Here is a 57,671-nt window from a genome sequence, read left to right on the forward strand (position 1 = left end):
ATGGAACAAGTTAAACATATTTTAGAGCCTATAACAGAGTACACATCGCTTGATGTAATGCGTTTTATGGTTCATGGTGCATTATATGAAAAATCACCTAAAAATTGGACAATGGATGATAGAAAGAGAGAAATGCAACGTGAAAGATTAAGAGAGGTTGGAGTTGTTCATGTAACTACTGGAAAAGAGCAACTTTCTACGGGACAAAGTATTGTGGTAAGTAGCTTTGAGACATTAGAACGCTTAAACAATCATTTGACACACTGGACACCACAAGTCTATATGTGGGGAAAGGCTAATAATGAAGGGCGTAATTTTGAAAACATTCGTTTCATTACATGTGTTGGAGTAGAAATAGATAAAAAAATTAGTCTTGAAGAAATTCATTATGCAGCAGCAGTAAATAACTTGCCATCCCCAAGTGTTATTCTTTCAACACCACGAGGATTGCAATGGTTTTATGTATTCTCTACACCATTTTTGACAGAAAAAGGCCGTAAGGCAGGTCGTTTTGTTTCTGAAGAAATTAAAAGAGCCTTTGTAAATGTCATGGATGCTAGTGAAGTAGAAGAAGGAACTACAAAGCCTATATTTGAATTAGAAGCGGATCTTGGGGCTTATTCGCTAGGGTATTTTAGAATTCCACGAGAAGATAATGTCCTTTACTTTAATGGACAAGCATTGAACTCAGAATGGGCTTTAGCATGGGCTAAAGAACAATCTAGGAAGCATAAAAGACCAGCGGTTGCTAATACTTCTTCAAGTAGAATGTATAAAAAGGTTGGCATCATGGAAGATCCAGCAATTCAAAGTATTATCAATAACGTATTTTTACGTGGCTGTAAAGGCAAGCTAGGCCGTAATAATGCTGTATTTATTTTATCTTTAGCTATGAAATATGAAGGTAAAACAGAAAGTGAAATCATTGACAAAATAGATGAATGGAATTCTCAAATAAAATCACCATTAAAGCATACTGAGATTTTACGTACTGTTAGAAGTGCCATGAATGATAAATATAATGCGCCTAAAAAGGATTATGTAGAAGAACTGGCTGAAATGAGAATGGAATTTGTCTTTGATATCCGTACACCAGCAAAGGAACGCTTAGACCGTCAGCAAAGCCATTATTCAGAATGGGAGCAAGATATTATAGAGATGGTAGAGCAGCAATGCACGTCTGATGCACCTTATTTATGCGGCTCTCTACGTGCTTTAGCGCAAAAAATTGGTGAAGAGTCACCAGTAGGTAAAGCAATGAATAAATCTAGCTTATCCGATGTATTAAAGGTTTCTAAAAAATTAATTGTAAAGACTAATGGAAAAAAGGGCAGAAATGCTCGTACATATATTACAACAAGAAGTGTATTACTGAAATCCAATAAACATAACTTTAAAGCCTTTTTATTAGGGAAATTAGCATTCAATGAAGAGATCGAGAGCACTACACTTGAAGTACAATTTCGAGGCCAAACAAGCGAACCTGAAGCAAATAAAAATAGTAGAAATAAACGCTCTGGGCCAGGGGGATAATTCAAAAAAATAAATGGCCGAACCCGTACATATATACCTATCGGTATAAGTTTGGTTTAGAGTTTCCTGTTAGTGGAGATTATGGAGTTCTATTTATGGTTCTTGTTTTAATATTTGCATACGGTATGTGAAATTTTGTTGAGAGTACTCTTTATTTAGGAGTCTTTATTATGTGTTTCTTTTTCGTGGATTGTGTTAGCTATTTTAATCACGGTTGTTACTTTAGATCTAAGAGAATGTGAATTGTTGGGGATTAGGTAGTTTCATATATTTGATGGGCATGTATGGTGTCGTCTAAGAAGAAATAAGAACGAATGGGAATGAAAAGTTGTTTATAGCCCATCCTCAAGGGTTATAACATCCATATTCTTCTATCTTTTTTATATGGTATAATTTTCATAGATTAGCAAACTATGAAAAGAAGGGATGAATTTGGTTCAAATAAAAGTTACACCAGAACGTCTAGAGCAATCAGCAAAGATGGTCATTGATTCTAGGACTTTACTAGAACAGATACATAAAGACCTGTATCAGCAAACAGAATACATAGCTTCACAATGGAGCGGAGCAACTAGTAATAGATTCTATGCAATGTTTAACGATGCAAAGCCATTGATGTTCAATATCCTTCAAGAGCTAGACAAAATTGCAAAAGAGTTATATCATTCTGCCGAAAAGTTTCGTGAAGCTGATACATTATATGGAGAGAATTTGGTTAGTGGAGATATTGAAGAAGGTGCAATGTGTGGAAAACCAAAATCTGATTTAGAGAAGGCTTGGGATGGTCTTTATGATGGGGCAGGAAAAGGTGTCGGTGATGCATGGGAAGGCTTTAAGGCATTGGGAGACGGTGAAACATGGTCAAATATGTGGGATGCAGTTGTTAATTATGATGAAACGCTACCTGCTATGTGGAATGCTTTCTCTGATTCTTTTATGAATGATGTTTGGTACGGAGATGTTGAAAGCGGTTTTCATTGGGGTTCTTATCTTGTAACATCGGTTGGTTTAGGACTTCTTGGAGGCAAGGGACTGGATAAAGCTTCAACACTTGCTAGAGGGGCTAGGTTCTCTAAAATAACCCAGATTACCCCACCACGTTTACAACCTGCCTTTGCAGGTGTCGGTTTAACTGGTGAAGCTATGCTCAGTGCGTTACCGCCATCGGGACACTGGGGGAATTATTTGAGTAGCTATCTCATGTTTGCTAGGCCACATTGGCGAGAATCCGAAAAACATGCATATGAGAAATATCCTAATTACAAAGACCAAGTATCATTTAAAGATAGAGAAGAAGTACCGTATGCAAGTAAAGGCAGTACTAGACCAGACGGTTTTGACCATGACCTAAATAGTAGTTTGGAGGTTAAAAATTATAACCTTACTACCGAAAGAGGGAAACGTTCGTTAATTAATGTTTTACTAAAACAATTTGAATATAGATTAAAAAATTTACCAGAAGGTGCAGAGCAGATAGCTTTTATTGATGCAAGAGGTCAAAATGTATCACTTCAAACTTTAAAGGAAATTAAAGAGGAACTATCACAAAGAACATTTGGTAAATTGAAGGTAACTATCGAAAGAGATTAGATAGAAGGGAGATGTATTTATGGCAACAGGATTTAAAGCAGACTTTCTATGGTATAGATTAGGTACATCTGATTTTGTACACTCATTTTTCTCAACCATTAGTTTTCATTTAGAAAAAGAGGGTTGGGGAACAAAATACCCACACTTGATGAAAGAGCTATATAACGGAAGGTTAACACTTCAAAATATCCCAAAGGCAATCGAGGAAGCAAAGGAAGCTCGTGAAAGATTGAAATTATTTTCACCATCAGAGGTAGTATGGGATATCGAAGACTTATCCAAGCAACCACCATGGGGAGATAATATTTCAACAGATATTACAGACTTATCTAACTATTTTTACACAAGTGGCGGTAAGGACATGTTTGAAATGTTATTTAAAGCATGCAACGAAGCTTTAGAATTAGAAGTAGATTTAGAAATAGAGAATTTATAAAGGGGGTACCGCCACATGCCCATCAACTTAAGGATAGAAACTCTACGGTTTTCCATTAATTGAAATGAACAAACTTTTAAACAGTATAATCCTCTTAAAAATGAGCATACGAAATAAACCCTAACGGGTTTCATTTTTTTCTTATGCAGCTTTCTTTTGTTTTCTCAATCCATTATACTCATAGACAACACCCATAATATCAAAGATAGTTTTCTTCTCATATCGATGGGATTTCCGGCCATTTTTCTTTAGTAGGGTAAACAGGCGGATTAAAACCTTTGTTATTATACGGGTGTTTCTCTGTATCGCTTGATATAACAGGGATAGATGATCTTGAATCATCCCAATTGCTTTATATTCGCTTAGTTCTCTTTTGTGCTTTTGCAACAGAAGTTGGCGCATCTTAAACATCGTGGAAGAACATATAAAAATGGCAATGAGTTTTCCATACACATGGCATTCTAATCGCTCTTGTTTGATAGTTTGCCAATGATGAATTTGAAATAGAGATTTCCACGTTTTAAATATGATTTCGATCTGCCAGCGGAGGGAGTAAAAATCATGGATTTGTTCCATCGGAACCACTTCCCAAGGCGTATTCGTAACATATATGTTGATACCCGTTAATCGTTTACTCTTTTCTGAAAATGTAATCCCCTTTTTACTTTCGGTATAGCTTTGTTTTTTTCTACGTTCCAGTATTTGTTCCTCTGTTAATCGGTAGATAATTACTCTTGTAAATAATCTTTGATTCTTGCCAATATACGACTCTTTTATTTCATACGTTTGTCCTGGTTTTAACGTGTGCATAATGTTCTCTAAATCAACTTGGATATACTGTGACTGTTTTTTGATTGTCCCATTTCGAAAGTATTCTGGAAATGGATTTTTCGTATAGACGGTATGGTTTAACTTAAGTCTTGATATATAGCACACGCCACGTTGATCCATTTGATCTAAGTCTTCCAATGAAAAATATCCTAAATCACGAATACACAGATCACCCGGCCGTAAGGTATCTAAGCAATCTGTTCCAAATGTTTTATCATTATTTTTTCCAGGACCTACCTGGAAGTTTAAAAACTGTCCGCTGTGTAAGTCATATTCTAATTGAATCTTGATACCTGCAGTTTGTGCACAACCACCTGACCCAGGATATACATGTGCTAAATGTTTCGGTACTTGGAAAATCGTCGCATCTAAAATACGGATTCGTTGAAAATACGTGAGTGCTGCACTTGAAATGGCTGATGTTTTACAAAGTTTACTTTTCCATAATGCAGAAAAAATATATTTCAAAAATTCAACCGCTTTTTTATCAAAGCGTTTATTGAGTCCTTCTGGACTCATAAGAGTGCCTGTGGCGGCGTGTAATTGACTGCATAGTCGAACGAGAGAATCACTCGCTGTACGTTGACTGACCCAGATACATATGGTAGCTAATTCATTTCCTGAAAACTTTCGTTTTCTTTTTACAAAACCTAATTCTTTAGCGAGTTCTTCCAAAAGAGAAGGGGTTAAATGACGATACAGCTCTTCAGAAAATAGTTGTAATTCATCTTGAATTGAAAGATTCATAAAAAATGTCATCCTTTCTAGCTAGCTTTTTAGAAAGAATAACGTTTTTTGACACTTGGGGGTAGTGCAAATTCTTAAGTTGATGGGCATGGGGTACCGCCAGCATTTCGGAAAAAAACCACGCTAAGAAAATCAGAGTTAAAAAATCAGAAAATATATCATTATTCCAAGACACATACAGTGTCTTTTTTTATACAAAAAATAATACAACACAATATTAATTGTGTTGTATTAGGTGTTATAATAAATATAAATCTAGGGGTTTAACGCAACACAATTTATCGATAAATAAATACTTTTAGACGCAACACAATTTATAGACGCGGAGGAAATCACATGGATGTTGCAAAACAGTTTTCTTCTTATCTTAAACAAGAGAATAAAACTGAGAACACTGTTCAGGGATACACATCAGGTATTAGACAGTACATAAAATGGTTTGAAGGTTCCTATGACAGAAAATTAACAAAATTGTACCGACAAAATATCTTAGAGTACATTAGTTATTTAAAGAATGTCAAAATGTTGAACGCCAAGTCCATTAACCACAAGATTAGTAGCCTTGCTAAATTTAATGAATTTCTAATACAGAAAGGAAGTCAACAAGATCAAGTAATTTTAAAAACAGACATGATAAAGGTTCAAACTGTCTATGCTTCTCCAACCCAAATTGTTGAATTAGATGTAAAAAAGTTTTTACAAAGTGTGTTAGAGGATAATAACAAACGTAATTATGCAATTGCCACTCTCCTAGCATATACAGGAGTACGTATTTCAGAGGCATTATCTATCAAAATGAATGACTTCAATTTACAGACTGGGGAATGTATTATTCGAAGTGGAAAAGGAGGTAAACAACGAATTGTATTACTAAATAGTAAGGTACTTAGTGCTATCAAAGATTATCTCATCGATCGAAAAACATACAGTACAGCACATGAATCTCCGTATCTTTTTATTAGTAAAAAGCGAGAAAAGCTCGACCGTACGGTCGTCAATCGTATCTTTAAATCATACAGCAATGTTATTACTCCACACCAATTACGACACTTCTTCTGTACGAATGCAATTGAAAAAGGATTTAGCATTCATGAAGTTGCAAATCAAGCTGGGCACTCTAACATCCATACGACACTACTTTACACAAATCCAAACCAACTGCAGCTAAAAAATAAAATGGAGCTCTTATAAAGGAGTAAAGGGGAAACAATGGGAGTTAAACAATTACTGTCAGAGGCACAACGAAATGAGTTAATGGATTTATCACGTTTAACAGAATGGGATTTGGTAACATTTCATACTTTTTCTAAACATGACTTACATTTAATATTAAAACACCGTAGAGGATACAATCGTTTAGGGTTCGCTCTTCAGCTTGCATTAATTCGTTATCCTGGCTGGTCCTTAACAGAATATAAAGACATTCCACAATATGTAGTGGCTTACGTTGCGAGTCAGTTACAGATTCCACCTGAAGAATTTTTAGTATATGCCAAACGTGGGAATACTTTATGGGAGCATCTTGGGGAAATTCGAACAGAATATGGATATCAGAATTTTTCTTCTGAATATAAAGAAACTTTATTACAATTTTTAGTGCAACAAGCAATGGATAACAATAATACCCTCTATTTAATTGAAATAACAATATCTACATTGCGAAAAATGAAAGTCATTCTTCCAGCTATGTATGTGATTGAAGATATCGTCTGGGAAGCAAAGCAACAAGCAGATCAGAAAGTGTATAGTATACTACATGACGGTTTGGTCCAAGAACAAAAAGATCAATTAGATGCGTTACTTTTACCAACTATAAATGGTAAATCTCCATTAGCATGGCTAAAAGATGTACCGGCCCAGCCTTCACCAGAATCATTTTTAAAAGTAATAGACCGATTACAATTTGTTCAAAAAATTGGTCTTACTATTGATACCACAAAAATTAATACAAATCGTCTTCGGCAGCTCGCTAGATTAGGATCAAAATATGAGCCATATGCTTTTAGACGATTCAATGAAGTAAAAAGATATAGTATGTTAGTCTCATTTTTATTGGAGATTACACAAGACCTTATAGATTACGCAATTGAAATTCATGATCGTCTTATGATGAATCTTCAAACAAAAGGGAAAAAAGAACAAGACGAAATACAGCAAGCAAATGGGAAAAAATTAAACGAGAAGATTTTACAATTTATTACTGTATGCGGGACACTAATTGAGGCAAAAGAAACGGGTAAAGATGCTTTTGCAGCCCTAGATGAAGTAATGTCATGGAATGAGATGGTCGAATCTGTTGAAGAAGCAAAACAACTATCACGGCCTTTAAATTATGACTATTTGGATTTGTTAAATACTCGTTATTCCTATGTTAGACGATATGCACCTACTTTATTACGCAGTCTTCATTTTAGAGCGACGAAATCTGGAGAACCCGTTTTACAAGCACTTGATACGATTCATGAATTGAATGAAACAGGTAAACGAAAAGTGCCTCATGGCGCTCCCTTACACTTTGTATCTAACCGTTGGCAAAAACATGTATATGATGATGACGGAAACATTAATCGGCACTATTATGAATTGGCAGCTTTAACCGAGTTAAGAAATCATATTCGTTCAGGAGATATTTTTGTATCAGGCAGTAGACATCATAAGGCATTTGATGATTATCTTATACCGTATGATGAATGGAACGAAGTTTCAAACATTCCAAATGGCCTTACAGCCCCTTTAAAAGCTGAAGATTATATAACTGACCGAATAAACCGATTAAATGAACATTTAGAATGGTTATCAAAAAATAGCGAGAAATTAGAAGGAGTAGATATTAGTCAAGGAAAACTACATGTTGAGCGATTGGATAGAGGAACTCCAGAAGAAGCAAAAGCATTTAGTAAACTTCTTCATAGTATGTTACCCAGAATAAAACTGACAGATTTACTAATAGAAGTGGCCAGTTGGACTGGATTTCATGATCAATTTATCCACGCCTCTACCAATCAATCTCCTGATCAAGAGGAACAGAATATTGTATTAGCTACTTTGATGGCAATGGGGACAAATATAGGTCTTACAAAAATGGCGGAAGCTACCCCTGGAATCTCCTATAGACAAATGGCAAATGCTTCACAATGGAGAATGTATGATGATGCAATGGTTCGCGCTCAATCTATTCTCGTGAATTTCCAAAAGGAACAAAAGTTATCATCCTATTGGGGAGATGGGACAACTTCTTCTTCTGATGGTATGCGTTTATCCATTGCTGTACGTTCTCTACATGCAGATTCCAATCCACACTATGGAACGGGAAAAGGTGGAACCATTTATCGATTTGTAAGTGATCAGCTATCTGCCTATCATGTGAAAGTCATTACTACCAATGCACGAGATGCTCTTCATGTATTAGATGGGCTTCTTCATCATGAAACAGATTTAAAAATTGAAGAACATTACACAGATACAGCTGGATATACAGATCAAGTTTTCGCTTTAACACACTTGTTGGGATTTCGATTTGCTCCTCGTATTCGTGATTTGGCAGATACTAAGCTTTTTTCTATACCTGGTGGAGAAGAATATGAAAATGTTCAAGCACTTTTAAAAGGAAAAATTAATGTAAAGTTAATAAAAGAAAACTATGAAGATATTAGAAGGTTGGCATACTCGGTTCAAACAGGAAAAGTATCTAGCGCTCTTATCATGGGGAAGCTCGGATCATATGCAAGACAAAATAAACTCGCAACAGCACTTGGAGAAATGGGACGAATCGAGAAAACCCTCTTTACGCTGGATTACATATCTAATAAAGCCGTAAGGAGACGGGTTCAAAAAGGTTTAAATAAAGGAGAAGCAATCAATGCATTAGCTAGAATTATATTTTTTGGACAACGTGGAGAATTTAGAGAACGTGCTCTCCAAGACCAGTTACAAAGAGCTAGTGCACTAAACATAATTATTAACGCTATAAGTGTGTGGAACACTGTATATATGGAAAAAGCCGTAGAAGAATTAAAAGCAAGAGGAGAATTTAGAGAAGATTTAATGCCATATGCGTGGCCGTTAGGATGGGAACATATCAATTTTCTTGGAGAATACAAATTTGAAGGATTACATGACACTGGGCAAATGAATTTACGTCCTTTACGTATAAAAGAGCCGTTTTATTCTTAATATAACGGCTCTTTTTATAGAAAAAATCCTTAGCGTGGTTTTTTTCCGAAATGCTGGCGGTACCCCATGCCCATCAACTTAAGAATTTGCACTACCCCCAAGTGTCAAAAAACGTTATTCTTTCTAAAAAGCTAGCTAGAAAGGATGACATTTTTTATGAATCTTTCAATTCAAGATGAATTACAACTATTTTCTGAAGAGCTGTATCGTCATTTAACCCCTTCTCTTTTGGAAGAACTCGCTAAAGAATTAGGTTTTGTAAAAAGAAAACGAAAGTTTTCAGGAAATGAATTAGCTACCATATGTATCTGGGTCAGTCAACGTACAGCGAGTGATTCTCTCGTTCGACTATGCAGTCAATTACACGCCGCCACAGGCACTCTTATGAGTCCAGAAGGACTCAATAAACGCTTTGATAAAAAAGCGGTTGAATTTTTGAAATATATTTTTTCTGCATTATGGAAAAGTAAACTTTGTAAAACATCAGCCATTTCAAGTGCAGCACTCACGTATTTTCAACGAATCCGTATTTTAGATGCGACGATTTTCCAAGTACCGAAACATTTAGCACATGTATATCCTGGGTCAGGTGGTTGTGCACAAACTGCAGGTATCAAGATTCAATTAGAATATGACTTACACAGCGGACAGTTTTTAAACTTCCAGGTAGGTCCTGGAAAAAATAATGATAAAACATTTGGAACAGATTGCTTAGATACCTTACGGCCGGGTGATCTGTGTATTCGTGATTTAGGATATTTTTCATTGGAAGACTTAGATCAAATGGATCAACGTGGCGTGTGCTATATATCAAGACTTAAGTTAAACCATACCGTCTATACGAAAAATCCATTTCCAGAATACTTTCGAAATGGGACAATCAAAAAACAGTCACAGTATATCCAAGTTGATTTAGAGAACATTATGCACACGTTAAAACCAGGACAAACGTATGAAATAAAAGAGTCGTATATTGGCAAGAATCAAAGATTATTTACAAGAGTAATTATCTACCGATTAACAGAGGAACAAATACTGGAACGTAGAAAAAAACAAAGCTATACCGAAAGTAAAAAGGGGATTACATTTTCAGAAAAGAGTAAACGATTAACGGGTATCAACATATATGTTACGAATACGCCTTGGGAAGTGGTTCCGATGGAACAAATCCATGATTTTTACTCCCTCCGCTGGCAGATCGAAATCATATTTAAAACGTGGAAATCTCTATTTCAAATTCATCATTGGCAAACTATCAAACAAGAGCGATTAGAATGCCATGTGTATGGAAAACTCATTGCCATTTTTATATGTTCTTCCACGATGTTTAAGATGCGCCAACTTCTGTTGCAAAAGCACAAAAGAGAACTAAGCGAATATAAAGCAATTGGGATGATTCAAGATCATCTATCCCTGTTATATCAAGCGATACAGAGAAACACCCGTATAATAACAAAGGTTTTAATCCGCCTGTTTACCCTACTAAAGAAAAATGGCCGGAAATCCCATCGATATGAGAAGAAAACTATCTTTGATATTATGGGTGTTGTCTATGAGTATAATGGATTGAGAAAACAAAAGAAAGCTGCATAAGAAAAAAATGAAACCCGTTAGGGTTTATTTCGTATGCTCATTTTTAAGAGGATTATACTGTTTAAAAGTTTGTTCATTTCAATTAATGGAAAACCGTAGAGTTTCTATCCTTAAGTTGATGGGCATGTGGCGGTACCCCATCGCTATCAAGCTAAAGAAGTAGGTCACCCCCAAAAAGAGAAAATATGTTAAATTCTCATAGATAACTATCTTATATTAATTACATAATCCAGTGTGATATAATAATATAAAGATATTATATTTAAAAGGGGGATTCAAATTGGTTAAAAACTTACCTTTACTAATAGTGATTTTACTACTAGGTATCAGTTCTTCTACATTAAGCACGAACGGATACTTTTCTCCAGTTATAGAATGGTCTTTAATGATTATAAGTATTATTTTGAACATTACTGCAGTGATAGGTTTATCATTACACGTCCTTGTATATCAACCTATGAAAAGATTTAATAAAAATTTAAAAGGGACCTTCAAATAAAATAATTATATTTGAGGTAACACCACATCGCTATCGAGCTAAAAAAATGTATCCATAAAGAGAAAAAAACGCTATTCTTTCTGTAGAATCATAGGAAAGGATGGCGTTTTTTATGTCTGTTTCTGATGAATTACAACTATTTGCTCAAGAGATTCAACGTTTTTTATCTCCAAATACCTTACGGAATCTTGCTCGAGATGTTGGTTTCGTACAACGAACCAGTAAGTACCAAGCAAAAGATTTAGTCGCTTTATGTGTATGGATGAACCAAAATATCGCTACGACGTCTTTAACTCAGTTATCTAGCTGTTTAGAAGCCTCGACAGAAGTGCTCATCAGTCCCGAGGGACTGAACCAACGATTTAATAAAGCAGCCGTCCAATTTCTACAACACATACTAGCTGAACTACTAAGCCGAAAATTGACCTCATCTATACCGATTTCTTCTCCATATACTTCTGTTTTTAAGCGTATTCGTATTTTAGATTCAACTGCATTTCAACTCCCTGATGTATTTTCATCGGTTTATCCAGGTGCAGGAGGATGTAGCCATACAGCTGGGATAAAAATTCAACTTGAGTATGATTTGTTAAGTGGACAGTTCCTTCATATTCATACAGGTCCAGGTAAACAACATGATCGCACTTACGGCTCTTTGTGTGCCCCAACTGTGACAGCAAATGATTTATGTATCCGAGATTTAGGTTATTTTCATTTAAAAGACCTTCAATATATACAAGATAAAGAGGCCTACTATATCTCTCGTATCAAGTCGAACACACGTATGTATCAAAAAAATCCTAACCCTGATTATTTTCAAGATGGAAGAATTAAGAAAGGTACAGAGTATATACAGATAGATATAGAGACGTTAATGAACTCCCTTCAACCAGGACAAACGTGTGAAGTAGCTGATGCTTATGTAGGAATGAATGATAAAGTGCCAGCTCGTGTAATTGTTCATCGATTAACAAAACAACAGCAACAAAAACGATTACAAGATCAAGCTGTAAGAGAAAAAAAGAAAGGAATGAAGTATTCTCCTCGTAGTAAACGACTCAGCGGTATCAATGTATATATGACAAACACCCCTACAGATATTGTCCCTATGGGACAGGTACATGACTGGTATTCTTTGCGTTGGCAAATCGAAATTTTATTTAAAACGTGGAAGTCATTCTTTCAAATTCATCATTGTAAAAAGATAAAAGCAGAACGATTAGAGTGCCATTTATATGGTCAATTGATTGCCATTCTACTCTGTTCTTCTATCATGTTTCAAATGCGCCAATTGCTCCTCATGAAGAAAAAACGAGAGCTTAGTGAGTATAAAGCCATATATATGATTAAAGACTATTTTCTTCTTCTATTCCAAACTATACAGAAAAACACCCAAGAGCTATCAAAGGTGTTACTTCGTCTGTTCAATCTTCTACAGCAAAACGGGCGGAAATCTCATCGATATGAGAAAAAAACGGTCTTTGATATATTAGGTGTCGTTTACAATTCTATGTCTGATAATCAAGCCGCTTAATTCAAAAAAGTGAAACCCGGTAGGGTTTATTTCGTATGCAAATCTTTCAATCACCTATACTTGCTCCTTAGAAAAAAGAAACAATCTCGCCTAAAATTGACTTTGCATAAGCTTAACTTGATAGCGATGTGGCGGTACCCCTAAAGACATGAAATTTCATCATGTCTTTTTGTTTTGTTCCCATATTCAAAAACATCCTAAATAGATTTTTCCTGGTATGGTGACCCCTACTTAGCTAAATAAGCGTAAACACGAATAGCCCAGTAATGATTTAGGGCAAATCAACCAGGCAATTTTCACTATGTATTGTTAGTAAAGCAAATAACAATATATATCCCTTGTGTGACATTTTTTCAGACACTTGATATAAATAGGTGCACCAGGCTATGTATGTGCCCGATTATTCGTGACGATGTCCTGTTTCTTTTCGATTGAATACACTATGATCAGTAGCTTAACCAATCGAACTTTATGCATAAAAAAAAGATTCATTTAACCGCATTACAATTGTTTCCAATATTCTTTTCATTTATACAATTCGAATTGTATAGGTAGTTCAGCTGAGCTAAACAAATTGAGGTTATAAGGATAAACTTTTCATTGATGGGTAAATACAAGGGTATGAATCTGAAGTTTGACTCTCGATGTAAAGACCTGGATGAATTCTTTACTTTTATTTTTGGTAAAGAATTTTAAAAAATCTTTACTTTTATTTTTGGTAGTAGTATAATAATAAGTAAGCAGAGGCACACTTAATACTACGCTAATTACTATATCAAGAATTGAACATTTATATGTTCATTTACAATACACTATACAGTATAGGAGTATTAAGGATTAAATTACTGAGAAATAACAAAATGCAACACCTACGGAAAATAAAGAAGGATGTGTGTACTATGCAAATAAAAAATGAGAACAGAGGGTTAATTTCGTCTTCAGGTCAATTTACGTCTACTCTTTCTCAGAAAGGACAAGTCACAATACCAGCTAAGATTAGAGATTATATAGATGCAAAAGCAGGAGATCAGATTCAATTTGTGATTGAAGGAGACAATGTTTTTGTAAATGTAGTTAAAAAAAATTCTTTGTTGGCATTGTTTGGTGCTATGCCACCTAAAGCTGGTGAGCCGAATTTGTCTTGGGAAGAAATTAGACGTGAAGCTAAAGAAGAAATGATTTCCTCCGAATAAGGGAGAGTGCAGTACATGCAATACGTAGTTGATACTAATGTCATTGTAAGATTTTTGACAAATGACGATGAAGAACAATCAAAGAAGGCTTTTGAAATCTTCAAGAGAGCTGTTAATCAAGAAATTACATTATTTTTAACACCAATAGTGATAATAGAGTGTACCTGGGTTTTAGGTATGAAAAGATACGGTTATTCTCATGAAGAGATTGCCGATAATCTTACAACAATTATTACTTCACCAGGCGTTAAAACATTGGAAAGTGATGTAGTATTAAAAGCATTACATGAATATAAAACCAATAGAATTGATTTTGCTGATGCTTATTTAGCAGCTGTATCTACTAAGAACGGAGTTCCTTGTTTGACATGGAATAGCAAGGACTTTAAAAAGTGTACTGGCGTAGAGCATTATCGTCCTGATGATGTCCTCTAATACATATTGAGTACGAAATTACTTTTCAAGAGAAGAACACGTTACAGAACATGTTCTTTATACAAAGCAAGTGAATAATGTGTTCGTGAAGCGAACAACTACTGTTCTCTTCACGAACATTATGTTTAAAAGTTAAATATGGATATAAATTTTTTTATCATTAATTAAACTAGTTGATAAACTAGTTTAAACTAAACTATAAACTAGTTGTAGGAGGAAAATATAATGGTTGAGCAAATGCTATCTAAAAACATGTTACTTGGTGGTTTTGATACAGGTAATATTAAAGCGAAAATTAGTTTCTTGAATGAAAAAGGTAATATTGAATCTTTTGCTATTCCAACAGTAATCGCAGAAGCGCCGCCAGCAAAAATAGATTTAAAATCTGCACCTTCTAAGAAAAATGATTACGTAAATGAGAAAGATGAAGACATCGAGTTATTACATGTTCGTATAATTAGTAATTCTTTAGATGGTGATGCAAGAAGCAGAGCGTGGTATGTGGGAGCATATGCTAAAGATCAAGAAGACCGTCAAGAACCAACTGTAGACGAAATGGGAAAAACGGAAGATAAATTTAGCCAGAAAAATAAGAAGTTACATTTGATTCCATTATTCACAAGTATGGCGGTGGCAGCAGCGAGAATTGGAAAAGAAGAAGTTTCTGTTCCTTTTAGTGGTGGAATGCCAATTGAAGATTATAAACTACGTGGGGAAGAACAAATTTTAGAAATGCTCTATGGAGAACATACTGTAGAATTTTTAGATGGTACATATGAGGGTAAAAAGATAAAAATTACGATTAATGATGGAACAATGAATGTTGAAGGTGTTTCCTCTGTCTTGGCAATACTATTTGACATTGTAAACGGTGAAATAGTGGAAGTTGAAGGAATGGATGCAGAAATTGGAGAATCATATGCTATCAATGATCTTGGTGCAGGTACTTCGGATAATGCTTTCTTTGAAGATGGAGAGTTAAATAAAAAATTATCTACAAATACGGATTTAGGAACAAATAAGTATATTGATGAAATTTTAAAGAATATAAAAGAACGTTTCATGGAAAATGAGATTTTAAAAAGTTTCATGACAGATGAAATTGAGTCACCTTTTAAAACAAGAGAAGATTTTATTCAAAGGCTAGTGATGCCTGAAGTAGAGAAAATGATTGAAGATGATACTTATAAGCCGACATTTAGTGTGAAATGGGGCCCTGTAAAAGAGAATGTTACAGATATTGTAATGGATGGGATGTTAAAATATGCAGAAGATCAAAAAGCATCTCTAATGAAGTTTTGGTTTAAAACAAATGCGGATAAAAACATTGTAGTTGGTGGTGGAGTTTTATTTGGTTACGCTGGTTTAAGAGATCTGAAGGAACAAGATGGCTTTATTTTACCTAAAAACATTCAAGAGTCAGCATACTTTACAAGTAGATCATATTTAATAGCTAATCTATTAGAGCAATTAAATAAAGAAGGCGTTGAAGCATAATAGAAGGTGGATTCACACCTTCTTCCTTGCTATATAAGAATATGAAGTGTGGTGTTATATATGAGTAACGTCGGTTATGAGGCAGGTAAGGGAAGAACATTTACACCTTCTATAGATGCTAAATGGATTAATGAATTTAATGAAATGAAATCGGAATTAGGTATAAGTCGAAATAAACTTACTGAAAAATTAATTCAAGATGGTTTGAAGTTCAATAGAAATAGCGGTAGTACAGGAGCATTGTATATCCCGTTAACTACAGAAAATTTGTCTCAGGGCCAAATTGAAATGCTATCTAGTAGTATAGGACAAGAGATGCTATTAAATTTAGCTTTAACAATGATTGGTGGTACATCTGAGCTTAACAAAATAATTAAAACTAATAATACGAATGAGATGCCGATTTCGGATAAAGAGGAAGATACTATAGGCGGTAAGGTTGAAGTACCATCAGCTCACATCGCTCAAGAAATACCATCTTCTGATATAAAGGGAAATGGCAATGAAAGTAATGTAAGTGAGCAAATAATAAAACCGAAGGTTTCAGAAATGGGTACTAAGCCAAAATCAGCAGCGCTTAAAGCTTTAGAAAAATACAATAAAATGAAAAGCGATATAAAAAATTAGCTATTAATAGCTAATTTTTTATAAATATAAATAAACTAGTTTATAAACTAGTTTAAACTAAATTGACAACTAGTTTAGTTTTCGATGTGATTTACACATAATAAATGTCGTTCCCCTTAAGAGCAACTAGTGTTCTTAAGGGGAAATATCTATACAAATATAATGCCACCTAGAACTCAGAATAAGAACACGTTCTCGAACGTGTTCTGGCAATATAGAGTACGGTTAACTGTTGTTCTTTGAGAGAACGCAAGGTGTTCTCTATATAAATTCTTGTAATTATTTCTTAACGTGGGTTTTATGTTAGTATGCTGGTTAGAGTAAAATCATAAAGAGAAAGTGCATAAGTGCTAGAAGGAAAAATATAAAGATAAGGGACAGTAAAGAAATAAGGGGCTGAGAGTGATGGAAAAGAAGTATATTGAATTTATTCTGGAAAATCAGGAACATATGAAGAAAATTGAGGAATTAGAGAAAATATCAAGAGAGTATATGGACTATTTATTGGATAAGCTCGAAATAACTTCTAATGGTGTTTCAATTTCTGATAGTAAAGTACACAATTGGGGTTATATTGAAAGTGAATTTGAGAAATTAATTGTAGATAATTACTTTGTTGACAATGAATGTGATTATTTCGGTATGATTGAGGACGGCTACAATCAAGCATACTTTCATCATAGCCCACAAATGTTGATAGATGCTATTAAGAAGGAACAAAAGAAAAGACATACAAGGAAGAGACACCCTAAAAAGAGTTGGGAAAAATTAAAATCTTTCAGTCTGGAAAAAGTAGGAGAACAGATGCGAGATCAAGTCAACTAGTTTATAAGTTAGATTGTCTTGATTGAAATGTTAGTAGTTGCTTTTAACTTGAAAACTGGTAGGGCTCATGGCACGGGATGTACGGCAGTTGCCTACATTCCGTAAGCCACCGCTCCACCTTTACTCAACTCGATAACTACAGATTGTAGAAAAAAGATTAGCTGGCAGCTGCAGCTAATCTTTTTTACAATCTGTACGTTCCTGAGTTTCGCTTAACAAGGTGGACGGAGCGTAAAATCTAAAGAACAATATAGTAAAAATTAATTTAAGACGCGTAATGCGTCTTTTTTTATAAAGAAAAGACACCCTAAGGTGCCTTCCTTCGACTTGAACCATCTTAATTTTAATAATATGTATCTCGCAAATATAATTTTACCATATTTAGTTATTTCACACATTGAGAAATTTTAAATATATAATCCCACGTTTCTACTGGAGTGTGATAAAGACTTTTTTATTGATCCAATGGATGGTTAAATCAAGTAAAATGCAAAAACAAACTAGTTTATAAACTAGTTTGTTTTTGCGCTTTATAATATAGTGGCTAATATCTTCTCTGTTTTTTTGTAAGAATGCTAAAATACACTTAAAATATTTTAATATCATGGGGGGTGTAAATGTCAAGATAAACATGTACATTTTCGCTTGTTTAAGCATGTACAAAATCAATCATTTTCTTTGCTAAAATGATCTTTAATTCGATAGGATTGTCCTACAATACTGACCACCGTGGCATGATGTAAGACACGATCTAGTATGGCATTGGCGAGTTTAGGGTCCTGGAATACTTCGTCCCAAGACTTGAAGTTGATATTGGTCGTTAGGATGGTACTACGCTTTTCATAACGCATATCGATTAATTGAAAGAATAATTTTGCATCCTCCGGATCAATAGGCAAGTACCCAATTTCATCAATAATAAGTAATTTGTATTTTGTATAGTGCTTTAAACGAGATTCTAGGCGATTCTCAATCTTGGCACGTTTTAAATTTTGAAGTAAATCATGACATTTAATAAAATAAGTACTTGTTCGCTTTTTAGCTGCTGCTATACCAATAGACGTGGCCAAATGGGTCTTACCAACACCACTAGGTCCTAAAAATACTATGTTTTCTTGTTGCTCTAAGAAACGTAGAGAAATAAAATCTAAGATTTGTTGTTTATTAATACTCGGCTGGAATTCGAAATCAAACTCATCAACCTCCTTTCTATGAGGAAATGCGCCCATTTTCACCATAGAATGAATCATATTTTGTTCTCGTACATCAATCTCATAGTTTGTCAGTTTAACAAGTGTCTCTACGAAGGATAATTCATTATTAATGCTAAAATCGACTACGTCACCTAAATGTTGTGCCATTTGTTTTAATTTTAAATACTCTAGGTTTGTTGTTAATTGTTGATAGCTATTCTTCATTTCTATATACCTCACCAATTACTGATAAATTTTGTTTCGCCAAATTGTCAATGTTCGGATATTTAGGTAGTGACTTAGCCAATGCTTTTTTATAATGTTCTTCTTTATAATTGAGCTTAGATTGGCTGATTTTATGTTGTACAATTAACTTCATGTTATGATAAACATATATTTGATTATCATATACTTGTAAACCGACGGTTTTACCTTGATATTCAGCTGGAACTGAGTATTGATTCGATTTGTAAGATATCATGCCTGATGTATTAACTTTTACAAGTTTATGCTTAATCATATAGGAATCTCTTATCGCGCTCTTCGGGAGTGGTTGTAGGAGATTCTTTTCCTGTTTTAGGGCAAACACTGGAATCTTACCAGTCCCTTGATGAAATGTTTGATTAATTCTTGCACATAATTTTTGCACAAATTCATGTAATTCTTCAAAAGTGAATCTTCCTTGATAAGCATGAATTTCGTCTAGAAGTTTCATTGGCGCTTCTACTTTCCCTTTGGTATTTGGTCGCCCTGCGATACAAGGTTGTACCTTAAATCCAAAATCTTGAGCGAATTGGGCAAACTTATTGTTAATCGTTCCTGTAAAGTGTTCTGTTCGAGCTTCATCCATTACCGTCTTCATATTATCCGTGACAATTACCTTCGGTACACCACCAAACATTTCAAATGCCTCTGTCATAAATGACATTAAAACACTTTGTGATTTTGAAATATTCAAATGAAAAACTTTAAATCTCGAGTAGGACAATAAAAGTACAGCTACATTCACATATACGATTTCGCCACTTTTGGTTTCAAATCGTATGCTTTCTTTCCAATCTAATTGAGCTTGTTCTCCTGGAGGTGTCTCATAACGGACACCCACTGAATGACCTGATAAAATACGCTTCCCCTCATCAAAATATGTTCTAAATTCAGGCTTTCTATTAATATAAGCACGAAATGCAGACTGTGAACATTTTAAACCGTGATTGTCTGTTAGATACTGCCATAACACTCGTTTGTAGTAGAAGATTTGTTTAGAATCACTAGATAAAAGAGCTGCAATCACTTCATAATATGTATCGATTTTCGATGTTTTATTTTTTGTCCCTTTTGGTGTAAAACCATTCAAATACTTATCTATGGTACGCCGATCCACATTCAATTCTCTGGCTAATTGACTTTTATTTATCTTCATTTTTAAGTTCCCCATTAGTTTTTTAAAATTTGGTAAGTCTGAAAGACTTTTAACCTCAAATTCTGTTTGAATATCTAGCTTAATATACATACTAACCACCTCAGAGTCAGTATGGAGAATCCAATTGAAAATGTACATATTTATTCAAGCGTTAATGTACATATTTAAGTTAGCATTTATAGGGGGGGAAAGTATTGTTATCTAACTTATTTATTTGGATTTCTTTAATACTATTTATAATTATTATGAAAAGTAAGATGCGACTATTATTTAGGATTCCTATAGCTATCTTTATAGCTTTGCTAATTTTGTCCATTGGTGCTATTTATGAATTATATCCCAATTTGGAGAAAATTCAGGATGGATTAGAGGGGAATCAAGAAATTATTATTAGATGATGTTCCAATATGAGAAGAATTAATATGTGAATAACTGCATGAATATTATAAGGTGTGAAATACGTGAAAGATCATTTCGTTACACGAAGTGATCTTTCTTTTTTTTTGCGTAAATCCAATAAATATATAGAAAAATCGGGGGATACGGAAGGACGGAACGAAGTGGAGCGAACGACATTTTTTTCGCTCTTTGAGCAAAAAAAATTAGTAATGCAGGATAAGGGGGACGCCACATACGTGGCTACAACTACCAGGCAAAGCCTGGTATATCATGGTTTTTTCGTGAACACATTTGTGTTCATTCTACTTTAATAAAATGCTTTTATGTGGGAACAAAATGTGATACTATTTTACTAGTACTAAATAACTACGTAGCAACAATGTATGGTGGTGATAATTATTCATAAAAATAAAAATAGTAGGTATAATGACCTACTCAGAGTCCGAGTTCCAACAGATTTAAAAGCGAAATTAAATGCGGTAGCAGAGGAGAGGGGAGAAGATACAGCAGATGTAGTAAGGCGTTTTTGTGAAGAGGGATTACACAGGCATTATGCAGAAAATAATATGGATTTTATTAAAGTTGAAATACGAGAAGCTTTAAGAGATGTACTGAAACCTTCGGTAGAACGTCTTGCGAAAATTGGTGCTAAAGGATCAGTTTCAGCAGGTACAGCGATGTATATGTTAGTTGAATCATTAGGTAGACAGAATTTAGATGTTAAAGACATATATTCTCGTGCACGGATTAAATCTGTAGAAAGTTTAAGGTCAAAAGGAGATATTGATGAATAATAAATTACTAATGTTTTAAAATTTTTGATTTGATTTATTGAAAGGTATAAAAAGAAGTATGAAAGCTCCATTTATCATGAAAACAAGTTTTTATTTACCTAGCACTTCTAATGCTAAAAAAAATAGTGCCCATGTTGAATACATAGGAACAAGACCAGGCGTAAGTATGGAAACAACAAAAGACTTTGAAGAGTTAGAAGAAAAAACAGATGCCGCACATCATGCAAAGTATGCTGGGGAACGCCCTGGATCACATGGCCTTTTTACCCAAAATAGTAATGAAGCTCTCGTTTTGAAAGACGTACAAAAAGAACTAAGAGAGCATGACGGGGTTGTTTGGCGAATGATACTTAGCTTAAAAGAAGAAGATGCTTTGAATCTAGGATTTACGGAGAAAAGGAAATGGGAAGATCTTCTTCGTTCGACAGTTCCAGATGCAGCAAAAAAAATGGGTATTACAGAAAGTAATTTGAAATGGATTGCCGCCTTTCATGAGGAAAAGGGCCATCCGCATGTTCACCTTATGATGTGGGAAAAAGAGACTAAGCGTGAAAGAGGGGCTTTGTCTAAAGGGGAACATAGAGATGTAAAAAATGTATTTATGAATGAAATATATCGTGAAGAAAGGCAGGAATTAAATTTAATAAAAACTGTAGAACGTGATTTCATTCGAGAGTTCGCTTTAGACAACGTTGTAGATGCAGTCAAAATGTTAAAAGGTTTAGATGAAGTAGATAAAACACAAGTTGGCATTGCACCACGCATACACACGCATGATATTGAAAAATTGCAGAAGTCTCTTTATGAACTTTCCAAAATGTTACCAGAAAAGGGCCGTATGAGTTATGCATTTATGCCAGATGAGGTCAAAAAAGAGGTTGATGAAATATCAAATTGGTTAATAAATCGACCTCAGTTTATGGAATCTACAGAACGTTATTTATCTTCCGTAGAAGGTCTAACAAAATTACATTCTCATGATCCTGAAAGAATAGAATTAGCGAAAGAAAAAGCAATGAAAGACATTCAAAAAAGAGTTTCGCAGGTTCTTTTAAAGGGTGCATTAGAGACAAGGATTAATTTTCTACCAAAAGTTGACCAAGAAAAAGCGATGAAGGCACAAATGCAATTTATAAAAGCTAATGGTAAACCGAAACAAGATCTTAGTTATGATGTGACTAAAAAAAGTGCAGCATTATTAAAACATTTATCCTTTTCGGAAAATGAAATCAAAAGGGTTTTTGAAACCTGGTCGGAGAAAGCGGATTTGGGGCTTAGTGAAAAAGAAATTAGCAAAAGTATTGCTAATTCATCAAAAGAAGATATTAAAACTATTGATGAAAAAGACATTAAAACTGGAGCTGAAATACTAAAATTAGCAGGTTGGACAAATAATGAAATTATATCCAAGTTAAATAGATACGATGACGTTTTAGATGGGATTGAAAAAGTTTTAAATAAGATCGAAAAAAAAGCGAACTCTAACTTTGTATCGAAAAAAGATTTTAGCAAGATTGAGGAAATAACAGATGTATCTGTGGATTATCCATATAAATTAGTAGAACGCAGTGAAGTTTCAAAAGAAGATGTGGATAAAATGATTGAAACATTTTCGCAAGGTATATGCAGGGATGAAGCGGCAGCTGGATGGACAGCGTTTTGCATGAGTGTTGCCCTAAAGCAAAGTGAAGTTTCTGAGAGTAAAAGAATTGATGTTGTTTCAGAGTGGATTCGTTCTAATGAAATAGCAGGAGTAGATTTGTATGCGATTAATGAAAAAATCGAAGAAGGATCTAATTTTTTACGTAAGAATACATGGGATAAAGTATTAGGAAATATAGGTGTTAAACCAGAAGATTTTAAATACCCATTCAAGACTTTTCAAGAATTAGAGTTTGACGAACAAAAAGCTGATGAAACTTTATTGCAGTTAGAAAATATTGTAGTCGAAAAAATGGAAGTGCCAGATAGAGAACATTTAACCGAGGTCTATGCAAGGATTTTAAGAGGCGTGGCATCTGACAATTCGTTATTTAAAGAAAAAATAAATGTTTGGGCTAAAAAAAGAAAGTTACCTCAAAGTTTAGTTACTAAGGTAATAAAAAAATATGAAAAAAGAACGAACGACATTGAATACTTAAAAAGACCTTTAAGAGTACAGGATATGACCGAAAAAACTATTCGGGATTACAGTAAGGTTCTATTTGCTACAGGCATGTCAGAAGAAAAGGTTAAAGATACCGTACTTGAATGGAATAGACGGGTGAAAAGTAATGCTCCACCCGAAAAAATCGAAAAAATAATTGAACAAGTAGGAGCTCTTAACGAGGAAAATCAAAGATGGGGAAAAGCAACCTATGTAAATAAAGAGAGTTATAAACAATTAAATGAGACTTTAAATGTTAAAGCTCCATATATTTATAAAATGCCATCATTCAAGAATCCGAACGCTTCAATTAATAAGATATGGAAGTCATTCTGGAATGAGTTAGAAAAAGAGCGTATGAAATCAGAAAAAGAAATGGAATATGCAAGAAAAAGAATGATGAGAGCAAAAGAACAAGAACAAAAACAAAGACAAGAAAGGGAAGAGAGAGGTTGAAATTCCGAATATTTTTAGTTGTTTTTGTGATTTTAGCTGATTTACTAATCTTACCAAAGATTGTATATAATTTAGACCTTTTATTTAAGGGAATTGATCTTCAAATTGTTATTAATAATTTAACTACATTTTCCGTTATATACCCATGGGTAATTTTGAAGCAATCTTATGGAACATTTTATTTAATATTACAGGGTTTTGTTGCCACAGCTATTGTTTTGATTATCTGGAAAGAAAATAGAGGCATAAAAAATAAAATGAAGAATGGTATTGGCGGTCCAGAGGCATCCGGTGGTGGGCAATTTGGGACAAGTAGGTGGCAAACTGAAAAAGAGAGAGATGCTAATAATAGTGTTTGGAAATATGAAAAAGAACCTATAAAAACAGCTGGTATAGTCCTGGGGGCTGATTTAAAAAAGAAAAAAGTATGGCTTGTATCGGAAGATGAACATACATTAATTATCGGTACAACTGGTTCAGGTAAAACACGAAGAATTATTTATCCTGCAATATGGACGTTAGCAAAAGCTGGCGAAAGTATGATTTTAACAGATCCAAAGGGTGAATTATATGCAGCAACCAAGAAATTCTTGGAAGAACAGGGTTACGAAGTAATAATGTTGGATTTCCGTAAACCTAAGGCTAGTACACATCATTGGAATCCAATAAAAGCTGTTGTAGATGCTTTAAAGGAAGATGATGAATCGAAAGCTTCTGAAGCAGCATGGAATATAGCAAACATGATTGTATATCAAAAAGAGCGTACGGGCGACCCTGTTTGGGCTACTGGAGCCGAAAGTGTTATTGCCGCATTGATTTTATATATAGCCATAGAATCAAAGAAAGATAGTCAAAAGCATATGGCTAGTGTGTTTCAATTGCTAGTTGAGTATGGGGTAGTTAAGAAACGTGAAATTGGCGATGGGATGATGGAGGAATATGTTCCCTTATTGGAATTGATTGAATCGTTAGAACGAGGCCACCTTGCAAAATTAGCATTTGCTACAGCTGGTATGGCTCCTGAAAAAATGCGTGGTAGCTTCTTTGCATCTGTTGCAGCAGATTTAAGATTATTTGCAGATCCTTCAATTGCATATATGACTAGTTTTCAAGATCACGATTTAAAACAACCTGGTGAAAAGAAAACAGCAACATTCCTTATTATCCCTGACGAAGTTAAGACTCGACATTTCTTAGCAACGTTATATATAGATCAAACGTATTTCGAGTTGGTTAATTTGGCAAATTCTAGACCAGAGGGACGAATTGCAATAAGAACTAGCTGTTTACTTGATGAGTTTGGTAATATGCCGAGAATTTCAGATTTTGACACTAAAATTACTGTTTCAAGGAGTAGGGGAGTTAGATATAACATTGTTGTTCAGGGATTGGATCAAATTAAAGAAAAGTATGGGAAATTGGCTAATACAATAACCGGAAACTGTAGAGTCTGGTTATACTTGTTGACTGGTGATAATGAAACAGCAGAAGTTATTAGTAAAAAATTAGGAACATACACAGTTGCAACTGATGGCTATTCAGCTACTACTAGAACGAAAGACTTTTCTGCTAGTTATTCACAGAATCTATCAAAACGTGAACTGTTAACACCTGATGAAGTAATGAGATTTCCAGATTTTGAAGCGATTGTTATTAGGCAACGTCAATATGCTACAAGAGTCCCTACTCCTGATATTTCGAAGTATCCTATTAAATTTATACCCATTGAAAGGGGTGATTTGGAAAAGAAAGATATTAGATTTGATGTATTTGATCCATTTAAAGCGCAATGGGAAGGAGAACTTGAAGCAATCGAAAAAGCTAATAAGACAAATGATTTAGAAGAAACTGCTGAGACAGAAGAATTTGAAGAAACAATGGATATTACAAATGAACCAATAGATGTAGCTGAACAAAAAGAAAGCTATATGGACATTATTTAGGAGGATTAGGGAATGAAAGAAAATAAAGATTTAAAAATGAATAAAGGTAAAAAGAAAAAAATTAGTTTTAAACATTATTTAGCTTTTGCATTACCATATGTATTGTTTGCAGCACTGTTTGTAATTGATACTTCAGCATATGCGGCTGGGGAGCCAAAGATTTATTCTGGTACTAAAAAAATGATTGGTGATGCTACAACATGGCTTATCGCACTAGTTCCTATTGCGGGTGGTTGTATGGTTGCTTGGCAACAGTTTAAAAAGCAAATGTCTGATAATGATCCAGCTGATATTGCACATGCAAATAAACGTACTAAACAGATTTTAGTTGCAACAGCAATTGGTGTATCGGCTGTAGGGTTAATTAAATGGTGGGCTAGTTACTATAACTAAGAAGAAGGTTAAAAAACATGGGATTCATATTAGATAAGATATTTAACAGTTGGATTAATGGAGCAATTGAATTTTTCTTGAAAATAATTGCCGAAATTGCCGGCGTATCTGTTTATGTATTAGAACTAGATATTGTAAAACAGGCCATAATCTATACGCAAGTTATTGCTCTATCCTGGGTTGTAGTTGTTGTTGCATTCCAAGCTATATACACTTATATACTTAGAATGAATGGGGATAGTGGAGCAGATCCTATGGCACTTATAAAAGGTTCCGGTCAAGCGGTAGCAGTTATTTGTACGATTCCTTGGATTGTATCTTATGTATATAAATTTGGTACACAGATGGCTGTTGATGTAGCTAAATTACCTGGAGCCAAATGGGACAAGAGTACTAGTGAAATAAAGCAAACACTGGATTTAATTGCAAAATCAACATCTGTTATACCTCTATTTGTATTATTATCGGTTATCGTGGCTGTTGTAGCCATTATTATTGTTCTTATACAAACATCTATTAGAGCAGCTGAACTAGCTTATGCAGCTGTAGCGGGTCCACTTTTGGCTACTGGATTGGTTACAAATTCAGGGATGTATTCAGCTTGGTGGAAAGATGTTTTAGCGATATCATTAGCCCAGGCTTCACAGCTATTTATGTTAAAACTTAGTTTTGAGGCTTTAAAAACAATGGTATACAAAGATTTTCCGATTATGTCGTTATTCCTATTCTTGGGGATTCTTTGGGTGGCAATCAAAGTACCGAAAACCCTTCAAAATTGGGTTCATAGTACAGGAACAGGGAGAATGGCAACAGGTGTAGCTCAGCAGGCAGCTACAGCAGTTATAATGAGAAAAGCAATGACGAAGGGAGCTTAATATCTATGGAAGATAGAGAGTTTGAGAATCCATATTTAATCCCTAAAAACATTAAAGCACGATTTGAATTAATACCTGGTTTTGGGTGGCGAGAAATTTTCGTCACCTTAGCAGGTGCAATAGTTGGATTTATGCTTTTACTGTTATTAGGAGTTTTCGGAATTCCTATAATTGTTAGGATATTCCTCGCTGTAATGTGTGCAGGTATAGGATATGGTATATCGGTTCAAAATCCACGTACTGGAGTGAACTTATTAGATATTTTAAAAATGATGAGGCAATTCAATGCGAGACCTAAACGATTTTATTACGTTTTTGGTGAAGGGAGAGAAAGAGATTAATGAGTCTTTTTAAGAGTAAATCTAAAAATAATCTTTCACCGGAGCAAGTTGCAACTCAAAAAAACAAAGCAGTTGCTCAACAGTGGATGCCCGTGATGGATATTAACAATGAATTGCTTCATTTGAAAAACGGTTCGATTGTAGGATTTATAAAAGTTCAGCCTTTGAATATGGATTTATTATCAAAGAAGGAACAACGAAGAAAAATTAAAAGTTTAACTGAAGTTTATAACGGGATAACTCGTGGTCAACAAACATTAACTATTGCTAGACCAGTTGATTTAGATGGTTATATTTATAGGTTACAAGAGAAAAAGGCAAATGAAGAAACTCCAGTTAAAAGAAAAATTATAGAACAGGATATTAAGCGTGCAATTATGATGTCTAGTGGTGGTGAGGCGGTAGAACGTCAATTTTATATCATAATATCAAGCCGAAATAACAAAGATGATATGGATCAGGATCAGTTACGTAGAACATGTAATGAAATTGCACAAGAACTTAAAGGAGCAAGTTTATCCGGACAAGTATGTGATGATCAAATGATTCGTGATTTACAATTCTTATTTGGAAATTCAGCACAATCTTCAGTGGAAAGAGCACCAATAGATAATGGCCCATTTATACAAGCTTTTTATAATGGTAATGATACTGTAAATGATGAGGAAAATGAGGGAGCATAAAATATGGCGAAGGTAAAAGAAAAGAAGAAAAAGATTGCTGGCAAAAATCAATTGTCAGGATTCTTAGATGTAATTACACCTAGTGTGATAAATTTTCAGCCTAAACAATTAAACTATGGGGATAGATTTCAACGTGTACTTGTTATAACTGATTATCCTCAACGTGTAGGGGAAGCGTGGCTAAGTCGAATTGCAAATATTCCTGGTGTAGTAACGTCAATGCATACGGAACCTATTGACCCATATGATTTAGTAAATGAAATTCGTGTTTCTATGGGTGAACTTGGAGCCAAAATTGAAAATATGGGAAATCCAGTTTCAAGAGAAAGGGCACAGGATCAATATGATGATGCAAAGGCAATTTTAAAAAAGATTGATAGAGAACAGCAAAAAGTAATGTTAATGACGGTGGTACTTTTAGTATCAGCTGAAGATTTAGATGAATTAAATACGAGATGCCGAAGAGTAGAAAGTATGCTTGCAGCAGCAGGGTTAAGGGCAAGAACACCGATGTTTCTACAAGAAGAAGGATTAAGAACTGTAGGCCCATGGGGGATGATGGAAAATCGAATTAAAGATATAGGAGCTAGAAATATGCCAGCTGAGTCCGTAGCAGCAGGCTTCCCATTTGTATATTCAGGTCTTAATGACGGTGAAGGTATTTTATTAGGTACTGATAAAGGTGGAGGGATTATTCTTTGTGATTTCTGGACTAGGCGAGAAAGTAGAACAAACTCAAATCTAACTGTTATCGGCCGCCCAGGTGTAGGAAAGAGTACAGCTGTTAAAAAGATTTTGCGTGGTGAGTATGGTCGTGGAACAAAAATTATCATTATAGACCCAGAAGATGAATATGGTGATTTAGCAAGAAATATGGATGGGGATGCTATTGATTGTGGGGGATCACAAGAAAGTCGAATAAACCCCCTACAGATAAGAGATGTCCCATTAGATGATAAAGATGAAAAAGAAAAGTTATATGAAGAAGTTGAAGGAAATAATAGTGGCCCATTAGCGTATCACTTTCAATTCTTACGAACATTTTTCAAACTATATTTAGGTAATATAAGTAGAAGAGATATGAGTTTATTGGAAGTAGCCTTAGAAGCATTGTATAACTCAAAAGGTATTAATTGGGCTACTAATCCACAAGACATACCTAATGAACAGTATCCAACATTAAAAGATTTATACTTTATACTATTAGATTTATCGAAGGAAAATGTGGAGGAACTTACAAAAAAATGGGGAGACTTATCCAACGTTTCTCTAACGGGTGCAAATAGCAAGGATTGGCTTGATCTATCTATTTTATTAAGATCAGCAGCGGTAGGAGCAGATTCATTTTTATGGAGTGGACCGACTACAATTAATCCTAAATCAGATTTTGTTGTATTAAATATTAAGAACTTACTAGAGGCGAATGATGAGATTAGAAGGGCACAATTTTATAATGTTTTAGGTTGGGCCTGGAATGAGGTTTCAAAAAATAGAAAAGAAAAGGTTTTACTTGGTGTGGATGAATGTTACTTATTAATTGATCCTGAAGTCCCAGAAACAATTAAGTTTTTACGAAATACCTCAAAACGTATTCGTAAATATGAAGGCGGTTTAATGGTAATAACACAGGATTTAGTAGATTTCTTAGATCCAGCTGTAAAGCGATATGGACAAGCCTTACTAAATAACCCTGTATATAAAATTTTACTAGGACAAGGTGAAAAAGATATTGAAGCATTAGAAAAATTAATGACTTTATCAGAAAGAGAAATACATACATTATCAGAAGGGAATAGGGGAGAAGCTCTATTTATTGCTGGTAATAGACGAATGCATTTAAAAATAGATATTTCTCCAGAAGAATTAATTATGTTTGGTGAGGCTGGAGGCCGTTAATAGAATTAAGGTGAAATATAAATATATTTGTTCTTAAAAGAACGTAGAGTTTGTTTTATTAGGTAATTATTACTACTCTATGTTCTTTTTAGAACGTTTTAGAAGGTGAAACGGTGATTTACTTAAAGGCAGCTTTACTTTTAAAAGATTATTGGAAACCAATTTTGATGGTCTTGATAACTGGGATTGTTTTAGTGTTATTAGGCCCTTTTCTTTTGCTAACATCTTCAACTCCAGGTGGCAAAGAGGAAACTATTAAAAAATATATAGAGGTAGCAACTAATTTACAGATTAATTGGGTAGAACTGGTCGCATTTGATATGGTCAAGTACGAAAATCATTTAGACGGAAAAGATCCTCATGATTCAGCTTATCATTTTATAAAGCTTAAATATGAAGAATATAAAACAGAAGAAAAATGTATTAAAACAAACAAAGAAACTGGTCAATGTGAAGAGAAACAAACGCAAGAAATAGTTACATCTAGTAAAGAAATTAAAGGGAAAAAGGCAGTTCAAGATTTTTTTGCGAAATTTAATCTTTCAGGAAATAGTATAAGTAACAATATAAAGAAGATTAGCGATATGCCTGGAAAACGTGTAATAAGTTCCTCTGTAACATTAGATGAGGCGATGGATGATGCTAAGTTTACAAAGGAACAGAAAGAATATGTTAAAAAGCTGATTGAAGCAGGAACAATCCAGCAGATGTTTCCCGATGCAGGTACAGGAACAGGAGCGGTGTGTACACCAAGCGGTACTTTAAATAAGGAATTAATTCGTCAACAGATGGATAAAGCGGGGAAATTTAAAGGAATGACAGATGATTTTATAAGCATAGCGGAAAAACATAAGATTGATCCAGTTATTTTTATTTCAATCGCATTTCACGAAACCGGAAGAGGAACATCAAGGGCGGTTCGAGAGAAAAATAATCCTGGAGGAATTATGGGAAGTGGAGGACTATGGACTTTTTCTACTTTACATGAGGGACTAGATTTTATGGCAAAGAACTTATATAAACTATACATATCACAGGGGTTAACAACAATTCCAAAAATAGGTGCTAAATATGCTCCTGTGGGTGCAAGTAATGACCCACAGGGAATGAATAAAGATTGGGTACCTGTAACAACACAAATAGCAAATTCATTGGGTGGACTAACGATGAATTGTGAAGCTGGAAATCAAGGTGGAGGTATAGTTTTAGATGGAAGTGGCGGACAAAAATTTGATGCTAATAAAGTATATACATCTATGGCACAATTCCTTGGAAGACCTTATGTTTGGGCAGGTGCTAATCCAGCACAAGGTTTTGATTGTAGTGGTTTAATGCAATGGAATTTTAGACAGGCAGCTGGGATAAATCTTCCACGTACAGCGCAAGAACAATATAATGCCACAGCAAGAGTAAATAAAGAACAATTACAGCCTGGGGATCTTGTATTTTTCTACGGCACATACGTAGGGCCAAAAGTCACACACGTTGGGATGTACATTGGAAATGGGAAAATGATTAATTCAAACAGTTCGGGCATAAAAATTGATAATGTATTTGAAGGATATTGGAATAGACAATATTACGGTGGTGGACGAATTGTTCGTTAAGTATCTAAAAGGAGAGGGACAATTTGAAAAGTAGAGTGATTATAAGTGTGGCAGTCATATTATTTATGACGGTTTCTTATTTATTTATATATACTTATGGGGAAAATCGAAAATTAAAAAATGAAATTGCGAAATTCCATTCAGAAGAAGAGGTAAAAACAGAAATGAATGGATTTATTAAAGAGATGTCTGAAGGGAAATCCGAGGAATTTGAAAAATATTTGATTGGTGAAGCTAAAAAGAATTTTTTAAGTATAAAAGAAAGAAAGCAAGAAGATTTAAAGGTTAAGCAAACAGACATCCAAGAGCTTAGGGCAATAGCGAAAAATAGTGAAAAAACTAAGATTACATCTTATGCAACATATAGGACTACATATGATGTAGGTACGGATGATATTCAATCCATTTATGTACAAGCTATTAGTGTAAAGGCTGAGTGGATTAAAACTGATACCGGTTGGAAATGTGAGCATTATGAAATTCATTTGTAGAAAGGTAGTGTGTAAGGATGGATGGTATTATAGCACGTCCTAAATTTGTTGAAGAGATAAAAGCTGCTCTCGAAAGAGAGGCTGCTTTTATAAAAATTGGTGAATTTGAAGAAGATAGTTTTAAGCAAGCTTGTTTTTCAGCAGCTCAGGTTTCGTTAAAGCTACTTTTAATTGATATAGGGGTTACAGATAGTGCTAGTTTGATAACTGGAATTAAATCTATTCGTGCTAGTAAGCCATCTATAAGAATTGTATTATTAGCGATAGATAAAGAGCCAGGCGATAAAACGGTAGCAGCTGTTGTGAGTATGGGCATTACAGATGTAATACCGTTATCGACTGAAACTATAGATGAAAAAGGGAAGGAGCGAGAAAACTTCACGCCTTTAATAGAAAAGCATATTAAGAGGAATACAACATATGCTGATGTTGTTAGATGGCATTATGAAGTAGGAAATGAATTTTCTACTTCTAATGAAAAGATAAAAACCAAGATACTTACAAAAAAGCAGGTTATAGAGAAAAAAATTTATGAAACAAAAACCGAGGTAGTATCCGTTGCAAATAAAAATATAGCAATATGCGGTTTAAGTTCGAAATCAGGTAGTAGTTTTGTGTCTATGAATCTTGCAATGGCAATGAGTGATTATGATCTAGCAATTTCTATAGTAGAACCACCAATAAATCCGTATTTTTTTGATACATTGTTACTACATGAACACGAAGAAGAGGATAATCAATTCATGTCAATTCCTCACATGATTAAACAAAATGAAATCGGAAACAAGGAGTTTAATAATAAGGTCTTTGATATTTATTGGAATGTAGCTGATACTAGAAAAAGTAAAATTGGTGAATGGGGAATTAATGAATTAATAAAACAAATACATTTTGAGAAAAAGGCAATTAATATTGTAGACTTTGGGGAGAATGTACCACTAGATGCATTTAGCTATATGGATTATATATTTATTATAATAGATCCTCAACCGTATTTAATCGCCAAGGAAATAGATAAAGTAATGAATTTTGTAAAATTAAAGCAGGAAGGCCACCCAATATATTTTATCTTTAATAAGATGAATAAAGGGGTAGATGGTAAAGGTTTATGTAATTCTCTAGGATTAGAAGGGGTTATAAATATTCCACATATAGATCCCGTAATTACATATAACTGTCTATACGATGGTAGGATTCCATTTGAGCATAAAGATATAGATGAAGAATTTGTAGATAGTATGGATATTATAATAAAAGAGGTTATAGGTAATAAGTACTATAAGAAGGAGAAAAAAACTTCTCTGTTTAATAGATTTTTTAAGAAGTGAAATATAGTGAATTTAATTTAATATTTATAAAAAAAGAATTGGAATATAGGTTGATAGTCCTGGTGAACACCTATATTTCAGTTCTTTTTTATATTGATAAATTTTATTTGTAAAAAATGTGTACATTAATTTTAAATATGCTATAATGTTCCTAAAGGAACATTATTAGTCATATATAACTAATAAATAATTTTTTATGTAGTTACAAATACCTAATATTGATGTTGAGTAGTTGGGGGTTGGTACATGAGTCTACTCATAGTTTCGCTGTTTATTACATATATGCTCTTTAACATTTATACAGATTTTCTGTACTTAAAAACTAAAGGTTACTGGCATCTTATATTTTTAGTTCTTTGTATCTGTCTGGGCGTAATAACACATATAAAATTATTAGATCTAATGTGTGTAGTTTGCGTTTCACTAGTTGTAGGGATATTGCGAGAGAATATGAAACTAATTCGTTTTTCTCCTGGTGACACAAAGATGATTATTGTTGCATCTTTGTTTTATTTCCTAATTAGTCCAGAGGAAGGCGTATTATATACAGCATTAATAGTGCATATTGCAATTTTCATGTGCTCATCAATTTTGACAGGATTTATTACTTTGTTATTGCTTTTCAAATCTTTTATACGATTTAAAACAATAACTGGATATCACAGTATTAAATTTAAAAAAATGAATATCTCGCTAGTGACAGATGGGTGGAAGGTAACTCGTATGTACTATTGTTTGCCAGCAGCTATTTCAGTGCTAGGGGGTGTTATACCATTAATTCTAATGTCATTGAAATAAATGAATGCATTGCTGGTTTTACGCAATGATTGTATATTAGAATAATGGAATTAAAAAGGAGGAAATTTATAATGAAAAAGAAATTATTAACTACAGCAACAGCATTGACTATTATGGGGACAGCAGTTTTAGGGACAGGAGCTTCAGTTAATGCGGCTGATAATACAGATTCATTAAAATATAATGATGTTCCAGCAAATCACTGGTCTACGAAGGCAATTTACGATTTAACAAACCGTAAAGTAGTGCAAGGTTATGGAAATAATGTCTTTGGTTTTGGTGACAATGTAACTCGTGGACAAGTAGCACGTATGATTTATACATACGTAAAACCAGCGGATGCAGATGCTAGTTTCAAAAATCCTTTTACTGATATTAAAGGACATTTGTTTGAAAAAGAGATTTTAGCAGTTGCTAAAGCAGGACTTGTGAAAGGATTTGGTGATGGTAAGTATGGACCAGATGATATCTTAACTCGTGAGCAAATGGCACAAGTACTTACAAATGCTTTTAAATTTAAGGGTACGAAAACAACAAAATTTGCAGATGTTGATAAAAATTCTTGGGCTTATGGTGCAATCAGTGCATTAGAAGAAAATGGAGTTACAATTGGTACAGGAGGTAATATGTATTCACCACAAATGCATGTAACACGTGAAGCATATAGTCAGTTCCTTTATAACTCTATTAATGTAGTAGAAAAGAAAAAACCTGAGACTAAGCCAGAAGTGAAGCCAGAGGAAAAACCTGAGACTAAGCCAGAGGTGAAGCCAGAGGAAAAACCTGAGACTAAGCCAGAGGTGAAGCCAGAGGAAAAACCTGAGACTAAGCCAGAAGTGAAGCCAGAGGAAAAACCTGAGACTAAGCCAGAGGTGAAGCCAGAGGAAAAACCTGAGACTAAGCCAGAAGTGAAGCCAGAGGAAAAACCTGAGACTAAGCCAGAGGTGAAGCCAGAGGAAAAACCTGAGACTAAGCCAGAGGTGAAGCCAGAGGAAAAACCTGAGACTAAGCCAGAAGTGAAGCCAGAGGAAAAACCAGAAACAAAGCCAGAACAAAAATTACCTGAGGGGTTAAACCAGGAGTTAACAACACCAGAAACAAAGTTTAATGAAACAGCATTTAATAATTTACCGATTGCTCAAAAATCAGTTTCAAGTGGCGCTCAAAACATTGTTAAATCTGTCAATTCTACATACGGTACAAATTTGAAATTTAATGAAATTGGTGTATCAGTAGCACTTAAAGACCAGGGAATGTATTTACCAGCAGGTACATTTAATTCACAATTTTTAGTTGAAGGCGTAAATAAAGATGAATTCGAAATTTACTTTTTAGGAAATAACGCTGCAACTGTAGAACTTGCTAAACAATGGGTTAATCTATTAAATCCATCACTTAACTTAGATTCAGAGATTGATAGTGTAGTAGCAACTCATAAAATTAGTAACTATGAAAAAGAAAATAACAAAATAAGAATTGGGCTATCAACAGCGGATCAAATGCTTTATATCCGTGTAGAATCTAAATAATTTAAATTAATTTATGGCATACGAACTAGATAAAAATAAATTAAACTAGTTCGTATGCCACCAATACACGAAAGGAGGAAAATCGTGTATAGAGTAAGACCTTTGTTGTTTTTATTGATATTTATATTCTCGTTACTAGTTCCCAATGCAGCTAGTGCTAGAAATAATGATGTTCCATTCTATAATGGAACTCCAGATACGGAACTAACTTCTAGGCAGTTACAAATACCTGGTAAGTTACTTCGACCAGGTAAAGGATATACACCCCCAGGAAGTGAGAATATATATTATACAGCTGACATACATTATCCAGCATTGTATAATGGTGCATTTAATTTTGGTAATCATCATGAAAACTTGATTAAAAACACTGAATCTTCAGAGCCTTTTGTCAATTTAATTAATGATGGAGTTATAGGGAGTGGAAATCCTATAGGTAATCGGATGGTCACTGAAGTGGAAAGAATGAATGCTTCTATAGTATCCAATATTTATTTTGGTAATGGAGATTTTGTATTAGGTAATATAAATAAACATACTATATCCCATGAAGAAACAGGTAAAAGATATGGTAATTTTTATTGGATAAGAGATATAGCTTATTTAAGTGGGGGATATGCTGGTGCAGGTTTAAGTAGGGAAATTAATCCATATAACATATGGATTGTCAGGACGAGTTTCCCAGATATAACTAAATTCAGTGCAACAAATGGCTCCAAATCAAATCCAGTGTTTTTTGATCTAGAGGGCTATGAATATGTTTCAAAAAACAAAGGTTACACAGATAATGACCCGAATAGTACCACGACTAATCCATACGAAGAAAGTGCTGGGGAAAGAAACCGGGTACATTGGTTCTTAGAAATTTATAAAGATGGGGATTTGGTAGATAAGAAAAACGGATATATGCGCTCGAAACCAAAAAGTAATCCATCTAAAGCGAATGAGAAAGAATCAGGTCACTTTGTAAATGACAATGTGAATCCAATAGGGTGGCAACCTGAGTCGTGTGGAAGATTTACTGCTAAAATAAAGGTTCTAGATGGTGTTCAAAGGACTTCCCAGGAAAAAACAACTACCTTTACAGTCGATGGGGATTGCGATGATAAACCAACTACTAATCCGGATGATAATATGTGCAAAGATGATTTTAAGTATAAAATGGACTTTGCTGTAGATCGAATTGAAGGAGAAACAGCAGAAAAAGGAACAAATATTTCTACTCCTGTAAAAGTATCTAGAGCCAATTTTAAAGAGGAAAGGGATAAATATAGGGGTGAATTAAAAGAGAAGATTAACTCTCTACAATCAGAAGTAAATAGTCTTAAAGATGATAGAGATAGTACACGGTCTAATTTAAAGTCATGTCGTTTGGATCAAACTTGCTATGTGGATGAAAAAGGAAAACAGCATTGTTACCCAAGAGATTGTTCATGGTGGGAAGAACGTTTAGATAGTATTCTATTAAGACTTCAGAAAGCGGAAGAAAAATTAGAATGCGAAACAAATAAATTAAAACGACTTGAAACATTAGAAGCTCAGTACAATTCAACAGAACCTAACGTCACCTTAAGTTTTGATGGTGATAGGGTAGGGGCGCAGAATGTTACCTTAAAGGAAGGAGAGAGTAAAACCATAAGCTTTGATTGGTCATTAAAAAGATCTGGTCAAATAGAAGCTGAAATTAATCCGATACCACGAAAATATGATAACAGTAAAGATGTTAAAAAGACGAACTTTAAGAATAATAAACTAGATACACCTATATACACATCTAGTCATCAAGTGTCATTATGTCCTCGGCCTGGAGAAAAAGCTAGTATTCATGCTGTAGTAAGAACAATAAATGACAAGGGAACAAAGGATAACCTCTATGAATATCTGACAGGTGAGATAATTAATTTATCCAGAAAAACATTGAGATCGGGATATGGATTTAGTTATGAGGTGAAAACAACTTATTCTAATGAAGATCCTAAAAGTAGTGCAACAGGGCCTAAAAATACAGATTCATTTTTCCCAACAATGACTAAGCATTTGCAATATCCAAAAGTTGATGATGGATATAAAGTGCAAATGGAAAAGACGGAAAATTCTGTAAGTGAATCGGTTTGGTCACTCCCAATGACATATGTTGAAAAGTTTTCAGGTAATGTCTTTGATAAAGACTATAAAAATCACCCAGCTTATAATCCAAAAGAGATAATTCTAAATGGTGGTCGAAAGTGGTATACATCTTTTGATCAAAAAGATGGGAAATATGCTTTTAATATTAAATCTTATAATGCTGGAGTAAATAAATTAAACTTATGTCTAACTGGCGAAGTGATGATTGAAGGTTCATTTATTGGAAATAAAAAGGGCGAAGATGATTTTATTAGAAGATCAGTAAATCCGAGTAATCCATTCCCTGATAAGGTGGGATGGAATTGGCAAGGAAAAGAAACAATGTTAACAAGTTTAAATAATTGGTGGACAAATTGGAAATATCCGAATCCTAAAGATATTCCTCCAGGTTATCATAAAGAATCTTATAAAATTAGTCCTGAAATTTACCAATCTATTAAAGCATATAATAAATCTCATGGATTAAATGTGGATTTAAATAGTGAATTCTTTAGCAAGTTTAACCTTAAATAACCTAAAAAGGGTGATGTAATTGAGTGCCCCTAAGTTTGTAATAATGGCTCTTGTATTGCTTGGATTTACATTGTTTATTGCAAGTTCAAGTTATTTGTTTGCAGCTGATACAAATGAGGACAGAACTTTAGAACAGGCAGCAGCAAGCGCTATGAGCCAGGGTATTAATATGGGACAGGTTAGGGTGGATGAAGAAGTTACAGTTAATGAGGATGTAGTAAAAGAGGCTCTTGTGAGACAGTATGTAGAGCAATCAAATCTAAGTGATGGTGAGAAGCAATTACATATATATGCTCTTGCTTCTCAGCCATCCATGCTTGCTGTAGAATCTTATAACACTTTTGATCTTCCGATACGTAAATACCTAAAAGAAGAAGATGAAAAAGCTAGTGTTCGACAATTTGCTAACATTATATTTGAAGCAAAAAAATTGAAAAAACCTAATTAATAGGAGTTGGAAGATGTGAAAAAAAAGAGTACGCCTAAGAAGTTAGCTATTACTTTAGCAGCTTCAATAGGATTAGTAGTTGCGATTGTTGGATACGAGAATTATGCCGTTTCTAGCAAGGTCAATTTACAAAAAGTATATTTTACTAAGGTTGATATTCCACCTAGAACCAAGATAACCAAAGATATGTTACAAGTACGTGAAGTATCAAATAGCTCCATTCCCCCTAATGCGATTAAAAATCCGAATGACATTGTAGGGAAATATACTGTAAATGGTTTTGGGTTAGTCGAGAATTCATATGTTTTTAAGAATAAAGTGGTATCTAAAGATGAGCTTCCAGATGCAGCTATTTTAAACTTAAAACCAAGTGAAGTGGCATTTCCTCTATTAGTAGATATTGAGACTTCTTCAGGGAATAGTATTATTCCAGAAAGTCACGTGGATCTGTACTTTAAGGGAACAGTTAAGGATAAAGATGAAAAAGGTGAGGTTGTAGAAAAGCCTATCTTTGGCCGCATTGCAAAACATGTAAGAGTAACAGCGGTTAAAGATAGTAATGCAGCAAATGTTTTTGATCCTGCAACTATAAATGTGGAAGGTTCATATCAGGATAGCTTAAAAGAAGAAGCGAAAAATCGCCCTATGGCAAAGATTTATACATTCGCAGTGAATGAAGAAGAAAATACATTGCTAAATCAAGGTACATTAATTGGGAAAATAATCCCTGTTGCAAGTGGAACAGCATATAAAACAAATGTTGAAAAAACAGCAGATGAACAAATTGTAAAATGGATACAAAAACAATCGTACAAAGTGAAATAAGAGAGTGAGGGATAGACATGGGGAGTAATAATCCCAAAATTATCGGCGTATTTGGTATAGAGCAAAATATTGGTAAGGCTACATTATCTCATGCGTTATCAAAAATAATTGCAGAAAATCAACATAAAGTATTGTTTGTTGAGTTAGATTATTCAAATCCTTCGTTTGCCAATAAAACCCAAATACCTCTTGGTGATAGACATATGGGAAAATTTATGGAAGAAGCTATTTTGTATAATCAATTAAATCTTGAAAATTACATTTTTAGAAAAAAAGATATTCATAGTAACACAAAACAATTTGATTGGTTGCCCAGTTCATTGGATTTACTAGTTTATCCAAAGGAGTATCAAGCATCCGAATTTCCAGATTTTCAAAATGATAGCGAAGAAATTATCATTAAATTCGTAGAAAAATTAATGAATAGAATCAAGAGTTTAGACTACGATGCAGTTATTTTTAACCTTCCATGTGAAATTGACGATATTTTTGGATTACCAATATTACGTAAATGTGAATATGTGATTAATGTATTGAATGGTAGCCCTAAATATCTATCGAGATATATGGAATTAACAAATGTCTTTGAACAAGCTGATTTACAATACAAGAAATGGATACAAGTATTTAATCTTTGTAGTAGTAATATAGGTAAGGATATTTACGGAGAATTAACTGAGTTAAATATTTCTGAATGCATTCCGTATTGCAATGAACGAGCTGAATTTGAATTTGCTTTGAAGGTGGGCTCTCCTATAATTGATTTGCATTTGAAAACTATTTCTCGTCAACTTGGTTTCTTCATTAAACAAGAAGAAAAAAGAGGTGGCATTAACAAACTATGGAGATCGTAAAGAAAAATATTATCAATTTAGAGAAGTATGGTCATAGTCCAGGGAAAAAGAAAAAAATTGATATTGAGAAGTATATTTATACTATTAAAGCAAGTAATAGTATAGGTGTTAATCATGAAAAGGAACTACCGGAAGAATATTTAAAAGAAGTAAAAGATTTCTTGAAAAATGAACATAAATCATTACTTCAAGAATCCTTTGGTGATGAAAAAAAGAAAGCTGCACTAAGGAAAGTGGTTTCTCAATATCTTATTGAAAAACCTAATCTTCCAGGGTTTTCGCTAGATGAACTAACCAAATTATTAGTGGATGCTGTAGCTGGTTTAGATATTTTGGAAGCTTTTGCAGAAAATCCAAATGTAACTGATATTGTTTGTAATGACTATGATGAAATATGGATTACTGATCTTAAGGAAGGAAAGTACCTTTCTGATATTAAGTTTAAAGATAGAAAAGCATATGAAACATTATGTTATAAGTTTGCATATGCATCTGGGCAAACTTGGTCATATTCAAAACCAGAGTGTGATGCTTTTTTCCCTAACATGCGCATTAACTTAATGGGATTTGATATTTCACAAGAGGGTATTTCACTTGCGATTCGTAAGTTTACTAAGGGTTTAAGAATTAGTCGAGAGTCGATTTTAGAAACACAGCAAGCAAATGAAATTATGATAGATTTATTGAAAGCTATTGTGAGAACACGCAGTAGAATATTAATTTCAGGATCAACAGGAGCAGGTAAAACGGAATTATTAAAGTATTTAGTGGGTTACATTTTTAAATTGGATAGAGTTCTGATGGTCCAGGATAGCCCGGAGGTCTTCTTAAAATTTATTTATCCAGACCGTGACATTAAAACTTGGATAACAAGAGAAAAAGAAGGGGTTGAAAATGTTATTGACTTAGATCGACTAAACCGATCCGCACTACGCCAATTTATAAAATGGCTAATTATTGGGGAGTCTCGTGGTGGAGAAGCTTGGAGTATGGTTAAATCAGCCAAAACAGGACACCCAGTTATGACATCATTACATTCTTTTGGTGCAATTGATAGTATTGAAAGGGTTGTAGACATGTGTTCAGAGAAAGTTAATATGTCATTAGAGTCATTATATAGAAGTGTAGCAAATAACTTTGATTTCGGTATTCATCTAGAACAAACACTGGATGGAACAAGAAGAATTACGGAAATAGTTGAATACACAGGTTATAAAAATGGGGAAGTACAGTACAATAAGTTATTTTCTTTTGATATAGAAGCAGAAACAGAGTATGAAGATGAAAAAGGTAGAACTAGATTCAAAGTAGATGGATGTCATAAACAGACTGGCTATTTAAGTGATTTCAGAATTAAAGAGATGAAAAAGGCCAGAGTTTTTACTAAACAATTAGAAGATTTACAAAAGGATAGGGAGAAAGAAGACCTACCTAAGGGAGGGGCAGCAGTTGCAGTATCTTAAATATTTACCATATTTAATTATGATTGCAGCCATCTATTATGTTATCAATGCGAATCTAGATAGCATACAAAATAAAAAGAAAAATGCATTGAAATATGTTTTAAATAATAAATCAAAGGATAGTAAATTTATTACATATCTTAAGAAAAAAGGATTATATAAGTGGATTAGCCCTAATCAGATTATTCATGAGGGTAAAGAATTCAATTGGAATTTAACAATTAAAGATTATAGTATGCTTTTAATTGTAGGTTCATTAATTGGGGTAATAATATTTTATGGGTTTTTTATCTCGGTGAATTTTGCTGTTTTTGGTGTGATAGTAGGATTAGTTTTACCGAGAATTATGATGTTTTATAAAAAGAAACGATATGAACTATATGTTGAAGAACAGTTGATGTTGTACTTAAATTCACTTGCAAATGCGATGTCAGCATATGAAAACCCTAGCTTTGCGATTAAAAGTATATTGCCTTTAATGCAGTCACCTATTAAAGAAGATGTTGAAAATTGTTTAATCGTACATTTAGAAGGAACTAGTATTAAAGAATCTTTTGAACCGCTGATTAACAAGTATAAATACAAGAATCTTAAGTTATTTCATGACATGTTGGATCTTATCTCTAAAACAGGAAAAGATGAAGATGGCTTGTTAATGAGAATAGCGGATGAATTTCAGCAAAAAAAGATATATAAAGCCAAATTAAAAGCAGGAATGGAGCCAAAACGATCTTCATTTAAAAAAATTGCTATTATGACAGCATCATTTCCATTCATGTTTTTAGCAGTTACAGCAGATGATTACATTGCTTTTGCAGGGACACCGACAGGGAAAATAATACTTACATTAATGATTCTTGTAAACATTATCTGTGCAGTTAAAGTCGAGCAACATTCATTCTATGATCCAACAGAAGGTATAAATAAAATAAGTTAAAGAAGGGGATAAAGTGAATCTATTAACCACGATTCCACTGTTTCTCTTGCTGTTCTCACTAATATATTTAGTAGTGGATTATGCATTTGAAAGAAGAAATAATAAAAAATTTCAAATACATAAATATATAGGACGGTATAGGAAGAATGAGGAAAATCGAACATTTCTATTCATGCTCTTTGAACCAATTCTAAAGCTTAAAAAAAATTGGATACCTCAAAGAATGGAAGAGGAACTAAATATAAAATTAGATAAAGCAAATCTAAAGATTACACCAATTGAATTTTTGCTAAAAAAATTAGTAATATCAATATTTGTTTTCCTATTTGCGCTTATATATGCATGGATATTTCCACAATATAAGCTAATTATCTTAACAGTAGGCTTAATAATTTCAGCTCTGGTTTTCTTTTATGAAAACGTAAGGTTGAACAGTATCATTAAGTCTAGGGAATTAAGGTTGGAGCTAGAGTTACCAGAGCTCATGATTCCTCTAGGGTTTATGCTTTCTAAATTTTCAGCCTTTGAAGCGACAAAAAGATCAATTGAGTACGCATCTGATAGTATAAAACCTTATGCAGAGGAATTGGTTGCTAAATTAGAACTGGAACCTGGTAGCCATGAGCCTTATATAGAATTTGCAAAAGCACTAAATATTCCATCCGCTTATCAATTTATGGTAGCTCTAGAGCAATCTATGAAGATGGATGAAGAAAAAAGTAAAGAAATCATAAATGCACAAATTGAAGTAATGCAAAAACTACAATCTGAATCTCATGATAAGTTAGTTAAAATGAGACCAGGATTAGTTTCTAAATATATTATTTTTGCTTATCTAGGCATGGTTATTTTAATTATGGGAATATCATTTGTTTCTATATTTGATAAATTCGTCAATCTGTTTTAATAGAAGGAATTAATAAATTAATAAATTGCTATATGCAATTATTATAAAAAAATACAAACCAAAGGGAGAAATTTATTATGAAAACATTAGCAATCGAAACAAAAAAAGGAACAGGATTTTTAAACAAGGGAAAAGATCTATTAAGAAAAAGTAAATCATGGTTATTAAATGAATCTTCAGATGAAACTACAGATAAAGCAGTATGGATGTATATTGGTGTAGGAGTTGCTCTAGTAGTTTTAACAATCCTATTAGTAGCAATGAAAACAGGAACAGGAAATATCGCTGACTTCTTTGTAAGTGTTACAAAAGGATCTAAAGTAGAACCTTCAGGATGGGGAAAATAATAGAATAATATTAATGTAAGTTATACAAGAGGGGTAGTTTATTATAACTACCCTTTCTTTTTAGAAAAAGGAGGCCGAGATTAAGTGAGTGAGGCAATACAGTATGTTTTATTTTTCATTGCGTTAATGGCAATAATTTTCTTTGGTGCTGAGTTTGCTGGCCATACTGTATATAATACAAAAGCGAATGAGCTAAGTGAGTATGCAGTAAGTCTGGCTGAACGTGAAGGGGAATTTTCACCAACAGTTATAGAGAAAGTAAAAAAGAAACTTGATGATTGGAATATGGATTCTGATAAATGGAAAATGGATTATACAAAAGGTAAAGTAGACTTTAACCAACCTTTAAATTTTAAAATTGAAGGTGAGTATGAATATAAAGTATTCAATTTGATTCAAAGTGGAGTCGGTGTAAAGAAAGTATCAATTTCAAGTACCCGTAGTGGTTTAAGTCAAGTTTATTTCAGACCCTAGTTTTTTTAATAGAGATTAGTGGTATAAAAATACATAGTTGTCCCTTTATAAGTGCTTTAAAGAACATGTAAGATACCTTATACTGAAAGGAGAATGAAAAATAGAAAATGAGGAATATGGTATGGATATTAAAGATTATAGTATAAAAAAATATAGAATTAGGCCCGAAGCAATGAAGCTAATTAAATATTTAAATTGGAAAGAGACTTCTCAAAAAGAAGAGGATAAGTTTTTCTTAGATAAAATTGTGAATACATATTTCTCACAGATTTTGGCGGGACAAATTTTAATTCAAAAAGAAAAGATAAGTGGACGTAAAGATAGATCATTATTATTCAAAAATGATACTCATCAATTAATAGATAAAAAGCATTCCAAAGCAAAGTGTACAATGGGTGAAACGATAGAATTTAGCCTATTTATTTATGCTCAGGAAAATTTAACTTCAGAAGAATTAAAGATGAATGATTTAAATGCATGGAATATAACATATAGAAGGGTAAGAAAATAATATTATGTTCAAAAAAATATTAAATAATGTTGGAATGATACTATTGGGATCGGCAATTGCTATATGTTTAATATAAAGAATAAAAGCAGGTATTTTATAGTCAAACTATAGAATATCTGCTTTTATTTTTGTGAAAATGCCTATTTTCAGAAGACAAATAAAAAATGGGTTTTCAGATTCCTTTATATGCGTGTTTCAAAGGAATATCCATGGTTTTGGTTTAGAAGGACAGAAAATGTATTTAAACGAAGAATAAGAACAGTATAGATAATTCGATAATTTCACGTACCCTATTTTTCTATTTTTTTAACAATAACTATTTTTCCAGATGTATGGTTAATCTTTGGGATGAGGATACCTTTATCTAAAAAATCCTTCTTACTTTTTAATTGAGCTTGCACTAAATCCTCTATGGGATTTTTTTTAAATGTAAAACGCTTTTTAGATCGCTTATAATATTTCCAATAAAACGTAGTACTTTTTAACCGTTTATTTTTTTTAGCTAATGTTTTTAAAGAAAATCCTTTAATTTTTCCAGAAGAGCTATTAGCAACAATAAATTTATTTTTTTTATTATCATAGCCATATAGGGGAATCCAATGTGAAATCATAGATCCTTTTTTTAAGAATCTGTATAATTTAATCGGATTCCACCAGGAAATAGGGGTAGCAATGCTGAATAAGACAAAACAATTTTGTTTTTGTATGTCCTCAATAACACTGATATCATCTAAATAATTAATATCTTTAATTTTAATATCATAATCGATATTTTTATAGATGAAAGTATTTTTGATTTTATTAAGAAAGGAGATATACGATTCAAAATCAAAAAATTCACCTACAAAAGTAGTTCCTGTTTTAATATTTGATTCATCTTTAACAATATTAGCCTCTAAGAATGAATACACCATTTTATCAGCTTGTTCCTTTGAAACATCTTTCTTCTGATTAATATGGTACATTCCATTTATAAAAGCATAAATTCCACAAGTGGGACCTGTTTGTTTAATACATTGAGCCATTAAGACCCCCCTTTTTTTCAAAACGTTGATTTAAAAACAAAAGGCAGCCGTAATTCACAGCTACCTTTTCAATTATTTGATAAAACACCAGGTAAATTATGAAGCTAAACGTCCCTCAATTTCATCATATTTAACTTTTGCAGTTTGTAGAACTTTGTCTAATTTAGCTAAAATTTCATTTTCTTCATCAAGGGAGAGTGCTGATTCTTGACGGCTAAAACCATTTAATTCTACTTCAATAAGTAGTAATTTTTCTGTAATATCATTATGTATAGTGGAAGTATCATTGCATATATCCCTAATCTGTTTCGCTAGCTCACTATACTTACTTTGATAGTTAGTACCACGAGCTTGCATATCACGAAATTTTTCACTCCCAATAGTCCTTATTTCAGAAATACTAGTGGTGACCACTTGAAGTATTTTTTCTAGCTCAGATCTTTTTTTATGATCATTTAACTTATCTAGAAGAGCACTTGCTGTATTAGCTGCTGTTGAGGCTCTTTTACTGCTAAATGTACCCCATGCAGCAGAACCAATAGCAATGGCACTACTAACTATACTAACTGCATTATTAGTATTACTTACAATATCCCATACAGACATTACTAAATCTCTCTCTTAACATATTTGTATTTTTCCATACCTCTATAAAGCTCGTTAAACACTTCTTCCCAACGCTTGTTTTCCCAAAAAGCATAAGTAATAGCTTCAGCAAAATGATAACCGTGATCAGGCACAATAGCATTTATTTGCATTTCAAACTCATGATGAGACACTTGTTTACCTTCACCAATCATTTTTCTGTATTCGTCCATAAGATCCATTATTTGTGTGAATTGTATTTGAGTGAGATCGTAATCAAATACTAATCGTTCTACACTTCCATTGGTAAATAATAAATTTTGCTTAAATGTTAAATGTGCAACTTGTTGTTTTAGCTGTTCAATTTCATCTAATAGTGCTTTGTTTTCCATATATAGTTCCTCCAAATTATTTTGTATTTATTATGGTTTTTTTTACCCAATCATTATCTTTAATTTCTTCATCAATTAAACTTACAATTTCTTGTAGGGCATCATCTAATGTTTCAAAACAAGAGGGATTACAAACAGCTGTACTAACTTCTTTATTAGTTTCAATAATTTTAGCTTGTGCAGCATACTCATTTTCATCGAAACATAATATTTCTATTGTGGCCATTGTTCTTCCAGCGACTACAATATTAAAATATTTTTTTTCAAATAATTGAATTGGTAGTGTAGATTTAATATGTTTCATAGAATCATCCTTTCTAAAATGTATTTGCAACATATAAATATATTATAAATAATAATATAAAAATATTCCATTTCATCGAATTAATTGGCTTTTTTGGTTAAAGCATTAATTTTTTCTGTAGGCATATATTATGAAGGAATGATAAAAGGGGGCACTAAATATGGACATTTACTCATTATACCATTACGTAAGTAAACCAATTATAATTGAACATAATGTAGGAGCAAGTTATCCTAATCCGTTAACAGTGTATATAACGAAAGTAAATAATGATCAAAGTATAGAGGTAATTTGTACAAATTCTTTAGGACTTATGGTTAGTGAGAAATTTACTCAAACTCAAATTACTAAATATACTTGTTTGTAATTAGAAAGGAGTTTGGATATGCAAAATTTAGAGTACAGTCAAAGGCTTGTAGGTCCAGAATATTTTCAAGGGTACTTAAGTAGACAAATCAATATATTCACAATAAATGGTAATTATAATGTTTATCCATTGCATGTAGACAGTCAAAATTTATATTGTACAGAAAATGGTACAATGCTAGCAATGATAGTACCTTTAGGACATATAACGTCTATACAATGTGTAATATAAGGATCTTATATGCGAGTATTTACAATAGTTATAACCCTTTGGAATTCCAGATAAAAACGATAAATAATATTTATTATTTATCGTTTTTATCTGGAATTCTATTGAAAAACGATAAATAACAATGTATAATAGAATTATAAAAACGATAAATAACAAATTAGTTTTAGAAAGAAGTTAAAGGTATAATTAGTTAATGTAGTTTGTAAAAGAATTAATACATGACTAAAGTCTTTCAATTTATATATTAATTTACATTAATCTAATATATAAATTGATTAATTTGTTCAAAGGGAGAGAAACAAATGCAGGTAATTTTTGAAATGATTAAAGATGGTCAAAATCTAAATAGTGAATTGAACAAACTTGTTGTCGAACCTTATATTGCAGAAACAGGTATTAAACGAGAAGAAATTAACCTAAGCGATTTAGCAAAATGGATGGAGGATAAAGTGAAAAATGAAAGATGATAATAAGGAAATAATATATAACAAAGAAAAAATCATTACATCTATTGATGATATTTCTTTATTACAAGATAAGCTACAAGAGGAACAAAAAGAATTTAAAGCTATTTGTTCTTTAACCAGGGAGTTTAGAAATCTTATTAAAAAGGTGATGTAGATAATGAGAGAACGTGAGAATTCAGATAAACCCATCCGTTGTTTTTGTTGTGACAAGTCTATTTTAATAGAATCAGCAAAACTTATGGATGGACTTTATTGCTGTAACGATTGTTTTGAAAAGCGTAAAGACATAATACTTAGACATAGAACATCTAAAATGAATTTATTTCTTGTAGAAGAGCAATTAAAAGAGTTAGATGTTAAGTGTAAAGTAAAACTAATTTCTTCGGATGAAGATGTTGAATAAAGGAATAGAGGAATATCTACGTTAATCAAATTTGAATTTTGTAGAAAGGAGAAATGAAATGAATTCATTTTTATTAGTGCCAATTATTTTTATGGCATTTGTATTTCTATTCATAATGCTATGCTTGTTAGTAAATGTAATTTTTCTTTATTTTGAAAAGGAATTACCTGATTTATTGAAGTTGGCATTACCAGGAATGCTTACGTGTCTAATTTTGCTTTTATTTCTTCATTTTATAAAATAAGTTATTTATACAAATGTTGTTTACTAATTTTATGAAATTTGAATTTTGTAGAAAAGGGGAATGAGAGATGTTGAAAAAAGGCGATAAAGTAGTGATGCATACATGCGGAGAAGCGCAACACTATGACGGTAAAATTTGGACTTGTACAACTGATGAATTCGTAAGAGGTGAAGGTGTATACACGCAAAACTTAGTTTTTTTAGAAGAATTTAGTGGGTGTTTCTTAGCTAAATATCTCCAAAGGGTAAAATTTGTACAAAAGGGGATTATTTAATGAAAAATAGAAAGTTTTTTATGAAATTGTCATGTGTTATAGCACTTTCTATGGTAGGAGGATGCTCTAGTTTTAACATATCTAATAAAGAATCAACAGTACAAAATTCATCACAATTACCAAAAGAAAGCGATTATTCAAATTCAAGATTCAAGGCAATAGAGCTTGATAGTTATACACTTGTCTTAATTGATAAACAAACAAAAGTTCAATATTTAAAAGTAGCTCGAAATGAAGGATTTGATGGTGGATTAGATATTGTACCTTTGTATCAAGCAAATGGTAAACCATATGTAGGTAACGAAGTGAAAGACAATCGTTTTTCCACAAAAGAAATAGATGATTATACTTTTATTATCACTGATGAAGAAACAAAAGTTCAATATTTAAAAGTAGCTCGAAATGCAGGATTTGATGGTGGAGTTGTAATAGAACCTTTATTAAATCCAGAAGGCGGATTACTAACAGCTCAATAAAATTTGAATTGTTTATAATTTTTTCTACAATAGGAGGCTATAAAATGGATGCGATACCAGAATTAATAACAAAGAATGATTGGAATTTACTATGTTGGGATGATAGATATAGTAGGGGGATATGGGCTATAGTTACACCTCATCCAAACCATATGTATAAAATAAGAGAGATTATAGATGGTGAAGGGATGCTAAGTACGGAATTAGGGTTTTATTTCCAGAATGAAGGTTCTTGGCTCCCTGTTGCTAATGGAAATAATCTAATGGATGTTTTAACGAAGCTCGATGACAAAATTAAACCGATGATTGGCAACACTATATGGAAAAGGAGTGTATATGACACTTTTCAACACTTTCTTGAAGAAAACTATAGTAATTTCGGCTTGGAAATTGCTCTTAAAAATAAAGTGAAGATTTTATTAAAACCAGAGGAATTATAAAGGGTTATATCAAAAAATGATTTTCAAATCAGAAAGGAATAATAATATGAGTGAATTATATAACAAACGTATTAAGCAAGCTTATGAAAATGCAAAAGGATCTATGGAGATTGAAGGCTTTAGATTTACAGATTCTGATGAAAAACTAATTACCGCTTATCTAAAAAAAGAAATCACAAAAGAAACATTTATTAAAATTGCGAGGGAGCGTGCTAGAAAACATGGTAAATAAATCTCTTTACACATACGATGGCACAGATGTTTTAAAAAATAAATTTGGTATTAAGGATCAAGCGGAATTAGAAGAATTAGAAAAATTGATAACTACGGCCAAAATCGCAGAATTAGAAATTAAGCCAATCCAGGGTAATTTTGATCTTGATCATCTTAAAAAGATACATAAACATATTTTCGAAGACATTTATGAATTTGCTGGCCAAATACGACAAGAAAATATAGCAAAAGATTTCTTCTCTTTTGGTGATGCTAGATTCATTGAATCAGGGGCAAAAGAACTATTTGGTCAACTAAAACAAGAAAATTACTTGAAGGTTATGAGTCCGGAAAAGTTTTCTGAAAGAGCAGCCCATTATCTAGCAGAAATAAATGTACTACATCCTTTCCGAGAAGGAAATGGTAGGAGCCAACGTGAATTCACTAGAACATTGGCCAAAAATGCTGATTATAAAATTGAATGGAATAGGGTTTCAAAAAGAGAAATGATGGATGCGATGATTAAATCTCATGTAAACACAAAAGAACTCGAAAATCTTATTAAGTCAGTGATAACACCAATACAAAAGAACCCTGAAAAAACATTGATTAGAAACCAAAATAAAAGTTTGGAAAGGGGATAAATCTATATGCAATTAGACTATTTTAGTCTAAATAAAATCTTAATTTGGATCGGCATAGGAATGTTGATATGTTTCTTTCTAAAAAAAATAAGTAATTATATTAGCAATTGGTTCTATCTAAGGAGATTATATAAAGGCAGCGATATATCGAAAAGTAAGTGTGAAAAATTTTATGTGGGTGAAATTTCGAAAGAAGATTTAGGGGAATGGGAGAAAACGCTTAAAGACTTAGATGTCTTAATTCCTTTATCTAATCGTAATGAATCTATACCAGCTATTATAAATTATGATTTAGGGATAATGTATTCTACATCTAAAGAGATGTTTTCAGAGTATCTCACATTATATCATCCAGAGCATGAAAAAATAAGATTTCAATCTGAACAACTAACAGAGCTTAGAGAAAGAATTCTTCAAAAATATCTACATGAATTAATTTATGAATCCTTAAATTGTTTGGATAATGAATTAGATAATGTTCACAATATAAAAGAGAAAATTGCCAGCATAATAGATACTCAAAATAGTAGCAAGGATTATATTGTATCAAAGAGTTGCGAAGAGATTTCGAGTGAAGAACTAATTAATGTACTAAGAGAAATCAGCCAGTATGTACCTTGTATTAAATTTGAAACATGGCACAAACGATTAAGTTTTTGTATAAAAATTGCTGAAGATAATCAACGTTTATCAAGAGAGGGAAAATAAATATGTATATGACGGTAGAAATTAACATGCATTTAAATAGAAAATTATCACATAAGGACACGACTGCTATAGCAAAGAAGCTTGGCGACTTTGGAACGATGGATGATTATGTGAATTTTGAAGGGGATTCACTTATATTTAAAATGACTAAAGAGAAAAATAGAAAGTATATAACTAAGCTGCTTTCTTTTTTAGAACAATTTTTAGAGGATACGGATGTAAACAAAATAGGAATGATAAGTATAGAAGCAGAAGAGAATAATAATCTTCTCATTTATGCCTTTAAAAAGCATATTTTTATTACTATTGAAGGAATCAAAGAGGGGAAAAGAAGCTATAAAATTTTTGATGTGAAAGGCAATGAATATAAGTATAATATGGAAGGAACAGAACAAGTTCCTATTGAAAATCATGTGGCTGCAACATATTTTTTACATTATTGTAAATAAGGTTTTTAAAGTAGAGAGGATTAAAATGAAATTCTTCACTTTTTCTTACTAAAAGGAAAAACATGTTCCTTAGAGAACATGTATAATAAGAACAGTAAGAGAAGGGAGAAGAACACATGAGCGAACAGGGATATTGGAGTAAAGAGATCTCTGAGCTATTACAAATTGGGGATAGTACACTGAGAAAGTGGTGTATTGCTCTAGAAAATCAAAAATATATATTTATTCGTGGCCGAAATAATAGTAGGGCTTTTGTTGATAAAGATATTATTGTTTTGAAACGAATGAAAGAACTTGTACAAGAAAAAAGTATAAATTTAGAAGTAGCAGCACAAATATTAGTAGCAGGTATGAATCCTGAAGAAAGAACAATGGGCGTTCCTGAAGAGGAACGCCCTGGAAACTATCTACAGACCATAAATATAGAAGTTCAAAAGCTAGAACAGATATTAGAACAACAAAAACAGCAAGAAGATTTTAATAAAGCACTTTTAAAAAAACTTGAAGAACAGCATAAATACTTTGAAGAACGGATGAACGAACGGGAAAAAAGGGCAGAAGAACGAGATAATTTACTCTTACAAAATATAAGAGAAATGCAAGAAACAAAAAAATTAATAGCAGCTAGTGAGCAAAAAAGGAAAGGCTTTTTTAGCAGGTTGTTTAGAAATACTTAACAAACGGTAAGATAAGTGTTGGAGAATTAAACGAATTCATTATTTAACTACATATAAAAGAGTATTCATGTAGTTATTAGCAGATTATAAATAGAGAATAAATGAAGGTGATACCTTTAGGGAAAGGTAATGTTAGGTGATTGTTTTATGGAAAATTATATAATTTGGTTGAAAGAACAAGGAAAAAGAGAGAATACAATTAAGCAATATGAAACTACATTAAAAGAGTTTATTCAGTGGTATGAAGATACAAATGGGGTTGTATTCCAGGGAGAGTCGATTACACCTATGGATCTTCAAGAGTGGAAACAATTTCTAATGGAAGTTGCAAAAACAAATAGTGGAAAACAATTATCAGTTTCTACAGTTTCTACAAAAATTGGTCGAGTAAAACCATATTTTAAATTTTTATATGAAACGAATAGAACGCAGACAAATCTAGGTGCAATGGTAAAACAACCTAAAATTCAAAATAAAAATGATGCTAAATGGCTTGATCGTATTTCTAAAAATAGGCTTATGAGGTACCTAGAGGATGTTGAATTAATTAAGAAAAATCCTTGGAAAAACTATAGGAATTTGGCAATAGTTAATATAATGTTACAGGCTGGATTAAGAGTCAGTGAGGTATCCAAATTAAAACTAGACGATATTGAAGATGGTTTTATTTCTGTACGGGATGGAAAAGGTGGAAAAGCCAGAAAGATTCCTATGAATTCAGATGTAGTCAATAGCATTAATAAATGGAAAGAACATAGACAAATACATCAAGCTTTTAAAGAAAATCAAACAGAATATCTTTTTGTCTCTCAAAAAAATGGTCCACTATCAGTTGTAGGAATAGAAAATATCTTTAAGACAATTCGTAAGCATACGGGATTGGAGGAACTAACACCGCATGTACTTAGACATACTTTTGGCCATGATTTAGTACAAAAAGGTATTCCAATTTCATATGTAGCTGAATTGATGGGACATACGGATATAAATACAACCAAAATTTATGTTACAGCTGGCCAGCAAGAAAAACAAGAAGCTGTAGAAAAGTTAGCCTCTGGAAAGTATACAAAATAGTTTCTCTACTTAAAAGGTTGTAGTACTTGGAAATATTTCAGTACTACAACCTTTTAAGTAAAATAAATTAAAAGCAAGAAACCTTTAAATTATCACGGGGGAAGAAATGAAGGTGGAAAAATGACCGGTAATTTTCTTGTAGACAGTTTTATACTTATTGCATCGGTAGGATATTTGAGTTGTATTTTATACAAGCTAATTATAAATATAAGTGAAGATGAACATGAATAATTTATTAACACCTAATTTTATAGATAAAAATACCTAATTAATTAATTTTTATATGGTATAATATACCTAACGTAGTTCTTTAAAGAACTCTATTTTGCAAATAGCTTAGAATATCTAAATCTAAATTTATTTTTTTGAAAAGGAGTAATTTAATTGAGAGATATTTTACAAGTGAGAGAAATTTATAATGTATGACGGTGCTTTTTTTAGAGGATGTTTCAATGGTTTAAAACTAGTTGCTCCATTTTGGTTGATTATTGGTTTATTAGTTTATATGAACATCCAGTAATGGATTATAAGTAATTTTTAGGAGGTAAATTGATGGGAAAAACATTATTTATTGCAGAAAAATATAAAGTAGCACAGAAACTATTAAAATCTCCACGTTTCAAAAATTTAAAAAAGGTAAATGGCACAATGCCTTACTATGGTTATTTTGAAAATGAGGACTATATTGTAAGTTGGTGCCAGGGCCATTTATTAAGATTAAAATATCCAGAAGAAATTGATAGTAAGTATAAAGAATTTGATTTTGAACATTTGCCAATTCTTCTAGAACCACATCTTAAAGTTATAGAAGAAACTGAAGAACAACTGAATATCTTAGTAGAACTATTAAATAGAGAAGATGTTGATTTAGTGGTTAACTCATGTGATAAGGACAAGGAAGGAGAATTAATCTATCGTGAAGTTTATAGCTATGCAGGCGTAGATAAAAATGAAAAAAGGATATTCACAGCATCATATGAGCCAGCAGAACTAGAGGCAGCGCTAAATAACTTGTTACCAGGAGAAGAGTTTGATGCGTTAGCATCGGCAGCAAATGCAAGGCAGTATTTAGATTATGCCCTTGGAATCAATATAACCAGGGGATGTACAACTAAACTAGCTAATAATCAATTTTTATTAAGTTCTGGACGAGTACAAATGTGCTTACTTAATGAAATACGCCAACGTGAAATAGCTAGACAAAATTATAAGGAACAAACTTCTTATAATTTAAAAGTCTTAACAGCTCCAGGATGCACAGCTGTAATGAAAACTGAAGAACAAATTTTAGACTCAGCTCCATTAATACAATTAGCAACTAGAATTAAAGATACACAGTTAGTCGTAAAAGAATTTAGTGAAAAGGAAAGAAAAAAACAATCTAAATCACTATATAATTTAACGGATATTTACAAGGATGCTTTAGCAAAACTAAAGATCAGTCCTGAAGTCGCTAATAAACATATTCAACATCTATATGAGGAAGGATTTATTTCTTATCCTAGATCATCATCAAGACATTTACCAAGGGAACAAGTTAATAAAGTAAAAGAAATAATCACTGTTCTAGAAGAATCTAACTATAAAGAATTTGCAAACATGATTGATATTTCAACGGTTTCTGAGAAACATTCATCATTTAATGATGAATTAGTTAATAGTCATTATGCTGTTATTCCTACGACTAAAAAATATGATGGTGCAAATAAAAATGAACTAGAGCAAAAACTATACGAACTTATTGTAAAACGATTTATTAGCAATTTTATGCCGCCTGCTATATATCTTGTGCGTGAAGCATCCTTTGTTGATCAAGAAGGTAATGAATATGTATCAAAGGAAAGACTTTTACAGGAAAAAGGGTTTTTAAGTGTATTCCAAGAGGATGAAGAAGACGACGACGTAAAAGAATTTAAAATCCCAATGCTAAGTGAAAATGATCGTTTATTAATTGTTAATCATGAATTAATAACATCTAAATCTAAAAAACCAGCATTACATACGGAAAGTACAATGTTAACTTTTATGGAGTCAGCCGGAAAGAAATTAGAGGATCAAAACTTGAAAGAATTAATGAAAGGAAAACGTATTGGGACTGTAGCAACAGAAGCTAAATTCATCCCAACCTTAGAAAATAGAGGATATATTGCTATTGAAAATGGAAAAATTAGTACGACTGAGATTGGAAGAGCATTTGTAGACACTTTCCCAGTAGAACAGGTAAAAAACCCTGAGTATACAGCGGAATTAGAAGGTATGATTACATCCATTGAAAATAAAGAAATGGACTATAACGAATTTGTCTTGCAAACAAATTCGTTTGTAGAAAAGGTAGTTGAACAGTTAGGGAATATAGATAGTAATGTGGCAATTAGAATGGTAAATACCCATAATAAACAAATAGAAATATGCACTTGTACATGTAAAAAGGGAAAAATCATTAACAAAGGAAAATTCTATGGATGTAGTACTTATCCAAATTGTGAAATGTCTATTCCTAAAAAGATAAAGGGAAAGAATATTCCAGAAGAACAAATAAAAAAACTTTTTAAAGATAAAAAAACAGATTTAATTAAAGGGTTTGAATCAGAGAAGGGGAAATTTGATGCATATCTAGCCTTTCATGAAGGAAGGGTGCGATTAGCACTCCCTACAATAGATGAATTATCATTAGGCAGATGTCCAAAATGTCAGAAGGGTAAAATTCTTTCAAAAGAAAAATTTTATGGATGCAGTGATTATAAAAATGGTTGTGATTATTCCTTTCCTATTAAATTAAAGGGAAAACTCATTCCTAAAGCACAAATAAAAAAATTGTTTAGTGGGCAAAAAACAGATTTTATCAATGGATTTCAATCTGAAAAGGGAGAATATACGGCTGCACTACAATTAAAGGATGGTAAGCCAACATTTATATTTCCTACAATAGATGATCGTACATTAGGTAAATGTCCACTTTGTAGAAGCAGGGTACTTGTAGGAACAACAAATTATAAATGTGAACACTATAATAAAACATGTGATTTTAAGATTAACGGAACATATCTAGGTAAAAATATTACAAATAACCATATAAAAAAATTATTAGAAAAGAACTTAACAGATATGATAAAAGGTCTCAAATCTAATAAAACAGGTAAAGAATTTGATGCCCGATTATCATATAGCGTAGCACAAAAGCGGTTAACATGTATTTTTGAGAAATAGGATACCAGTTTATATTTTCATATTGCTAGATAAAGGGAGTTTGAAAAATGTTGAGATCTAGTTATTGTACTTCGATAGGATACCATATTGGTAACCTAGAAGTTGAAATAGTCATAGATACAAATTATCAAACAAAAGAAGAAGCTGAAAAATTGGAAAATAACACTTCTCTTCACCAGGCAAAGTTAGATAAAGAAAAACTAGTAATAAATGATTCAATTATTATAAACAAAGATGATATTGATAGATACCAGTTTAGATTATGCAAAGTATGGAATCC

Annotated in this window: 58 protein-coding genes (1 of these 58 running past the window's edge); 51 read left to right on the forward strand and 7 right to left on the reverse strand. The window is 32.8% G+C overall.

Annotation, left to right across the window (positions count from 1 at the left end; genetic code table 11):
- From ACXKY9_RS28660 to ACXKY9_RS28670, 3 genes are all read left to right on the forward strand, one after another.
- Complete coding sequence (locus tag ACXKY9_RS28660; protein WP_012008607.1) at positions 1–1,533, forward strand: primase C-terminal domain-containing protein; 1,533 nt, start codon at positions 1–3, stop codon at positions 1,531–1,533.
- Between the two features lie 426 nt (positions 1,534–1,959).
- Positions 1,960–3,123, forward strand: coding sequence for a WXG100 family type VII secretion target (locus ACXKY9_RS28665; RefSeq protein ID WP_012008608.1), 1,164 nt, complete (start codon positions 1,960–1,962; stop codon positions 3,121–3,123).
- A gap of 19 nt (positions 3,124–3,142) precedes the next feature.
- On the forward strand, positions 3,143–3,559 hold the full coding sequence (locus ACXKY9_RS28670) for an immunity 70 family protein (protein WP_000190466.1): 417 nt from the start codon (positions 3,143–3,145) through the stop codon (positions 3,557–3,559).
- A gap of 141 nt (positions 3,560–3,700) precedes the next feature.
- Here ACXKY9_RS28670 and ACXKY9_RS28675 read toward each other — a convergent pair whose 3' ends face one another.
- Positions 3,701–5,137 carry an IS4-like element IS231C family transposase gene (locus ACXKY9_RS28675; RefSeq protein ID WP_001053969.1) on the reverse strand — a complete coding sequence of 479 codons (1,437 nt, stop codon included), beginning with the start codon at positions 5,135–5,137 and terminating at the stop codon, positions 3,701–3,703.
- A gap of 336 nt (positions 5,138–5,473) precedes the next feature.
- Between ACXKY9_RS28675 and tnpI the strand changes: the two genes are divergently transcribed.
- The 10 genes from tnpI to ACXKY9_RS28725 all read left to right on the forward strand — a co-directional run bounded on the left by tnpI (position 5,474) and on the right by ACXKY9_RS28725 (position 17,513).
- Entirely contained in the window at positions 5,474–6,328 is an 855-nt protein-coding gene (gene tnpI, locus ACXKY9_RS28680) for a TnP I resolvase (protein WP_000382147.1), read from the forward strand.
- A gap of 18 nt (positions 6,329–6,346) precedes the next feature.
- On the forward strand, positions 6,347–9,310 hold the full coding sequence (locus ACXKY9_RS28685; protein WP_000538375.1) for a Tn3 family transposase: 2,964 nt from the start codon (positions 6,347–6,349) through the stop codon (positions 9,308–9,310).
- Between the two features lie 156 nt (positions 9,311–9,466).
- Positions 9,467–10,903, forward strand: coding sequence for an IS4-like element IS231C family transposase (locus ACXKY9_RS28690; protein WP_001053969.1), 1,437 nt, complete (start codon positions 9,467–9,469; stop codon positions 10,901–10,903).
- 280 nt (positions 10,904–11,183) lie between these two features.
- Positions 11,184–11,402: a hypothetical protein gene (locus ACXKY9_RS28695; protein WP_000240401.1), complete on the forward strand. Its 219-nt coding sequence runs from the start codon at positions 11,184–11,186 to the stop codon at positions 11,400–11,402.
- Positions 11,403–11,514: 112 nt separating this feature from the next.
- A complete protein-coding gene (locus ACXKY9_RS28700; RefSeq protein ID WP_000116413.1) occupies positions 11,515–12,936 on the forward strand; it encodes an IS4-like element ISBth4 family transposase in 1,422 nt (473 codons plus the stop codon).
- A gap of 899 nt (positions 12,937–13,835) precedes the next feature.
- Positions 13,836–14,129 (forward strand): AbrB/MazE/SpoVT family DNA-binding domain-containing protein, encoded by a 294-nt coding sequence (locus ACXKY9_RS28705; RefSeq protein ID WP_016097290.1) that lies wholly within the window; start codon positions 13,836–13,838, stop codon positions 14,127–14,129.
- 15 nt (positions 14,130–14,144) lie between these two features.
- Positions 14,145–14,564 carry a type II toxin-antitoxin system VapC family toxin gene (locus ACXKY9_RS28710; protein WP_001200537.1) on the forward strand — a complete coding sequence of 140 codons (420 nt, stop codon included), beginning with the start codon at positions 14,145–14,147 and terminating at the stop codon, positions 14,562–14,564.
- Between the two features lie 225 nt (positions 14,565–14,789).
- A complete protein-coding gene (locus tag ACXKY9_RS28715; protein WP_000230191.1) occupies positions 14,790–16,061 on the forward strand; it encodes a ParM/StbA family protein in 1,272 nt (423 codons plus the stop codon).
- A gap of 60 nt (positions 16,062–16,121) precedes the next feature.
- The gene (locus ACXKY9_RS28720) at positions 16,122–16,688 is read left to right on the forward strand and encodes a hypothetical protein (protein ID WP_012008613.1); all 567 of its coding nucleotides are present in this window, start codon (positions 16,122–16,124) and stop codon (positions 16,686–16,688) included.
- Between the two features lie 405 nt (positions 16,689–17,093).
- A complete protein-coding gene (locus tag ACXKY9_RS28725; RefSeq protein ID WP_000412868.1) occupies positions 17,094–17,513 on the forward strand; it encodes a hypothetical protein in 420 nt (139 codons plus the stop codon).
- Positions 17,514–18,178: 665 nt separating this feature from the next.
- Here the strand turns inward: ACXKY9_RS28725 and istB are convergent.
- Both istB and istA read right to left on the reverse strand, forming a co-directional pair.
- Positions 18,179–18,931, reverse strand: coding sequence for an IS21-like element IS232 family helper ATPase IstB (gene istB / locus ACXKY9_RS28730; RefSeq protein WP_000798699.1), 753 nt, complete (start codon positions 18,929–18,931; stop codon positions 18,179–18,181).
- Entirely contained in the window at positions 18,921–20,216 is a 1,296-nt protein-coding gene (gene istA / locus ACXKY9_RS28735; protein ID WP_000275580.1) for an IS21-like element IS232 family transposase, read from the reverse strand. The genes istB and istA overlap by 11 nt, the downstream gene beginning before the upstream one ends.
- A 692-nt stretch (positions 20,217–20,908) precedes the next feature.
- Between istA and ACXKY9_RS28740 the strand changes: the two genes are divergently transcribed.
- The 23 genes from ACXKY9_RS28740 to ACXKY9_RS28850 all read left to right on the forward strand — a co-directional run bounded on the left by ACXKY9_RS28740 (position 20,909) and on the right by ACXKY9_RS28850 (position 45,211).
- Positions 20,909–21,319: a hypothetical protein gene (locus ACXKY9_RS28740; protein WP_000260289.1), complete on the forward strand. Its 411-nt coding sequence runs from the start codon at positions 20,909–20,911 to the stop codon at positions 21,317–21,319.
- Positions 21,320–21,395: 76 nt separating this feature from the next.
- A complete protein-coding gene (gene mobP3 / locus ACXKY9_RS28745; RefSeq protein WP_228176717.1) occupies positions 21,396–23,921 on the forward strand; it encodes a MobP3 family relaxase in 2,526 nt (841 codons plus the stop codon).
- A complete protein-coding gene (locus tag ACXKY9_RS28750) occupies positions 23,918–25,864 on the forward strand; it encodes a VirD4-like conjugal transfer protein, CD1115 family (RefSeq protein WP_000672076.1) in 1,947 nt (648 codons plus the stop codon). Before mobP3 ends, ACXKY9_RS28750 begins: the two co-directional genes overlap by 4 nt.
- Positions 25,865–25,876: 12 nt before the next feature.
- On the forward strand, positions 25,877–26,257 hold the full coding sequence (locus tag ACXKY9_RS28755) for a hypothetical protein (RefSeq protein WP_000662185.1): 381 nt from the start codon (positions 25,877–25,879) through the stop codon (positions 26,255–26,257).
- Positions 26,258–26,274: 17 nt separating this feature from the next.
- Positions 26,275–27,132: a conjugal transfer protein TrbL family protein gene (locus tag ACXKY9_RS28760; protein WP_000505795.1), complete on the forward strand. Its 858-nt coding sequence runs from the start codon at positions 26,275–26,277 to the stop codon at positions 27,130–27,132.
- A gap of 5 nt (positions 27,133–27,137) precedes the next feature.
- Complete coding sequence (locus ACXKY9_RS28765; protein WP_000390116.1) at positions 27,138–27,473, forward strand: PrgI family mobile element protein; 336 nt, start codon at positions 27,138–27,140, stop codon at positions 27,471–27,473.
- Complete coding sequence (locus ACXKY9_RS28770; RefSeq protein WP_000051766.1) at positions 27,473–28,156, forward strand: TraC-like domain-containing protein; 684 nt, start codon at positions 27,473–27,475, stop codon at positions 28,154–28,156. Before ACXKY9_RS28765 ends, ACXKY9_RS28770 begins: the two co-directional genes overlap by 1 nt.
- A gap of 3 nt (positions 28,157–28,159) precedes the next feature.
- Positions 28,160–30,052: a VirB4 family type IV secretion system protein gene (locus ACXKY9_RS28775; protein WP_001151311.1), complete on the forward strand. Its 1,893-nt coding sequence runs from the start codon at positions 28,160–28,162 to the stop codon at positions 30,050–30,052.
- 113 nt (positions 30,053–30,165) lie between these two features.
- Positions 30,166–31,659, forward strand: coding sequence for a C40 family peptidase (locus ACXKY9_RS28780; RefSeq protein ID WP_012008617.1), 1,494 nt, complete (start codon positions 30,166–30,168; stop codon positions 31,657–31,659).
- A gap of 23 nt (positions 31,660–31,682) precedes the next feature.
- On the forward strand, positions 31,683–32,150 hold the full coding sequence (locus ACXKY9_RS28785; RefSeq protein WP_000842365.1) for a hypothetical protein: 468 nt from the start codon (positions 31,683–31,685) through the stop codon (positions 32,148–32,150).
- Positions 32,151–32,167: 17 nt separating this feature from the next.
- Positions 32,168–33,478: a response regulator transcription factor gene (locus ACXKY9_RS28790; RefSeq protein WP_012008619.1), complete on the forward strand. Its 1,311-nt coding sequence runs from the start codon at positions 32,168–32,170 to the stop codon at positions 33,476–33,478.
- A gap of 402 nt (positions 33,479–33,880) precedes the next feature.
- Positions 33,881–34,276 (forward strand): hypothetical protein, encoded by a 396-nt coding sequence (locus ACXKY9_RS28795; RefSeq protein WP_230690723.1) that lies wholly within the window; start codon positions 33,881–33,883, stop codon positions 34,274–34,276.
- Between the two features lie 71 nt (positions 34,277–34,347).
- Positions 34,348–35,805, forward strand: a complete 1,458-nt coding sequence (locus ACXKY9_RS28800; RefSeq protein WP_040120058.1) for an S-layer homology domain-containing protein — start codon at positions 34,348–34,350, stop codon at positions 35,803–35,805.
- An 84-nt stretch (positions 35,806–35,889) separates the two neighbouring features.
- Positions 35,890–38,445 carry a hypothetical protein gene (locus ACXKY9_RS28805; RefSeq protein WP_040120059.1) on the forward strand — a complete coding sequence of 852 codons (2,556 nt, stop codon included), beginning with the start codon at positions 35,890–35,892 and terminating at the stop codon, positions 38,443–38,445.
- Positions 38,446–38,488: 43 nt separating this feature from the next.
- A complete protein-coding gene (locus ACXKY9_RS28810; RefSeq protein WP_003272648.1) occupies positions 38,489–38,893 on the forward strand; it encodes a hypothetical protein in 405 nt (134 codons plus the stop codon).
- A gap of 15 nt (positions 38,894–38,908) precedes the next feature.
- The gene (gene cpaB / locus ACXKY9_RS28815) at positions 38,909–39,718 is read left to right on the forward strand and encodes a Flp pilus assembly protein CpaB (protein ID WP_000730537.1); all 810 of its coding nucleotides are present in this window, start codon (positions 38,909–38,911) and stop codon (positions 39,716–39,718) included.
- Between the two features lie 17 nt (positions 39,719–39,735).
- Positions 39,736–40,572 carry an AAA family ATPase gene (locus ACXKY9_RS28820; RefSeq protein ID WP_000535384.1) on the forward strand — a complete coding sequence of 279 codons (837 nt, stop codon included), beginning with the start codon at positions 39,736–39,738 and terminating at the stop codon, positions 40,570–40,572.
- Positions 40,560–42,035, forward strand: a complete 1,476-nt coding sequence (locus tag ACXKY9_RS28825) for a TadA family conjugal transfer-associated ATPase (protein ID WP_000407060.1) — start codon at positions 40,560–40,562, stop codon at positions 42,033–42,035. The genes ACXKY9_RS28820 and ACXKY9_RS28825 overlap by 13 nt, the downstream gene beginning before the upstream one ends.
- Before the next feature lie 19 nt (positions 42,036–42,054).
- Positions 42,055–42,972: a type II secretion system F family protein gene (locus ACXKY9_RS28830; RefSeq protein WP_012008623.1), complete on the forward strand. Its 918-nt coding sequence runs from the start codon at positions 42,055–42,057 to the stop codon at positions 42,970–42,972.
- A gap of 13 nt (positions 42,973–42,985) precedes the next feature.
- A complete protein-coding gene (locus ACXKY9_RS28835; RefSeq protein WP_001050939.1) occupies positions 42,986–43,879 on the forward strand; it encodes a hypothetical protein in 894 nt (297 codons plus the stop codon).
- A 77-nt stretch (positions 43,880–43,956) separates the two neighbouring features.
- On the forward strand, positions 43,957–44,226 hold the full coding sequence (locus ACXKY9_RS28840) for a hypothetical protein (protein ID WP_000853325.1): 270 nt from the start codon (positions 43,957–43,959) through the stop codon (positions 44,224–44,226).
- A gap of 84 nt (positions 44,227–44,310) precedes the next feature.
- Entirely contained in the window at positions 44,311–44,700 is a 390-nt protein-coding gene (locus tag ACXKY9_RS28845; RefSeq protein ID WP_001287332.1) for a DUF4320 family protein, read from the forward strand.
- Between the two features lie 121 nt (positions 44,701–44,821).
- Complete coding sequence (locus ACXKY9_RS28850; protein WP_000351727.1) at positions 44,822–45,211, forward strand: hypothetical protein; 390 nt, start codon at positions 44,822–44,824, stop codon at positions 45,209–45,211.
- Between the two features lie 290 nt (positions 45,212–45,501).
- On the opposite strand, the gene ACXKY9_RS28855 is transcribed toward ACXKY9_RS28850, so the two are convergent.
- The 4 genes from ACXKY9_RS28855 to ACXKY9_RS28870 all read right to left on the reverse strand — a co-directional run bounded on the left by ACXKY9_RS28855 (position 45,502) and on the right by ACXKY9_RS28870 (position 47,517).
- The gene (locus ACXKY9_RS28855; RefSeq protein WP_012008625.1) at positions 45,502–46,236 is read right to left on the reverse strand and encodes a hypothetical protein; all 735 of its coding nucleotides are present in this window, start codon (positions 46,234–46,236) and stop codon (positions 45,502–45,504) included.
- A 96-nt stretch (positions 46,237–46,332) separates the two neighbouring features.
- A complete protein-coding gene (locus ACXKY9_RS28860; protein WP_000118032.1) occupies positions 46,333–46,842 on the reverse strand; it encodes a hypothetical protein in 510 nt (169 codons plus the stop codon).
- Between the two features lie 2 nt (positions 46,843–46,844).
- On the reverse strand, positions 46,845–47,213 hold the full coding sequence (locus ACXKY9_RS28865) for a hypothetical protein (protein ID WP_016097284.1): 369 nt from the start codon (positions 47,211–47,213) through the stop codon (positions 46,845–46,847).
- 16 nt (positions 47,214–47,229) lie between these two features.
- Positions 47,230–47,517 carry a hypothetical protein gene (locus ACXKY9_RS28870; RefSeq protein WP_016097283.1) on the reverse strand — a complete coding sequence of 96 codons (288 nt, stop codon included), beginning with the start codon at positions 47,515–47,517 and terminating at the stop codon, positions 47,230–47,232.
- 160 nt (positions 47,518–47,677) lie between these two features.
- Between ACXKY9_RS28870 and ACXKY9_RS28875 the strand changes: the two genes are divergently transcribed.
- The 15 genes from ACXKY9_RS28875 to ACXKY9_RS28945 all read left to right on the forward strand — a co-directional run.
- Complete coding sequence (locus ACXKY9_RS28875; protein WP_016097282.1) at positions 47,678–47,884, forward strand: hypothetical protein; 207 nt, start codon at positions 47,678–47,680, stop codon at positions 47,882–47,884.
- Between the two features lie 533 nt (positions 47,885–48,417).
- The gene (locus tag ACXKY9_RS28880) at positions 48,418–48,582 is read left to right on the forward strand and encodes a hypothetical protein (RefSeq protein ID WP_012008588.1); all 165 of its coding nucleotides are present in this window, start codon (positions 48,418–48,420) and stop codon (positions 48,580–48,582) included.
- Positions 48,572–48,736, forward strand: coding sequence for a hypothetical protein (locus ACXKY9_RS28885; RefSeq protein WP_012008589.1), 165 nt, complete (start codon positions 48,572–48,574; stop codon positions 48,734–48,736). Before ACXKY9_RS28880 ends, ACXKY9_RS28885 begins: the two co-directional genes overlap by 11 nt.
- Before the next feature lie 3 nt (positions 48,737–48,739).
- Complete coding sequence (locus ACXKY9_RS28890) at positions 48,740–48,985, forward strand: hypothetical protein (RefSeq protein WP_016097280.1); 246 nt, start codon at positions 48,740–48,742, stop codon at positions 48,983–48,985.
- 311 nt (positions 48,986–49,296) lie between these two features.
- Positions 49,297–49,503, forward strand: coding sequence for a hypothetical protein (locus tag ACXKY9_RS28895; protein WP_000913426.1), 207 nt, complete (start codon positions 49,297–49,299; stop codon positions 49,501–49,503).
- Positions 49,503–49,979, forward strand: coding sequence for a hypothetical protein (locus ACXKY9_RS28900; protein ID WP_016097278.1), 477 nt, complete (start codon positions 49,503–49,505; stop codon positions 49,977–49,979). Before ACXKY9_RS28895 ends, ACXKY9_RS28900 begins: the two co-directional genes overlap by 1 nt.
- 44 nt (positions 49,980–50,023) lie before the next feature.
- On the forward strand, positions 50,024–50,419 hold the full coding sequence (locus ACXKY9_RS28905; RefSeq protein WP_012008592.1) for a hypothetical protein: 396 nt from the start codon (positions 50,024–50,026) through the stop codon (positions 50,417–50,419).
- A 46-nt stretch (positions 50,420–50,465) separates the two neighbouring features.
- Positions 50,466–50,651, forward strand: coding sequence for an antitoxin VbhA family protein (locus ACXKY9_RS28910; protein ID WP_001293227.1), 186 nt, complete (start codon positions 50,466–50,468; stop codon positions 50,649–50,651).
- Positions 50,641–51,276, forward strand: a complete 636-nt coding sequence (locus ACXKY9_RS28915) for a Fic/DOC family protein (protein WP_012008593.1) — start codon at positions 50,641–50,643, stop codon at positions 51,274–51,276. The genes ACXKY9_RS28910 and ACXKY9_RS28915 overlap by 11 nt, the downstream gene beginning before the upstream one ends.
- Before the next feature lie 6 nt (positions 51,277–51,282).
- Positions 51,283–51,984 carry a hypothetical protein gene (locus tag ACXKY9_RS28920; RefSeq protein ID WP_012008594.1) on the forward strand — a complete coding sequence of 234 codons (702 nt, stop codon included), beginning with the start codon at positions 51,283–51,285 and terminating at the stop codon, positions 51,982–51,984.
- A 2-nt stretch (positions 51,985–51,986) separates the two neighbouring features.
- A complete protein-coding gene (locus tag ACXKY9_RS28925) occupies positions 51,987–52,433 on the forward strand; it encodes a hypothetical protein (RefSeq protein WP_000282021.1) in 447 nt (148 codons plus the stop codon).
- A gap of 116 nt (positions 52,434–52,549) precedes the next feature.
- Positions 52,550–53,110, forward strand: a complete 561-nt coding sequence (locus ACXKY9_RS28930) for a DUF3967 domain-containing protein (protein WP_000003058.1) — start codon at positions 52,550–52,552, stop codon at positions 53,108–53,110.
- Positions 53,111–53,257: 147 nt separating this feature from the next.
- Complete coding sequence (locus tag ACXKY9_RS28935; protein ID WP_000432938.1) at positions 53,258–54,184, forward strand: tyrosine-type recombinase/integrase; 927 nt, start codon at positions 53,258–53,260, stop codon at positions 54,182–54,184.
- A 552-nt stretch (positions 54,185–54,736) separates the two neighbouring features.
- Entirely contained in the window at positions 54,737–57,391 is a 2,655-nt protein-coding gene (locus ACXKY9_RS28940; protein WP_012008596.1) for a type IA DNA topoisomerase, read from the forward strand.
- Between the two features lie 47 nt (positions 57,392–57,438).
- Positions 57,439–57,671, forward strand: partial view of a hypothetical protein gene (locus ACXKY9_RS28945; RefSeq protein WP_000946495.1) — the 5' portion only. The gene runs 142 nt beyond the window's last position; only the first 233 of its 375 coding nucleotides appear in the window; the start codon lies at positions 57,439–57,441; its stop codon lies beyond the right edge, outside the window.

Source organism: Bacillus sp. 2175 (assembly GCF_057812155.1).

Bases quoted from the DNA above. Each gene is read 5' to 3' on its own strand.
- ACXKY9_RS28900 (WP_016097278.1), top strand. From the start codon at position 49,503: ATGAAAAATAGAAAGTTTTTTATGAAATTGTCATGTGTTATAGCACTT.
- tnpI (WP_000382147.1), top strand. From the start codon at position 5,474: ATGGATGTTGCAAAACAGTTTTCTTCTTATCTTAAACAAGAGAATAAA.
- ACXKY9_RS28775 (WP_001151311.1), top strand. From the start codon at position 28,160: ATGGCGAAGGTAAAAGAAAAGAAGAAAAAGATTGCTGGCAAAAATCAA.
- ACXKY9_RS28740 (WP_000260289.1), top strand. From the start codon at position 20,909: ATGGTGGTGATAATTATTCATAAAAATAAAAATAGTAGGTATAATGAC.
- ACXKY9_RS28875 (WP_016097282.1), top strand. From the start codon at position 47,678: ATGGACATTTACTCATTATACCATTACGTAAGTAAACCAATTATAATT.
- ACXKY9_RS28885 (WP_012008589.1), top strand. From the start codon at position 48,572: ATGAAAGATGATAATAAGGAAATAATATATAACAAAGAAAAAATCATT.
- ACXKY9_RS28940 (WP_012008596.1), top strand. From the start codon at position 54,737: ATGGGAAAAACATTATTTATTGCAGAAAAATATAAAGTAGCACAGAAA.
- ACXKY9_RS28720 (WP_012008613.1), top strand. From the start codon at position 16,122: ATGAGTAACGTCGGTTATGAGGCAGGTAAGGGAAGAACATTTACACCT.
- istA (WP_000275580.1), bottom strand. From the start codon at position 20,216: ATGTATATTAAGCTAGATATTCAAACAGAATTTGAGGTTAAAAGTCTT.
- ACXKY9_RS28880 (WP_012008588.1), top strand. From the start codon at position 48,418: ATGCAGGTAATTTTTGAAATGATTAAAGATGGTCAAAATCTAAATAGT.
- ACXKY9_RS28755 (WP_000662185.1), top strand. From the start codon at position 25,877: ATGAAAGAAAATAAAGATTTAAAAATGAATAAAGGTAAAAAGAAAAAA.
- ACXKY9_RS28705 (WP_016097290.1), top strand. From the start codon at position 13,836: ATGCAAATAAAAAATGAGAACAGAGGGTTAATTTCGTCTTCAGGTCAA.
- ACXKY9_RS28675 (WP_001053969.1), bottom strand. From the start codon at position 5,137: ATGAATCTTTCAATTCAAGATGAATTACAACTATTTTCTGAAGAGCTG.
- ACXKY9_RS28825 (WP_000407060.1), top strand. From the start codon at position 40,560: ATGGAGATCGTAAAGAAAAATATTATCAATTTAGAGAAGTATGGTCAT.
- istB (WP_000798699.1), bottom strand. From the start codon at position 18,931: ATGAAGAATAGCTATCAACAATTAACAACAAACCTAGAGTATTTAAAA.
- ACXKY9_RS28710 (WP_001200537.1), top strand. From the start codon at position 14,145: ATGCAATACGTAGTTGATACTAATGTCATTGTAAGATTTTTGACAAAT.
- ACXKY9_RS28795 (WP_230690723.1), top strand. From the start codon at position 33,881: ATGTGTGTAGTTTGCGTTTCACTAGTTGTAGGGATATTGCGAGAGAAT.
- ACXKY9_RS28930 (WP_000003058.1), top strand. From the start codon at position 52,550: ATGAGCGAACAGGGATATTGGAGTAAAGAGATCTCTGAGCTATTACAA.
- ACXKY9_RS28665 (WP_012008608.1), top strand. From the start codon at position 1,960: ATGAATTTGGTTCAAATAAAAGTTACACCAGAACGTCTAGAGCAATCA.
- ACXKY9_RS28840 (WP_000853325.1), top strand. From the start codon at position 43,957: ATGAAAACATTAGCAATCGAAACAAAAAAAGGAACAGGATTTTTAAAC.
- ACXKY9_RS28660 (WP_012008607.1), top strand. From the start codon at position 1: ATGGAACAAGTTAAACATATTTTAGAGCCTATAACAGAGTACACATCG.
- ACXKY9_RS28915 (WP_012008593.1), top strand. From the start codon at position 50,641: ATGGTAAATAAATCTCTTTACACATACGATGGCACAGATGTTTTAAAA.
- mobP3 (WP_228176717.1), top strand. From the start codon at position 21,396: ATGAAAACAAGTTTTTATTTACCTAGCACTTCTAATGCTAAAAAAAAT.
- ACXKY9_RS28860 (WP_000118032.1), bottom strand. From the start codon at position 46,842: ATGTCTGTATGGGATATTGTAAGTAATACTAATAATGCAGTTAGTATA.
- ACXKY9_RS28920 (WP_012008594.1), top strand. From the start codon at position 51,283: ATGCAATTAGACTATTTTAGTCTAAATAAAATCTTAATTTGGATCGGC.
- ACXKY9_RS28830 (WP_012008623.1), top strand. From the start codon at position 42,055: ATGATTGCAGCCATCTATTATGTTATCAATGCGAATCTAGATAGCATA.
- ACXKY9_RS28870 (WP_016097283.1), bottom strand. From the start codon at position 47,517: ATGAAACATATTAAATCTACACTACCAATTCAATTATTTGAAAAAAAA.
- ACXKY9_RS28715 (WP_000230191.1), top strand. From the start codon at position 14,790: ATGGTTGAGCAAATGCTATCTAAAAACATGTTACTTGGTGGTTTTGAT.
- ACXKY9_RS28700 (WP_000116413.1), top strand. From the start codon at position 11,515: ATGTCTGTTTCTGATGAATTACAACTATTTGCTCAAGAGATTCAACGT.
- ACXKY9_RS28890 (WP_016097280.1), top strand. From the start codon at position 48,740: ATGAGAGAACGTGAGAATTCAGATAAACCCATCCGTTGTTTTTGTTGT.
- ACXKY9_RS28865 (WP_016097284.1), bottom strand. From the start codon at position 47,213: ATGGAAAACAAAGCACTATTAGATGAAATTGAACAGCTAAAACAACAA.
- ACXKY9_RS28725 (WP_000412868.1), top strand. From the start codon at position 17,094: ATGGAAAAGAAGTATATTGAATTTATTCTGGAAAATCAGGAACATATG.
- ACXKY9_RS28925 (WP_000282021.1), top strand. From the start codon at position 51,987: ATGTATATGACGGTAGAAATTAACATGCATTTAAATAGAAAATTATCA.
- ACXKY9_RS28850 (WP_000351727.1), top strand. From the start codon at position 44,822: ATGGATATTAAAGATTATAGTATAAAAAAATATAGAATTAGGCCCGAA.
- ACXKY9_RS28760 (WP_000505795.1), top strand. From the start codon at position 26,275: ATGGGATTCATATTAGATAAGATATTTAACAGTTGGATTAATGGAGCA.
- ACXKY9_RS28810 (WP_003272648.1), top strand. From the start codon at position 38,489: ATGGCTCTTGTATTGCTTGGATTTACATTGTTTATTGCAAGTTCAAGT.
- ACXKY9_RS28670 (WP_000190466.1), top strand. From the start codon at position 3,143: ATGGCAACAGGATTTAAAGCAGACTTTCTATGGTATAGATTAGGTACA.
- ACXKY9_RS28690 (WP_001053969.1), top strand. From the start codon at position 9,467: ATGAATCTTTCAATTCAAGATGAATTACAACTATTTTCTGAAGAGCTG.
- ACXKY9_RS28910 (WP_001293227.1), top strand. From the start codon at position 50,466: ATGAGTGAATTATATAACAAACGTATTAAGCAAGCTTATGAAAATGCA.
- ACXKY9_RS28820 (WP_000535384.1), top strand. From the start codon at position 39,736: ATGGGGAGTAATAATCCCAAAATTATCGGCGTATTTGGTATAGAGCAA.
- ACXKY9_RS28935 (WP_000432938.1), top strand. From the start codon at position 53,258: ATGGAAAATTATATAATTTGGTTGAAAGAACAAGGAAAAAGAGAGAAT.
- ACXKY9_RS28855 (WP_012008625.1), bottom strand. From the start codon at position 46,236: ATGGCTCAATGTATTAAACAAACAGGTCCCACTTGTGGAATTTATGCT.
- ACXKY9_RS28895 (WP_000913426.1), top strand. From the start codon at position 49,297: ATGTTGAAAAAAGGCGATAAAGTAGTGATGCATACATGCGGAGAAGCG.
- ACXKY9_RS28685 (WP_000538375.1), top strand. From the start codon at position 6,347: ATGGGAGTTAAACAATTACTGTCAGAGGCACAACGAAATGAGTTAATG.
- ACXKY9_RS28800 (WP_040120058.1), top strand. From the start codon at position 34,348: ATGAAAAAGAAATTATTAACTACAGCAACAGCATTGACTATTATGGGG.
- ACXKY9_RS28770 (WP_000051766.1), top strand. From the start codon at position 27,473: ATGAGTCTTTTTAAGAGTAAATCTAAAAATAATCTTTCACCGGAGCAA.
- ACXKY9_RS28790 (WP_012008619.1), top strand. From the start codon at position 32,168: ATGGATGGTATTATAGCACGTCCTAAATTTGTTGAAGAGATAAAAGCT.
- ACXKY9_RS28905 (WP_012008592.1), top strand. From the start codon at position 50,024: ATGGATGCGATACCAGAATTAATAACAAAGAATGATTGGAATTTACTA.
- ACXKY9_RS28765 (WP_000390116.1), top strand. From the start codon at position 27,138: ATGGAAGATAGAGAGTTTGAGAATCCATATTTAATCCCTAAAAACATT.